The sequence below is a fragment of the Rhizobium bangladeshense genome (genome assembly GCF_017357245.1).
Lineage (GTDB): Bacteria > Pseudomonadota > Alphaproteobacteria > Rhizobiales > Rhizobiaceae > Rhizobium > Rhizobium bangladeshense.
Genome location: NZ_CP071614.1, coordinates 170,736 through 225,843, shown reverse-complemented (window position 1 = coordinate 225,843; position 55,108 = coordinate 170,736). Strand labels below are relative to the sequence as shown.

The following is a 55,108-nucleotide window of genomic DNA, read 5'->3' as shown; positions in this document are numbered from 1 at the left end:
CGATCCCATCAGAAGCAGACCGGTGGACACATCAAACAGGGAAAGCACCGTGCGGTCGATAAACTGATCGAGCCCGCCAAGGATGATCAGCACGCCGATGGCGACCACGGTGCCGGGAGCCGCATAGCCCATCGTGGAACAGCGCAGGAGCCAAGAGGACGGCTGGCCCGGGCGCAGGCGGGTGGCGTAGGCGGCGAGAAGCCCAAGGATGACGGTTGCCACTGTCGCGAGGGTAGCGATAACGAGCGTGTTTACGGCCTCATCGATGATGCGAGGGGATATGCCGGCGAACCGATAGCGTTTTGCCGCTTCGATCAAGAGATAGAGCGCGGGCGCGGCGAAGCCTAGGATGACCGGCAGAAGACCGCCGAGAAACAGCAGTATGCCTTTTCCCAGGGATACCCGCCGCGGTTGGAAATTCCGCATCCGACGTACATCGATCGCGTAGCGCTGCTTGCGTCGCGCCCATCGCTCCAGCGCAACAATCGCGATGACGATGAGAAGAAGGGCAAGAGCGATCTGCGACGCGCCCGATAAATCGGAGCGGGTGATCCACGTCGTGTAGATTGAAACGGTGATCGTCCGGACGCCGAGGAATTCGGCCGCGCCGATATCGTTCAACGTTTCCATCAGGGCAAGGCTGATACCCACGGCAACAGCCGGGCGCGCGAGCGGCAGGGCGACCCGCCAGAAAACCGCGCGGCGAGTTGTGCCGAGAGTGCGTGCCGCATCGACGAGATTACCGGATTGGGTGAGGAACATCGCGCGGGTGGGGATGTAGACATAGGGGTAGAGAACGATTCCGAGAAGCAGGATGCAGCCGGCCATGGAACGGACGTCCGGAAGGCGAAACTGGCGCGGGGTCTCGTATCCAAGCAACCACCGCACGGCATCCTGCACCGGACCGATTGGATGCATTATGTCCAGATAGGCATAGGCGACGATGTAGGTCGGAACGGCAAGCGGCAGAAGCAGCATCCATTCCAGCGCATGCCTGCCGGGAAAATCATAGGCGGTCACCAGCCATGCCGTCGTCGTGCCAACCACGGCAGTGATGACGCCGACCCCCGCAAGCAGAATGACGGTGTCGAGAAGCGCCACCGGAAGGATGGTCGAGAAAAGATGCCCCCAAAGACCCGCCGACCCCTTCGAAGCTTCCAGAATCAATCCCCCGATCGGCAGAATGGCGATGAGGGCGATAGTGGCAGCAATCGTCAGCCATACCCTGCCAGGGCGCTTTGCAGAGCGGGCGGGCGCCGGGCTGGAAAACATCATTCGATCCGTTCTCGGGGAGGAAGGCGCCTGTCAGCGGCGCCTTCCCTTTCCTTAGTTGTCGAAGCCGACCTTGTCCACGAGTTCACTCGCCTGCTTGCGATGGCTGACGATTTCGGACAGGGGCTTGCTGTCGATCTTTAGTTCGCCGAAGGATGCGATGATCGGATCGGCCGCGACCCCCGCCTTCACGGGATATTCGTAATTGCCCTCGGCATAGATTTTCTGCGCTTCGTCGGAGACGAGATATTCGAGAAGTTTGACGGCTTCAGCCTTGTTTGGTGAATGCTTGGCGATGGCCGCGCCGCTGATATTCACCTGCGTCCCGCCGTTCTTGAAGGTCGGCAGGACGACCTTGATGCCGTCGCCCCATTTGACCTGCTCTTCACCACCCTTGCCGGACCGCATCAGGCCGACATAATAGGAGTTGGCGATACCGATATCGCAAATGCCGCCGAGGATGTCCTTGGCCGCATCGCGATCGCCGCCGGCTGCCTTACGGGCGAGATTGGCCTTGACACCCGTCAGCCATTTCTCGGTTTCTTCCGCGCCGTAATGAGCGATGTAGTCAGCAAACAGCGCCGTATTATAGGGGTGCTGACCCGAGCGTATGCAGATCTTGCCCTTCCACTTGGGATCGGCGAGCTCCTCGTAGTTGAACGTGCTGATGTCGATATCCTTGGCCGCGTAGAGCACGCGCGCGCGCATCGAAAGTGCAAACCAGTTGCCCTTGGCATCACGCAGCTGTTCCGGGATAGCCGAGTTCAGAACAGACGATTCCACCGGTTGCGTTACGCCTTTGTCGACCAGATCGACAAGGTTGCCCGCATCGACCGTCATCAGGATGTCAGCCGGCGAGCTGGCGCCCTCGGAGGCGACACGCTCTGCCAGGCCGTCCTTCAGGAAAATGGTATTGACCTTCGTTCCGGTCGATTTGGTGAACGCTTCCAGAAGAGGTGCGATCAGAGCCGGTTCTCTCGTCGTGTAGAGGTTGATTTCTGCGGCGGCAGCGATGCAAGGCGACATCAGCGCCGAAGCGGCAAGCAGCAAGGATGTGAGGATGGAGCGCGAATTCATTATGTCCCTCCGAATGAACGCGCATTCTTTGCAGCAGTTCATGACCCTGAAAGTCAAGTTTTCCCTGGGACTTGATGCCAAATATCACGGAAACTTGATGAAGAGGTCAGCAGAACACGCTTGCGCAAGTCAGCTGTCAAAAAGCCAGTAGCCGCTCGGGGAGGATTGATATCTGAATATTCTCGGCGCCCGCGGGCAGCCGCTCCAAAGCCCTCGTCTTAAGCGGCTCCTCGAGGCCATCAACCTTCAAGGTGATCTGCTCGAATTCGCCATGCAGAACACGGTTCTCGATACGAGCGGCGATTCCCGAGCCGGGAGAAAGCGCAATTGCATGCGGGCGGATATAGAGGGTCACCGAGCTCGCGGGCGGACGATCGAGCCTATAGGCGAAGTTACCGATGACGGTCTCGATCCAACCGTCACGATAAACGCCGGGAACTCTGCTGGACGCGCAAAAAAACTCTGCCGCATAGGCATTCGTTGGACGGTCGTGCAGATCATAGGCGGAGCCGGACTGGACGATTTCACCTGCGCGCATCAGGACCACCTGATCGCCGACGGAAAGTGCTTCCTGGGGATCATGCGTCACGATGATCACGGTCGTGCCAAGTGTCCGCAACAGGTTCAAGGTGTCGCTGCGTACCTTCCCGCGCAGACCCTGATCCAGATTGGAAAAGGGCTCGTCCATCAGGACGATACTCGGCCGGGGCGCCAGGGCACGGGCTAGCGCGACACGCTGCTGTTCGCCGCCGGAGAGGGTGTGCGGATAGCGATGGGTCAGATGTTCTATTCCGACCTTGCTGATCATCTCCTCTGCCTGCGCGATTGCTTCACCCTTCGGATGTCGCTTGAGACCGAAGAGGATATTGTCCCGTACAGTCAGATGCGGAAAGAGAGCATAGTCCTGGAAGACGAAACCGACGCCACGCGCCTCCGGTTCGACGAAAGTGGCCGAACTTGCCACCTCGCGGCCTTCGAGAAAGATGCGGCCGGATTCCGGTGTGTCGACACCGGCGATCATCCGCAGGAGCGTCGACTTGCCGCAACCGGAATGGCCCACGAGCGAAACCGCATCTCCGCGCCGAATGTGAAGAGAAAGATCGCGCACGGCTGCAGTGATGCCGAAGCGGCGGGTAACGTTTTCCAGTCGTACTGCGATTTCGCTCATTTCAGCTTTCATGCTCGCCGGTAAGTTCCAGTGCAAGTCTCCAAACACCCTAAACATACCGAGGCGAGCGGGGACAAGCGCAATCTGTCCCTCAAGGGCGGCGAGAAGTCTGCTGTTCAAAATCGCGGTAAAACCTCCTTCGGGAAATTCGAGGCGGTATGCGTTTCAGTCGCGGTCGGCATCTTCAGACTGCACGGGATGGCGGAGCGGCGGATCTTGGCGAACACCGCCATGGTATTTCTGCGGTACTGGCGCCACAGAAACGACGCGAAGTTCTGGGAGTCCTTGGTTGCAGTTGAAAATCTGGCACGATCAATGTAATCGACAGAGCATGGTCAGGATGTACCGAATCGCACTGAGCAGATTGCTCTTCTTTGTGCGGCTGGCGATCGTCGTATCGCTGGCGGGGTACAACGTATCCAACGTAAACGCAGCCATGCACGGTCCTGCCTCTCAAATCGAGAAGACAGCGTCGGGCATTGCCGCGCACGCTGAGCACGATTTGGCCGGGGTCTCGGACCATCAGCATTCGCATGGCGATAGGGCCGACGACGCCGGCCCCTCAAAGATCGTCAAACAAGAATGCTGCAACGACTTTTGCGGCGGCTTCGTATTGCTGTGCACAGGTCAAGTCATGGGCGGGCCTGTCGTGTCCTCGATCCGGCAATTTGTCAACGACCAAGCCATGCTTGGTGAGTTGCCGCCCCTGCATCGGCCTCCGAATATCTGAATAGGGATCCACCCGTTTCGAACGGGCCCGTACGGCGCGCGAACTTTGCGTGCGCGCCGCCCGTAGCTTGATATTCGGATTCTTAAAAAATGAGACCTTTCCTATTGGCGCTGGGGTTGCCGCTGATTGCGGCCGCCTGCGCGTCCACTCCCCCTAACGTCGTCGCATTGGACGAGGTGCAGCAGGCGCCGATAGCCCCTGCCGCTCGATATCGATCGCCGATTTCGGATTATGTCGCCCGCCAGCCGGCCGATCCAAAGCCATGGCGACAACAGAACGACCGACAATCTCCAGCGGATGGAGATGCTTCATGACTTCGATCAGGAAGCTCGCAATGATGGCCCTATTGCCGATCGCCCTCGGTGGCTGCGTCAGCGGCGCTGAATATTCGAGCAAGCAAGCAGGCTTCGCCTCCGTGGCGGACAAAACCGCGATCGCGACCGCGAAGCAGACGGTCTGGATCCAGAACCAGAACCAGGCCCGGTCTGCCTCCGCTGAGGTCAAGAGTCTACTCGCGAGAAAGAAGGTCCTCGACGCCGAGACGGCCGTCCAGATCGCCCTGCTCAACAATAAGGGCCTCCAGGCCGCCTACGCCGATCTCGGCGACAGCGCGGCGGATGCCTGGCAGTCGACGATGCTCATCAACCCGACCGTTTCCATCGGTACGACAGGTATCGGCACACCTGAACTGGAGGCGTTCAAGACGATCGAGGGAATGATCACGACGAACATCCTGGCCCTTGCAACGAGAAAACGCGACATAGCGATCGCCGATACCCGCTTCCGACAGGCGCAATTGACCGCCGCCGTAAGAACGCTGGAGGTGGCCGCAGAGACGCGGCGCGCCTGGATCGGCGCGGTGGCGGCCTGGGAAAACGTCGGGCAGCTGCAACGCGCCCAGGCGACGGCGGACGCCGCTTCAGAACTTGCGGAGAAGCTTGGCGAGACCGGTGCAATGACCAAAGGCGCGCAGGCACGCGAACATGTGTTCGTCGCCGAGCTCGCCGGTGAGACCGCGAAGGCCCGCCTGGCGGCACGTCTTGCCAAGGAGGACCTGACGCGGATGATGGGTCTCTGGGGATCAGACCTGGATTACCAAGTCCCGAACAGCCTGCCGCCGCTGCCCAGGGCCGTCGTCAGACGCGACACCATCGAGGCGGAGGCTCTGAGGAACCGCATCGACCTTCAGGTGGCGAAGCTCGAACTAGAGGCGACAGCCAAGTCCTACGGGCTCACCGAAGCGACACGCTATGTGACAGATCTCGAAATCCTGACGGGCTTCGAAACGGAACGGGAAATCGAGGACGACGAGAAGAAGACCAGAACGACCGGCCAGGTCGAGCTGGAATTCATGATCCCGATCTTCGACACCGGCAAGGCGCGGATGCGCAAGGCCGAGCTCGCATACATGCGGGCGGCGAACCAGCTGGCGGAAAAGGCCGTCAATGTCCGCTCGGAAGCACGTTCGGCCTACGAGGCGTACCGTTCGAACTATGACATCGCGCGCCACTACCGCAATAATGTCGTGCCGCTGCGTACCAAGGTCGAGGAGGAATCCCTGCTGACCTACAACGGCATGATCACCAACACCTTCGAGCTGCTCACCGACACGCGCGACAAGATCAACTCTATCCTGCTTTCCGTCAACGCGAAGCGCGACTTCTGGCTCGCGGAGGCCAATCTCGCGCCTGCGATCTACGGCGGCGGCGCGACCAACGCATCGGCAGAGACCGAAGTCGCCGCTGTCTCCGGCGACAGCGGTGGCGGCCATTGAGAAAGGAACCCACCATGTTCAACAGACGACAACTGTTCGGTGCGAGCGCAGCGCTGCTGGCGACGGGCGCATGGACGAAAACCTCGGCGATGGGTCTGCCCGATGCCCCGACAATGGAATCGGCGGACATGCAGCCGCCGCTCCACCCGACCTCCGGTCCGGACTATCAGCCGGTCGTCACCCTCAACGGCTGGACCCTGCCCCACCGGATGAACAACGGCGTCAAGGAGTTCCACCTCGTAGCCGAGCCGGTCGAACGCGAGATGGCCGACGGCATGACGGCATATCTCTGGGGGTATAACGGCCAATCTCCAGGTCCGACGATCGAGGCGGTCGAAGGCGACCGGGTGCGCATCTTCGTCACCAATAAGCTGCCGGAACACACCACGATCCACTGGCACGGCATGATACTGCCGTCGGGCATGGACGGCGTCGGCGGGTTGACCCAGCCGCACATCCCTGTTGGCAAGACTTACGTTTACGAGTTCGACCTCGTGAAATCGGGCACCTTCATGTATCACCCGCATTCCGACGAGATGGTGCAGATGGCCATGGGCATGATGGGCTTCTTCGTCGTTCATCCCAAGGACCCGACGTTCATGCGCGTCGACCGCGACTTCGTCTTCCTGCTCAACGCCTACGACATCGATCCCGGCTCCTACGTGCCGCGCGTCATGGAAATGATCGATTTCAACATGTGGTGCTGGAACAGCCGCGTGTTTCCAGACATCAGCCCGCTCGTCGTTTCCAGGAACGATCGAGTGCGCGTGCGCGTCGGCAACCTGACGATGACCAACCATCCCATCCACATGCATGGCTACGACTTCGAGGTAACCTGCACGGATGGCGGCTGGGTCCGCCCGGAGGCGCGCTGGCCGGAAGTCAGCATCGACATCCCGGTAGGCGCCATGCGCGCCTACGAGTTCGACGCCAAATATCTCGGGGACTGGGCCATTCACTGTCACAAATCGCATCACACGATGAACGCCATGGGTCACGACATCCCGACCTTCATCGGAGCGGATAAGTCGAAGGTTGCCGAGAAGATCAGGAAGCTTCAGCCGGACTACATGCCTATGGGCACCAAGGGCATGGCCGACATGGGCGAAATGGAGATGCCCATTCCCGAGAACACCATTCCCATGATGACCGGCTGGGGGCCCCATGGCCCGATCGAGATGGGCGGCATGTTTTCGGTTGTGAAGGTCCGCGAGGGCATCTCGGCGGACGATTACTCCGATCCGGGCTGGTACGAGAACCCGCCCGGGACGCAGGCCTGGGAGTGGACCGGCGAACTGCCGGACGCGACCAAGGCCAAAGACGCGAAGACGCAAATCACGCCGAAGCCGACGAATGGCTGAGGTTCAACATCCCACATCAAAAAGGATCTACACATGAAGAATTATGTATTGGCACTGGCGCTTGCAGCGCTCGCAACTCCTGCCCTCGCCTCCGGCAATCATGCCGGCGGTCACGGTGAAAAAATGGCGGTCGGAGAGCCTGGGGACAAGGCCAAGGCAACACAGACGATCCGCGTCACGATGAAGGAAACCGACGACGGGAAGATGTTGTTCACGCCCGCCGTCTTCAATGTCCGCAAGGGACAGACGGTCAAGATTGCGATCAAGAACGCCGGCACCGTCGACCACGAGTTCGTGCTCGATCAAGAAGACAAGATCCTGGAGCACAAGAAGGTCATGGAGAAGTTCCCGGAAATGGAACATGCCGATCCCAATTCCATCCGCCTTCCGGCCGGTCAATCCGGCGAGATCGTCTGGAAATTCACCACCGACGGCGAGTTCAAATTCGCGTGCCTGATCCCCGGTCATTACGAAGCCGGCATGCACGGCGACGTCAGCGTCGCCGGGAAATAATCCCAACAAGGAGCCACGAATATGAAAACTACGATGATCAAAATCAGTCTAGCCGCCCTGCTCTCCGTCAGTGCGGCCTTCGGTGCGTTTGCTGAGGAGTTCACCAAAGGCGTCGTCAACAAGGTCGACGCCAAGGCGAAAAAGGTCACCATCAAGCACGAGGACCTGAAGAACCTCGACATGCCCGCGATGACGATGGTCTTCCGGGTCGAGGATCCAGCTATCATCGACAAGCTGAAGGAAGGCTCCAGCATCGAGTTCGTCGCCGAACGCGTGAACGGTAAGCTGACGGTCACCGAAGTTAAATAGTTGAACTCCTGCCGCCCGGATCCGCGTCCGGGCGGCAGCGGAAGAGGAGTGGAGACGATGCATAGGAGAAGCTTCATTGCGATGGCGATTTCCGCGCTGGCATTGCGCAGCGGCTAGGCCTTCGCCGCCGCGCCGGCAAAGATGATCGTCTACAAGGATCCGAACTGCGGTTGCTGCCATGAATGGTCGAAGGCAATGGCGGCGGCGGGATTTTCCGTCGAGGCCCGCGATACAGACGACCTTGCCGCGGTCAAGGCGCGGCTGGGCGTGCCTGTCGACCTGGAGGGATGCCACACGGCCGTGGTCGAGGAATATTACCTCGAGGGACACGTGCCGCTCGATCCTGTCCGGCGCCTGCTGTCGGAGCGACCGCCGCTCCGGGGGCTCGCGGTGGCGGGCATGCCGCCCGGCTCCCTGGGGATGGGTGACGACCCGCAGGCGTCCTATGACGTCTATGCTGTTCCCTTGGGAGCTGGCGCACCCTACCTGTTCATGGAGGTTCGTCCGCGAAAGGGTTGACGCCGCGACTGGCCGGCCGTACCAGAGCGCGCGGGTCCATTCGGGGCGCAGAAGCGACGCTCTAATTTTTCAATCCCGAACGTCAGGCTTTCCGACAATCGATACGAATTACGGGGATGCTCTAGCGCTCAGGAAGCAGGGGCGGTGCAGAGCGTCGCCCAGAGATCGTGCTTCCAGTCGGTCCCCGGCAGGGCGGAAATATCGACTGCATATTCGGCAGAATTCACGCGCACCGTGGCAGGTGAAACGCAGCGCACACTCGCGCCATGCCTTCCTTCGTCCCGATAGAGCACCGCTCCGCCGCCGTCGATTTCTGACAGCGTGATGACGACGTCGAAGTCGAAAGCGGGATCGTCGGCCGGTCCACCTTCCGTCAAACTGAGGCTCACCGACCGACCGCCCTCGAACGCAGTCGTGTGGAAAACGCCTGATGCGGCCGACATCGATGCGGAGTGGACGCACAATATCAGAGACAGAAGGATGCGGCGCATCTTCCCCTCCCGTGGTCAATGCCGTTTTAAACTATCATATTCCGGGAGGCTCCGCGACTGCTAGTAAACCACCTACGGTCGCCAGAAAGCCTGCGTCTCCTCGCGTGTGACCTTGCCGTCGCTGTTGGCGTCGACGCTGTCGAAAATGCGCTTGTGGATGGCCGTAGCCTCCTCGAAGGACAGCGCCCCATCCCCATCGCTGTCAGCGATCGCGAACATGATCTTCATCATCTGTCCGCGCATGCCCATCGGTGGCATGCCGCCCGTCATGCCGGGGTGCATCATCATTCCCTGGCCCATCATTTGGCTGGGCATCGAGCCGGCATCGGGCATGGCCTCCTGGCCTTGTCCACTCGTCTGCTCCGCTCCCGCAGGAGAGGCGCCCTCAGATCCATTCGCAGGATGATGCGGATCGGCCCCGTTCGTCTGCGCGAACGCAAACCCGGCATTGCCGGCGGCAATGGCCACGACCAGTAGGCCCGCGCCCGCAAGTCTTCTCGTTCTCATGTCGTTTCTCCTTTTGCTTGGTTGTATCCGCCCGTCCCTGACCCGGGACCGGCGGAATTCGAATGCCTGCCCGGCGAACCCGGGTCAGTCGAGCTGGTCGATCGACAAACGGCGCAGCCTGAGAGAGTTGGCAATGACGCTTACCGAAGATAGCGCCATGGCGGCTGCGGCAATAATCGGCGACAGCAGCAGTCCGAAGCCGGGATAGAGCACACCCGCCGCGATGGGCACGCCGGCTGCGTTGTAAATGAAGGCAAAGAACAAGTTCTGGCGGATGTTGCTCATAGTGGCGTGGCTGAGCTTGCGAGCCCTCGCAATACCTTGCAGGTCACCCTTCAACAGCGTGACGCCGGCACTTTCCATTGCGACGTCCGTTCCCGTGCCCATCGCGATGCCGACGTCGGCTGCGGCCAGTGCGGGCGCGTCGTTGACCCCGTCTCCCGCCATTGCGACAATGCGCCCCTCTCCCCGGAGTCTGGCGACCACCCTGCCCTTGTCCTCCGGCAGGATCTCGGCCTCCAGCTCGTCGATGCCGAGGCTTCTTGCTACCGCCTGCGCCGTCGTCCTGTTGTCGCCGGTGAGCATGACGACGCGGATGTTTGCCTCCTTTAGCGAACGGAGCGCCGCCGGAGTTGTCGCCTTGACCGGATCGGCGATGGCGATGAGGCCCCCGAGATTGCCGTCGACAGCAACGTAGATCACGGTCGCCGCCTCGCCGCGCAGCGTCTCGGCGTCGGCCATCAGCGCCGACAGATCGATACCCGCCTCTCCCATGATGCGGTGGCTTCCGATGACCAGCTTTCGGCCATCGACAACTCCGGTGACGCCCTTGCCGACGGGACTGTCGAACTCGCTAGCCTCGCCGAGCGTGATATTTCGGTCCTTGGCTGCGGCGACGATGGCTGCAGCAAGCGGATGCTCGCTGGCGCGCTCGAGGGTGGCGGCCAGCCTGAGAAGCTCAGTCTGCTCAAAGTCGCCGACGGTCTTCAGCGCCGTGACCTTTGGCCGGCCCTCAGTCAGCGTGCCGGTCTTGTCTACCACTAGCGTGTCGATCTTCTCAAAGCGCTCCAATGCCTCGGCGTTCTTGATGAGCACGCCCATCCCCGCCCCACGCCCGACACCCACCATGATCGACATCGGGGTGGCCAGCCCCAGAGCACAAGGGCATGCGATGATCAGCACGGCGACGGCGGCGACGAGGCCATGGGCGAAGCGCGGCTCCGGCCCCCAAATCCCCCATGCGACGAAGGCCGCGATGGCAATGAGGATTACGACCGGGACAAACCAGCCTGACACCTGGTCGGCGAGACGCTGGATCGGCGCGCGGGAGCGCTGAGCGTCCGCAACCATTCGTACGATCTGCGCCAGCATGGTGTCGCGCCCAACCTTGCCCGCCCGCATGACAAAGCCGCCGCTTTGATTGAGCGTACCGCCGATCAGCTTCGCTCCGACCTCCTTGGTGACCGGCATGGATTCGCCGGTGATCATGGATTCGTCGACTGAACTGCGTCCCTCGATCAGCTCGCCGTCGACCGGCACCTTCTCGCCGGGCCGGACCCGCAGGCGGTCGCCGACCGCGATGACCTCGAGTCCGACATCCTCGTCCGAGCCGTCCTCCCTCACTCGGCGGGCCGTCTTGGGCGCAAGATCGAGCAGCGCTCGGATGGCACCGCCGGTCTGCTCCCGCGCCCTGAGTTCCAGCACCTGCCCCAGCAGCACGAGGACGGCGATGACTGAGGCCGCCTCGAAGTAGATTGCCACGGAACCATCGCCGGCACGGAAGGTGGCCGGAAAAGCGCCGGGTGCGACCGTGGCGACAACGCTGTAGATCCAGGCGACGCCGGTTCCCATCGCGATCAGCGTAAACATGTTGAGGCTGCGGTTGACGAGCGATGCCCAGGCTCTTTCGAAAAACGGCCATCCCGCCCAGAGCACGACGGGAGTCGCCAAAACGAGCTGGATCCAGTTCGAAAGCTGCGGGCCGAGCAACATGTGCAGGTTGGTGAGATGGCCGCCCATCTCAAGAGCAAGCACCGGCAGGGTCAGCACGAGGCCGGTCCAGAACCGCCGCGTCATGTCGACGAGTTCGGCGCTCGGCCCGGACTCCATGGTCGCGACCTCCGGCTCCAGCGTCATGCCGCAGATCGGACATGTGCCGGGGCCGAGCTTCCTGATCTGCGGATGCATCGGGCAGGTATAGATCACGCCTTCCCGTGGCTCCGGCCTCACGCCCGCCCCTGCGATGGGCGCCTTCTCGCCGTGGAAAGGATACGCACCGTGGGAGCGCGCTGGCCCTTCGTTCATGTGATGATCAGTCATGGACCGTTCCTCCCCGACGAGTTCCGGCGGCGTCCGTTCCCCGGTCGAATTTTGGAAGGAACCGGGGGACCGCCCTGGCATAGGCCTCCCACCTCGCCCCGAACTCAGCCCGAGAAGCCTCCTCCTCCCGCTTCGCCAGCCGCACATAGATCCAGACTAAAAGCGGGAACATTGCGAGCGTCACCAGCGTCGGCCACTGCAGCAGGAAGCCGAACATGATCAAGACGAAAGCATCGTATTGCGGGTGCCGGACGCGAGCATAGGGACCGGTGGTCGCGAGGCGATGCTCGCGCTGGGCGGCGTAGAGCACATGCCAGCTCGAGGCGAGCAGCCAGAAGCCGGCGATGATCAGCACGGTGCTTGCGAGATGGAACGGCCCGAAATGCGGGTTGACCCGCCAGCCGAACATCATTTCCAGCAGGTGACCAGCGTCATGCGACCAAAAGTCAACGCCGGGGAACTGCCGCCCTAGCCAACCGGTCAACAGGTATATGGTCAGCGGGAAACCGTACATCTCGGTGAAGAGCGCGACGATGAAGGCGGAGAAGGCGCCAAGGGAACGCCAATCCCGTTTTGTTTCGAGTTTGGTGAAGCTTGCTGCAAACACGATGAAAACAACGGAATTGATGATTACGAGGCTCCAGAGCCCGTATGCCGAGGTGTCAGACATCGCCCGTCTCCTTGTTCGGTCGTACCGTACCCGCCCGGTGACGGGCATGGTCATGTCCGGGATAGCCGCCATGGCCATGATGGCCGTGATGCATGAACAGGTGCATCAGCGGGCAAGCCAAGATCAGGAACCAGGGCAGGATGCCAAGAAGGTGCACGCGGTGCTCGTAGGCGATGAGCCCCAGAGCGATCGCGGCGAAGGCGATGAAGACAATCCGGCTATATGTGCTCAAGGCGGATGAGGAATGATTGTCGCTCATGATAGGTGTCTCGTTCGCAAGAGTTTCGGGAAGGCGCGCGGTCTGTGGACTGCGTCAGCCGATGCCGCCGTAGGTGACGTAGGCCATATGCCCGTTGCCATGTGGTAGACGACATGAGTTCCGGAAGGCTCAGGTCGAAAGGCGGGGAGGGCCAAGTGTTGGGGGAGCGCTAGACCACGGCCGGTCTGATCACCCCGTACAAAATGCAGGAACGAACCGATGGCTGCGGGCGCTTCCGTGTCGTCAATGCTTGAGGTGAAGACGCAAACATCACATTGCGCGACGCAGCAAGCCACATGATTGGAGTTGTGAAATCCGCCTTGAGCAGCGTGAAGATCGCCTCTCAATGCGAGGGCATGCGCGACGCCGCTCTGGTCATGGGTCGGATGTTCGCGGCATTGCATCGCCTGCACGCCCGGCACCGGCGCAAAGACGACCGCAAGTACGACGACGAAGGTCAGCACTGCGATCGTCCCTGCTTTCTTGCGCCAGTCGGCGATCATAAGTTTGAATCCCCGTCTTTTTGTTCAGCCGAGACGCCGGCTGATGAAGTTGAAGATCGCGGCGATCAATGCTCCCGCATAGCCACCGAAAACGACGCTTTGAACCGTGCCCAGCAACACGCTCGCAGGATCGAAACCTGTGACGCCCACGTAGAATTGCAGCCAGGGTTTATGGAGGCCCCATTCGGGAGCGACGAAGCCCAGGAGCATGCAAAGCAGGAACGAGATGGCCGCAAATACGGCCAGCGTCGCGCCAAGGACTGGAACCGAGACATGCGAGGGCGTCGCCGTCAACGCGTCGGAGCGAGTGTGGAATGTTGTGTTTGCCATTGTGGTTCTCCTTTGGAGCTGCTGATTGCTGCACGACCACAGGGCGATACTGCGCCTATCCTCCGCAAATTCCTTGATCCACATCAAAAAGCCCCAGCCGGTTGCCACGGGATGATGTCAACTCAGCCAGATCTGGAACCGATGCGGCCAGTCTCGATGCCTAACTGCCCACCCGTTTCAGATCGACAAGCGCCTTGATCGGCAGGTGGTCGGATGCGATGCGCGCCAGCGGCGTATCATGCGCTTCGACCTCCGTGATAATGCCCTTGCGGTTGGCGATGATGCGGTCGAGCGCGAGCAATGGCAGGCCGGAGGGAAAACTCGGGACCGCGGGCGGCAACTCGCCGAAGGCGGATTGGAAGGTGTTGAGTGAGGAACGGTCGCCGAGCCGCCATTCGTTGAGGTCGCCGAGCAGGATGGTCGGCATTTCGTGCCGGTTCTTGATGAGCTCGACCAATGTGTGGGCTTGCTGTGCTCTGCTATGGCGCAACAGGCCGAAATGTGCGGCAATGATGCGCAGCACCCCGCCCTGCTCGAGCTCGATCTCGGCGACCAGCGCGCCGCGCGGTTCCAGACCCGGCAGCTTGACCTGGTGCACATCATGCACCAGCCCCTTCTTGAACAGCACGACATTGCCGTGCCAGCCATGCGCCTTCGCCATGCCGGCGACCGGCACAGGGATCAGCCCCGTCTCCCGTTCCAGCCGGCCCAGATCAAGAATGCCCGTGCGCTCGCCGAAACGCGTGTCAGCCTCCTGCAGCGCGATCACGTCTGCGCCAATTTCATGGATCACCCGGCTGGTACGCTCCGGATCGAAGCGGCGGTCGGTGCCGACGCACTTGTGTACATTATAGGAGGCGATCAACGTTCCGGCGCTACGCGGCCTTGCCTCCATATGCGCCGCGTCGAGCCGTTTCTTCCTGCTCTTGATCGAGTCGAGAATGCTGGCGGGGAGGCTGTCTTTCCTGGCGTGCATCGGCGGCGCACTTGTTTCGTTGATCAAAGAGGCTACTCACTCCGCAGTATAGGCGGACGCGCAGAACTTGCCATGTCGGAATGCAAAAAATCCGTCAGAGATAGGGCGATCCCAGCCACAACACCTTCTCAATCAGCCGCACCGGGAAGGGCCGCGCGCGTAAGCCGTCCAGCGTCACCAGCGTTGCCGATTTCAGGATTTCCTCGATACGCTCATCGATCTCGGCGGCAAAGCCCTCGTTCAGCACTTCGAGATCGACCTCGAAATTCAGCCTGAGCGAACGCGGATCGAGGTTGGAAGAGCCGACATAGGCCCAGGTGCCGTCGATCGTCAAAAGCTTCGAATGGCTGAAGCTGCCGGTCGAGCGCCAGATGCGGCAATAATTCTTGAGGATCTGATCGAATTGTGCCGTCATCGCCCGGTCGACCAGCATGAGATTGTTAACATCAGGCACGACGATATCGACTTCGACGCCGCGCCGCGCCGCGGTCACGAGAGCGCTGATCAGTTCGCGATCCGGCAGGAAATAGGGAGACATGATGCGGATCGATTGGCGCGCCACGGAAAAGGCGCCCATCAGCATCTTATGATTGGTTTCTACGCTGCGGTCGGGCCCCGACGCGACCACGCGCATCAGGATTGGGTCGCCGGGGCTGCGCTGCGGCGACTCGATGCGCCAAGCCTCGTCGTTCAACAGTTCGTCAGTGGTGAAGCGCCAGTCTTCGGCGGCAAGGTCGAAGAGGTCGGCGACGACCGGGCCGGTGACGCTGAAATGCGTATCATGGGCAAAGGTCTCGCCCGTCGCCTCCTCGCTAAAGCCCGCCCTGATATTCATCCCGCCTGTCAGCGCAATGCGTCCGTCGACGATCAGGATCTTTCGGTGGGTACGCAGATTGGCGTAGGGCAGCCGCAAACCCATGATGACATTGCCGTTGAAGACGGCGACGGTGACGCCGCCCTCCTTGAGGTAGCCGAGAATGCTCGGCACCGAATAGCGCGCGCCGACGGCGTCGATCAGCACCCGGACCTTGACGCCGCGCTTCACCGCGGCAATCAGCGCATCGGCGATCCGAATTCCGATGACGTCGCGGTCGAAGATGTAGGTTTCGAGCAGAATGCTGCGCCTCGCTTCGTCGACGGCCGATTTCATTGCGGCATAGGCCTCGTCGCCGGTCTCCAGCATGTCGATGGTATTGCCTGATGTCAGCGGGTTGCGTGTCACGCGGTCGCCAAGCGTCTGCAGCGCCGCAAAACGGCGGCCGAACTGGCTGATCACCGTCTCGGCGTCGGCGTCGAACGTCTCCAGCTCGTCGATCCCGGGCGCAAGCAGCAGGGCGTCGCGGCGAATGCTCAGCGATTTGCGGCGGATACGATTGATGCCGGCAATTGCATAAAGCAGCGCACCGACAACAGGAGAGAGGATGATGACGCCGACCCAGCCGATCGCCGCGCGCACCTCCTCCTTGGTCATGGCGGCATGAATCGCCGCCGCGGCCCCCATGGCGATCGAAACGACAAAGAGGATATGCGGCCAGTAGGTCGACAGCAGATAGAACATCGCTCGCCAATATAGCCGCGAAACGGCGGCGTTCAATTGCGCCGCCACTCTCCCATGACGCGAAATTTTTCGCCGTGTCCGTTCTCCCAATCGTCGGTTCGACCGCGGGAACAATCCCGATTGAGATCGATTCCTTCACAGGAGATGAGGATCGCCATCAATGAGCATCGCCGCAAACCTCGGTCCCGCCCTGGCGCTGGAGGTCGCAGATGCCGAAAGCATCGCCGAACTCCGGCATCAGGCCGAAGGCTGCACCCGCTGCGACCTCTATCGGAATGCGACGCAGATCGTGTTCGGTGAAGGGTCGGAAACGGCCGAGATCGTGCTTGTCGGTGAGCAGCCGGGTGACCGGGAAGATATCAGCGGCAGGCCTTTTGTCGGCCCAGCCGGCCATCTTCTCGACGTCTGTCTCGAGGAGGCCGGTCTCGACCGTCAACGGTGCTACGTCACCAATGCCGTCAAGCACTTCAAGTTCACGCCGCGCGGCAGACGGCGCCTGCATGCAAAACCCAATGCCGGCGAGATCCGGCGTTGCTCCTGGTGGCTCGGGGCGGAGCTCAACATCCTGCAGCCGAAACTCGTCGTGGCGCTGGGCGCAAGCGCTCTTTATGCGCTGCTCGGGCCGAAGGCGAAATTGACACCCGAGCGCGGCCACATCCTGCAACCGGCAAACCATCCGCCGGTTCTGGTGACCATCCACCCCTCCTTTCTCCTGCGAATCCGCGATGAGGCCGAACAGCACCGGCAACGCCGCGCGTTCGTGTCAGATCTGCACAGGGCGGCGGAATTTCAGTCTCGGTGAGTGCCGATTCTCAACCTTGATATGCTGCAATGCGAAATATTTGCGGTTGCAGCTCGATTTCACTTGAAACCGCGCCCCTCCTCTGGAACCATCCAAGCAGTATCGCGTTCGAACGACGGCATAATGTGACTGGAGATCAGCGATGGCAGAAACTCGGGAAGAGTGGATCAAGAAACGTGCATACGCCCTTTGGGAAGAAGAGGGCTATCCGACAGGGCGAGATTCCATCCATTGGGAACAGGCACGGCACGAGCGCGAAGCGCTCGAAGGCTCTGCTGCCTCGTCCAACGGCAAACAAGCCAAACCCAAACCGAAGAGCGCCGCAACGGCCACGAAACGTGCAGCACCAGGCGCCAAGACGAACGGCGTCGTCACGCCGGCGCCTAAGCGGACGGCAAGCCGCAAGACGGCGCCCTGAAAATTGGAATACCGATCGCATCGATAGGAAAGGGCGTCGCGGTGACGCCCTTCGGCCGTTCTTTGTCATATGGCTGAATTAGTTGTGATTTATGGAAATTGCAGGCGGGTTTTCCGCGCGGGGCGAATGAAGGCCGGGATGACGCTGCAAGCTCTGAGGCTTCCCAAAAAACTTATTCTTCGCCCACAGGCCGGGAACAAGACCATGCAAAAACGGTTTCTGGCGAAACGAGGGAAGCAGCCATGAACGACCGTATCGAAATGTTCTTCGTCACGCCTCTTCCGGCCCGCAATCGTGCCTCCAGCGCGGTCGTGTGAGCCATGGAAATATCGCTCCTGCTCATCGCCGCGCTGCTTTATCTCGGTCTTGCACTTGGGTTCATCCTGGTGGTCGACAATCTCGTCGGGCTGGTTTTCCGCGATCCCCGTTCGCCGCTGCAACTGCCCTCCTTCGACATCGCGCGCGCCTTCGCGGCGTCGCAAAAACTCTACCGGAAATAACGGTTGTCAGCCCGGCTATCGGACAGAGCGCGAACCACGGGCTGATAACGATATTTCGCCCAACCCTTACCTGCCTTCGCTAGCGTCTATGTTGAGGATGGTGAGCCGGAGGCGGCGCCCTTGGCCGAGTTCAGGCTGCAGTCGGCTTCATTGCAGGCGGCCAGCTGTGTGTCTCGGTTTTGCGCCGCGAAGCCCACGCATAGAGCGCGTCATAAATGACGAAGCCGTGCTTCAGGACCTCGTGATCGTCAGGCGTCACGTCCCGAAGCCCCATCGAGATTGCCAGCAGCCCTGCCGATTGCGGCGTGAGGTCGTGCCGGTCTGTGTCGGCGCCGCGGACGATGGCGGCGATGGTGACGATTGCCGGATCGCTGTCCAATCCGTGCTTGTCGACGAAGGTGTCGAAACTGCAACCCTCGCCCACATGCGTGTATTCGACGCCGGGCACATCGTAAGGCGTGGCTCCGGTCTCCTCTGCCACCTTGAGCACCTGGTCCGGCGGCACGAACAGGAATTCCGGTTCGTTGTCGATAAACCGCGCGATCAGCCAGGGGCAGGCGATACGGTCGATGACTGGACGTTCGCGGGTAACCCATTTCATCGCATTGACCTCCTTCAACGGTTTTCAGCGTTTGTGAACGGGACGGTCGGGCCGCCGATCGCATGCCAGGCTGCGATTCCGCCGGCGAGCGCTCGTGCGTCCAGGCCGCGACGGCGCAGTTCGGCGACGGCATCGCCGCTGACCTGGAAGCCGTAGATGCAGTAGACGACGATCGGCTTGTCCTGCGGCAGTTGGTCGGCCCAGCCGCCGATAGTCTCGGAAGGACGGGCGATGGCGTCCGGCAGCATATCGCTGCGCTTCGGCAGATCATCGGCGAGACAGACGTCGAGCACCACGAGGTCTTCCTTGCGTTGAAGTCGAGCGAGCAGGTCCTCCGGCGCGACGTCGTCCTGCCCCGCAGTTTCAATCTCAGAAATGTCGGCCAGCCGCTCGGTCAACCGCCGGAAACGAGCGCCGACACGCTCCCAATGGATGTTCTTCATGAAGGCATCGACATAGGCACCCGCCTTGGCGCCAAAATCGATATGATAGGCGTGCTCATACATGTCGAGCGCCAGGATCGGTACACTGCCGGCAAGACAGTTGGTATGGTCAGCCCCCCATTGGATCATGAGGCGCTGATAACGCTCCGACCACGCAAGAAGCGTCCAGCCGGAACCGCCCGCCTGCGCTTTGGCACAGGCCGTGAAGCGGGCGCGCCAATTGGCAACACTGCCAAAATCGCGCTCCAGCGCTTCGGCGAGACCGCCCGCCGCATCCCCGGAACCACCGAGCCCGTCGAAATAGATCTCGTGAAGGATTGCGGAGTTTGCCGCAATCAGCTCCTCCCGCTTCAGCCCATTGATGTCGAAGACCGGCGCCGCACTCCAGTCGAGCTCATCCAGCCGGCGCTCGATCGCATTCAGGCGTCGCACCGCGCCGCCGTAATTGTTCTCGTAGTGGCTGGCCAGCAGCCGCTCGGACAGCCCGTCGAGACGCGGCGGCTTGAAAGGTAGTGGCATGATCCGGTGCATGACGCGTCCTCGCTCGGGGTAATATGACCGCCCGCAACGCTACGCCTGAACTTCGAATGATACAAGTGTTGCTTTTTCACCTTTCGATGATACGGTATGAACATGATCGACCGCACCTCACCGGCGGAGCAACGCTGGCTGCTTCTGATTCACCAACTTCCGAGCAAGCCGGCCTACTTCCGGGTGAAGATCTGGCGTCGTCTTCAGCGCATAGGGGCGGTCGCCGTCAAAAGTACAGTCTATGCGCTGCCGGCAAACGCCGAGACGCAGGAGGATTTCGAATGGCTTTTGAAGGAGATCCTCGAAGGCGGTGGCGAGGCGATGGTTTGCGAGGCGCGCCTGATCGACGGCCTCTCCGACGCTCAGGTGCACGCACTGTTCGATGCGGCCCGCGACGAGGACTACGAGGCAATCGCAAACGAGGCACGGACGCTCTCAGCGCGGTTGGAGGCGACTAGGACAGCAGAGGAAAAGGCCGAGCTACGCTCGCAGCTCGGCCGTCTGCGCAAGCGGCTCTCCGACGTCACGGCGATCGATTTCTTCGGAGCGACCAGCCGCCTCTCGGCGGAAAGCTTGATCGTGGAACTTGAGAGCAGACTTGCAGAGGATATGGAGATGGTCAAAGAGGTTCCGAAAATGAGGCCGCTGGCCGCGGCCGATCTGAAGGAACGCGTATGGATTACTCGTAAGGGTGTGCACGTCGATCGAATTGCCTGCAGTTGGCTGATCCGCCGTTTCATCGATCCCGATGCGGTCATTCGCTTCGTGCCGGGCAAGGGCTATATCCCGAATGCCGGCGAAATTCGCTTCGACATGTTCGAGGGCGAGATCACCCATGAAGGCGATCGCTGCAGTTTCGAGGTCCTGCTCGCTAGGGCTGGGATTACGGATCCAGCACTCCAGGCGATCGCCGAGATCGTTCACGACATCGATCTGAAGGATGCGAAGTTCGGACGCGAGGAGACGACCGGCATCGCCAGCTTGATTGCCGGGATCTGCGCAGCCCAGCCGCAGGACGAGCAACGGATCGTCCACGGCGGGCCGGTCTTCGACAACCTCCACCAATATTTCCGCGCAAAGCGTGGCTGACACACGGAAAGCAACCATGAATCAGATCGAGAGCGTCGACCCCACCCCCGTTCACCGCGTTGATGGGCCCTCGCATGGGATTTCATTTGGCGAAGCAGTTCGCGTCTGGGCGCGCGTGGCCGCCCTGAGCTTCGGCGGTCCCGCCGGACAGATTGCGATGATGCATCGCATCATCGTCGAGGAGAAGCGCTGGATCGGCGAAACGCGATTCCTGCACGCGCTGAACTATTGCACGTTGTTGCCCGGGCCGGAGGCACAGCAGCTTGCAATCTATATCGGCTGGCTGCTGCACAAGACCAAAGGCGGCCTGGTGGCGGGGACCTTGTTCGTGCTGCCCGGCGTCGTCGTCATTATGGCGCTGAGCTGGATCTATGCCATTTTCGGCAATGTCGGGGCCGTCCAGGCGCTGTTCTTCGGATTGAAGGCCGCGGTGCTGGCGATCGTGCTCGAGGCCGTCCTGCGTATTGGCAAGCGGGCCCTCAGGAACAATGTGATGATCGGTCTCGCCGTTGCCGCGTTCCTTGCTCTCTTCCTGTTTCACGCCCCCTTCCCGCTTGTGGTCCTGGTTGCGGGCGTCGTGGGCTATATCGGTGGCCAGGCCGGCTGGAAAGCGTTCCAGGCGGGCAATGGCCACGGTAAGGTCGGGAGCAAACAGGTGGCCGACGCCGATAGTCTTCTCGGCGAAGACACCCCCGCCCACGCCCGCCCGCCAGCCAGCTGGTCTCTCAAGGTGGCCGCGGTCGGGTTGCTGCTCTGGGGCGGGCCTGTCTTTGCCCTGCTGCTTTTTCTCGGACAGGGCAACGTCTTCACCGATATCTCGATCTTCTTCTCGAAAATGGCGATGGTCACGTTCGGCGGCGCCTATGCCGTCCTGTCCTACGTCGCCCAACAGGCGGTGGAACAATACCACTGGCTGAAGCCCGGTGAGATGCTCGACGGCCTCGGCATGGCCGAGACCACGCCCGGCCCGCTGATCATGGTGACGCAGTTCGTCGGTTTCATGGGCGCCTATCGCGCGCCGGGTTTCCTCGATCCGTTGCTGGCCGGCACGCTGGGCGGCCTGTTGACCACCTGGGTGACCTTCGTCCCCTGCTTTCTCTGGATCTTCCTAGGCGCGCCGTTCATGGAGACGATGCGCAATAACAAGGCGCTCTCCGCAGCGCTGGCGGCAATCACCGCGGCCGTCGTCGGGGTCATTTTGAACCTTGCGGTATGGTTCGCGCTGCATGTGCTGTTCGGCGAACTCCAGGCAGCGCGCGGCTTAGGGATGGCCGTCGATCTCCCGGGGCTGAGTTCCGTCAACGTCCCGTCGCTGATCCTGACAGTCGGCGCCGTCATCGCCGTGTTCCGCTTCAAGGTCGGTATGCTGACCGTGCTCGCAGCCTGCGCGATCCTCGGGCTTCTCTACGGTCTGTTCGTCGGGTGGGTGTAAAGCGCGAACTAGAGCCTTTACGGGTTAGATTGAAGCATTCTGCCGGAGCAGGTTTTCGTCAGGGCAAGGGCGATTGGCGAAGGGCATACCCCAAGGTACGTCCGAGCCGATCGCCTTTGATCCTGGCGGAAACATGCCCGGCCCTCCGGGTTGGCTGAAACGGGCCGGCTGATCGACCATCCGACTCCGTTTGAGCCAACAGAATGCTTCAAGCTAACCCGGAAAGGCTCTCATTGAAGCAGGTGAGGAATGCGCAGCACTCGGCCGATCACATGGCTCTTCGCAGCCCGCTCTTTGCGCGACTTCGGCGACGGGTTCGTCGCCATCCTGTTGCCGGTGTATCTGCTGGCTCTCGGATTCTCACCCTTAGAGGTCGGTCTCATCGCCACGGCATCGCTTTTTGGCTCTGCGCTCCTGACCATCGTCATTGGATTTCTTGGCGCGCGTCATGATCTCCGCCACCTGCTTCTGGCGGCCGCTGGCCTGATGGTCGCCACCGGTATCGCCGTGCCGATGGTCAACGATTATGGGTTGCTGCTGGTGGTCGCGTTTGCCGGCACGATCAATCCTTCGGCCGGCAGCGTGAGCATCTTCGTGCCCCTTGAGCATGCAGTCCTTGCCCGCGAAGCGACCAGCGCGGATCGGACGAGGATGTTCGCCCGTTATAGCCTCGTCGGGGCGCTCGCAAGTGCCGGCGGCGCACTCGCCGCGGCGCTGCCTGACGTAATGACTCGGTTAGGGATTGCGCAACTGACTTCGATCAAGCTGATGTTCATTGCCTATGCGCTGGCCGGCATTCTCGGTGGCCTTTTCTATGCTCGCATTCCGCCTCGCCCGGTGAAACACGACGCCGATAATCCGGCGGCACTCGGACCTTCACGCGCCATCGTCCTGAAGCTTGCAGCCCTCTTCAGTCTCGATGCTTTCGCGGGAGGTTTCGTGGTGCAGTCCCTGCTCGCGCTGTGGCTGTTCGGACGATTCGATCTCTCGCTCTCCGAGGCCGGACTATTTTTCTTTTGGACCGGAGTGCTGTCGGCGTTCTCGTTTCCTGTCGCCGCCTGGCTGTCGAAGCGGGTTGGACTCGTCAACACCATGGTGTTCACCCACATTCCGTCCAGCATTGCCCTTGGCCTCGCCGCATTCGCACCCACCTTGCCCCTCACCATCACATTGCTGCTCATTCGAGCGGCGCTCTCGCAGATGGATGTGCCGACCCGCTCTTCCTACGTGATGGCTGTTGTCACCGAGGCGGAGCGGGCCGCGGCCGCAAGCTTCACGTCGGTGCCCCGAAGTTTGGCCGCGGCGGCCAGCCCTGCCCTCGCAGGCGCTCTCTTCGCTGCATCCTATCGGGCTTGGCCGCTCCTTATCTGCGCCTCACTGAAAATTACCTATGACCTGCTGCTGCTATGGCAGTTCCGGCACCTCAAACCGCCTGAGGAAGGTTAGCCGTCCGCGCTGCCGCGGCTGGCGGGCGTCGAGATTGACGGCCTTCCCTTTCGGATGCAAGAGCCGGAAGGGCATCATCACCGACTTGTCCCGGAGGCGGTCGTCGGCGTAAAGTCAGCCACCTTCCCCTCGGAAGGCTCGAGACATGAACACAATGACCGAACCGCAGACCCACGACACCCATCCGGAGATTGTCAAGCGCCTGACGCGGGCCGAGGTCACCCGGAGAGCGTCATCGATGAATGAGAGAGGCAAGCCGTACCTCGAGATCGCGCAGCAACTGCCTGCCGTCGAGAAGGCAATCGTCAACACCAAGCGAACACTGATCCAGGACCATCTCGACCATTGCCTCGAGAAGACCCTCGGGGCGCTTCCGCGCGACACGCGGCAGTCGATCGACGGGTTCAAGACGATCACTAAGTATCTCTGACGGCATGGCCGACCTTTTGGCCTATTTGGGATTGTTCGCGACGGCTTTTGGAGCTGCGACTATCCTTCCAATGCAGTCGGAAGCTGTCCTTGTCGGCCTCCTCCTGTCCGAGAAGTTCTCCGCCTTCTGGCTCGTTGTTGTCGCCAGTATCGGCAACGTCCTGGGGGCGCTGGCGAACTGGCTGCTCGGTCGCGGCATCGAACGCTTCCGGGAGAAACGCTGGTTTCCCGTCGGTCCGGTGGCACTTGACCGGGCGCAGCTATGGTATCGCCGCTTTGGAAAGTGGTCGCTGCTCGGAAGCTGGCTGCCGATCGTCGGCGACCCGATCACTGTTGTGGCTGGTCTCCTGCGAGAGCCGCTGTCAACATTTCTGCTGCTGGTGACCGTCGCCAAGGTCGGACGCTATCTCGCGCTCGCAGCCGCCACCACCGGGCTAGCCTGATGTTCCAGCAGATCGTCGACATCCAGCGGGAAATCTATCTGACCTTCGCAGGCCATATAAAGGACTACGCCGCTGGCGGCGGGTGGCAGTCGTTCCTGGCATTCCTGCCGATGGGAATTGTCTTCGGAGCCGTCCATGCGATGACGCCCGGCCACAGCAAATCCGTGCTTGCCACCTATCTCGCTGGATCCTCGACCCAGGCGCATAAGGCTCTTCTGGTGTCGCTCGCGCTTTCCTTCACCCACGTCACAATGGCGGTCGTGATCGCGCTGTTCGCCCTTCCCTTGGTCTCTCACTCCTTCGTCGACGCTGGATCGTCTCCGGCGCTCGAGGTCGTCAGCCGCGGACTGCTGGGCATCATCGGCGTCTGGATGGTGCTGACCGCCGTCATCAGGCACAGTCACGCGCATGCTGAGGGCGAAGGCCTGCTGATGGGATTTGCCGCCGGCCTGGTACCGTGCCCGCTCACCCTGTTCGTGATGACGTTCGCGATGATCCACCAGGTCGTCGTTACGGGCCTGCTGTTTGCCGCCACCATGATGATGGGCGTCGCTCTGACCTTGTCCGCGGTCGCTCTCCTCACCGTGGTCTTCCGCGACCGCATCTCCTATTTGATGAGAAAGCATCCGCAATTGCTGGCCTTCGTCTCGCGGGCGACGGGCGGTCTGGCTGGCCTTGTGCTTGTGGCGATCGCCGCGGTCGAGATAGCGAACTGGGGGGCAGTGCAATGAGGATAAGAGCGATGCGAGGACTTCCTATTTTGCTTGGCTTCGCGGCAATCGTGTTCGCGCCTCTCGGCGGCGCCCTTGCGGACGACGGTCGGTCTTCGTTCGACCGCTTCGCCGACCGCTGCCTTGACCGCGGGCCGCAGTATGATCGCGCCGTCGCTCTCGCCCGTCGAAACAACTGGCCGGCGCTTGCTGCCGACTTGGTACTGAGCATCCTTCCTCTTTCGGAACCCGTGGCATTCGAGGGCTGGAGCATCGGGGCGGGCAGCGAGGCGCCCTTCGAGGCACTGGTAGTCGGGAGGGGAATGATCGGCGATAAGCTAGTCGAGAGTTGCACGACGGCTTTCGCGGGGGCCGATGCCGCAAGCTTCGAGCGCAGCCTTGTTTCGACAAGGGCGGCAAATCCATCCGGCGAGCAGAACGGCGAAGGACGTGTCCGCAAGTTCTTCACGATCGAGCGCGATGGGTTTAAGGAGGCGGTGACGCTCGACCTTCCCATCTACCCTAACGGCAGCGACGAGGTGCTCGCGAGCGTCGTCGCAGAGCAGCAGATCGAGAACTGAACTTTTCCGGGCTTGACAGAGCGGTCGTGCTTTAAGGACAAGGGGCTGCGTTTCTGGCCGAAAGTGGCTCTGGGCGCTTGGACGCGATCTATTCAGCATGCGACATCGGCCGCGCCTTCGCAGCGTCGCAAAAAGGAAGCCGGTGCCCACGTTAGGCTAGAACGTGTGGGCGACAACGATATTACGGCCGAACCCTTTCCCTGCCATCGCAAGCCTCTATGTTGACGTTGGACGAACTGAACCCCTACGGCGGCGGCGCCATCTATTCGGAGGCGCAAAGGATGCTGTAGAACATTGATTTGCTGCCGCTCATACCGCGCGGCGGGCGACAGGGAAGCGGTTTCGAATGAGAAGCGTCGGCAACGGCTGGCCAAGAGGCGGCGGCGAAATCGGCGAATTGTTGCGGCATCCGGCCTTTGACGCCGTCGGTCTCGGACCGGTCGAAAGCTGGCCAGCTTCTCTCAAGCCTATCGCCGAGATGGTATTGAACTCGCGCCAGCCGAAATTCGTTGCCTGGGGTCCGGATCTCGCCTTTCTCTACAATGATGCCTACGTGCCTGTTTTCCCTGACCGGCATCCTGCCGCATTGGGAAGACCCTTCCGCGAGGTTTGGGCGGATATCTGGGAGCAATTCTCGCCGATCGTGGCCAGCACGCTCCAAGGCAGGCCGCAGCTCTTCAAAGAGCTGCTCATCCCGATGCGTCGCGACGGCCGCACCGAGGATACCTGGTTCACCTTCTCGTATACGCCGCTGCGCGACGATGACGGCACCATCGCCGGCATACTCTGCGCAACCCTCGACGTCACCGACCAGGTGGCGGCCAAACGGGGCGAGAAGCTGGCGCTGGAAGAACTGCGCGCCAAATCGGATGCGCTTGCAGTCGTGAACCGGGCCGGCGCCGCTATCACTGTCGAGCCTGATGTCGAACGTCTGACCCAGATTGTCGTCGATGCCGGCGTGACGCTGACAGGCGCCGAATTCGGCGCTTTCTTCTACAATGTCGATGATGGCGAGGGCGGCAGCTATATGCTTTACGCGCTCTCCGGCGTCGACCGTAAAAACTTCGAGAAATTCCCGATGCCACGAAATACCAAAGTTTTTGAGCCGACCTTCAGCGGCCAAGGCATCGTGCGCTCCGACGATATCCTGCTCGACCCGCGCTACGGCCAGAATCCCCCGCATTCCGGCATGCCGAACGGGCATCTGCCGGTCAGGAGCTACCTTGCCGTGCCGGTGAAATCGCGCGACGGCAGCGTCATCGGCGGCTTGTTCTTCGGCCATTGCCAGCCCGGCCGGTTTTCCCAGGCAGCGGAGGCAAGCCTCGTGAGCCTCGCCGGCCAATCGGCTGTCGCGATCGACAATATCCGGCTCTTCCGTGCCGCCAAAATCGAAATCGACCAGCGCCGTCACATGGAAGATCAGCTGCGCAAACTCAACGAAATGCTTGAGGTCCGGGTCGCGGCCGAGATTGCCGACCGCCAGCAGGCCGAAGCGGCGCTCCAGCAGTCGCAGAAGATGGAATCGATCGGCAAGCTCACGGGCGGCGTTGCTCATGACTTCAACAATTTGCTGCAGGTGATCTCCGGCAATCTGCAGCTTCTCGGTAAAGACGTGGCGGAGAACAGCCGGGCCAAGGAGCGCATTTCGAATGCACTGGCCGCCGTCGAACGCGGCTCGCGGCTGGCAAGCCAGCTGCTTGCATTCGGCCGCCGCCAGCCGCTGGAACCGAAGGTCGTCAACATCGGCCGCCTTGTCACAGGAATGGATGATATGCTGCGTCGCGCGCTCGGCGAGGAAATTGAAGTCGAGACGATCGTTTCAGGCGGCCTCTGGAACACCTTCGCCGATCCAGCCCAGATCGAGAACGCCCTGCTCAACCTCGCGATCAACTCGCGCGACGCAATGGATGGCGTCGGCAAGCTGACGATCGAGGTCGGCAACGCCTTCCTCGATGATTCCTACAGCCGCACCCATCCCGAGGTGAAGGCCGGCCAATATGTCGTGCTCGCCGTCACCGATACAGGTTCCGGCATGACGCAGGAGGTGATGGAGCAGGCTTTCGAGCCATTCTTCTCCACGAAACCGGAAGGCAAAGGCACCGGTCTCGGCCTGTCTATGGTTTACGGCTTCGTCAAGCAGTCCGGCGGTCACGTGAAGATCTATAGCGAGATCGGCGAAGGTACGACCGTCAAACTCTACCTCGCCCGCTCGTTCCGCAGCGAGGATCGCGCCACGGCCGCCGACGCCGCGCCGGCAACCGGTGGGACTGAAACCATCCTTGTCGCCGAGGACGACGAGGGCGTTCGCGCCACGGTCATCGAGATGCTCTCGGATCTCGGCTATTACGTACTGAAGGCGAAGGATGCGCAAAGCGCCCTCACCGTCATCGAGAGCGGCGCGCATATCGACCTGCTCTTTACCGACGTCGTCATGCCCGGACCCTTGCGAAGCCCGGAGCTTGCTCGCATGGCACGACAGCGCCTGCCCGACATCGCCGTGCTCTACACCTCGGGTTATACGGAAAACTCGATCGTCCATGGCGGCAGGCTCGATCCGGGCCTGGAGCTGCTCTCCAAGCCCTATACGCGCGAGGAACTCGCCCGCAAGATCCGCCAGGTGCTGGCCAACCGGCCGCAACGCGACCAGGCGGACGCCAATGTACCGGTGTGGAATGCAACGCATTCTAATGCGAAGCTACCAGGAACAGGCAGAAAGCTGAAGCTGCTGCTCGTGGAAGATGACGCCTTCATTCGCATGGATACAGCAGAGATCCTGCAGGATCTGGGTTATGACGTTATCGAGGCCGATAGCGGCGAACTCGGCGTGGACATCCTCGGTCACACGATCGTCGACGTCATCGTCGTGGATGTCGGCCTGCCCGGCATGTCAGGGTCGGCCTTTGCCGCCAGGGCTCGGGAGGCTTTCCCATCCATCGGTCTCGTCTTCGCCACCAGCGATAGCGACCTGCCCGACGCCGATCGCTTCTCCGGCTCAGTGCTGCTGACGAAACCATATAATAGCGCTGCGCTCGACAGAGCGGTCAAGACCGCCATCCAGCAGCAGTTTCCGTGAAAAGCTGAACCACTCTAAACCGCGGCGTCAAACTCGGGATATTTGCGCATCAGGTCGCCCTCGCTGGTGCAGCTGTCGTCGCGCGCCGTCAATTCAATCGAGATCGCGTCGGAGGTATCGAGACGACCGCCGTGATGATCGACATCATGGTGATGACTGCCGCCATCGTGATGACTGCCGCCATCGTGATAGACGGGAATGCGGGCGCCGCTCTGGCTGACAAGCACCGCATCCCTCTTGAAGCCCCTCTGCAGCAGCCAGTCGCGAGGCGCCATCAGGCGGATATCGACCTCGTAGGAGTGTCCCCTCCCTTCCTTGAAGCTGACGGTATAGGTGACCGGCGATACCTGGCCGTTCACGTCGATCGCGCCGTTTCCATCGGCTTTGACGATGTGTTTTTCCATGTCCTCGGCTCCTTGCTGTATGCAGCTTATGCAGACTTTCGCAGCGAAAACCTGACAAAACGGGCTCTTGTTCCGAAATCCGGGACAATGATCCTCAGGGAACTTTTGGACTTCGCACCGGTTGGATTCTTTTACAAACCGCGTTCGATCGCTTTGCAAATGACAGGAGGCGAAGATGCCGCGAGGAGACAAATCCGACTATACCGACAAGCAGAAGCGCAAGGCCGAGCACATCGAGGAAAGCTACGAGGAGCGCGGCGTCTCTGAGAAGGAAGCCGAAAGGCGTGCCTGGGCGACGGTCAACAAGGAAAGCGGCGGCGGCAACAAATCCGGTTCCGGCCGCGGCAAGAAAGATACGCATGAATCTTCCAAAAAGGGCGGCAAGGCCGGCGGCGCTGCGTCCGCGGCACGCTCGAAGGAGGAACGGTCCGCTTCCGCCAAGAAGGCGGCCGCGACACGAAAGCGTAACGAGCACCACAGCCATCATTAGGATCGGCAGGCATCAGCGGATCGCCAGCCTGATGCGGCAAGGGGATTTCCGATATGGCCAAATCGAAGAAGAAATGGTCGCAGGACGTTACTGAACGCAGCGACGCGATGGACCTGAAGGAAGGCGTATTCAAATCGGACGATCCGAAAAAGATCGCCCGGTCGATCAAGCGTTCCGCCGAAGAGAGCGATCGCCGCAAGTCGAGCCCGTTTCGCGCTGCCATGTCGATGCTGACCTTCTACATCAACCGCGCCGGCGAGCAGCTGTCGAAAAAGCGGCGCGGCACCCTTGAAAAAGCCAAGGACGAACTGCGAAAAGACTTCGGTCGTCAACCGAGGCGTTGAGCATGGCATATGAGCTTTATTATTGGGACGGCATTCAAGGCCGCGGTGAATTTGTGCGCTTGGCGCTGGAAGAAGCCGGCGCCGACTATATCGACGTCACGCGTCAGCCCGGGCGGGGAACAGGCGCCATGCTCGAGATCATGAAGAGCGAAGCCGAGCCGCACATCCCCTTCGCTCCGCCCTTCCTGAAGGACGGCGACCTCCTAATCTCGCATGTCGCCAATATCCTGTTTTACCTCGGGCCGAAGCTCAGCCTCGCGCCAGAGGACGAAAGCCTCCGCTATGTCGCCAACTGCCTGCAGCTCACCATCACCGACTTCGTGGCCGAAGTGCACGATACGCACCACCCGATCGACGTCTCGCTTTATTACGAAGACCAGAAGCAGGAAGCCAAAGCCCGCTCGGCCGCCTTCATCCGGGACCGCATTCCAAAATTCCTCGGTTATTTCGAACGTGTGCTGACGCGCAATACGAAAGGGACCGAACATATGGTCGGCAATGCGCTCACCTATGTCGACCTCTCGCTCTTTCAGGTAATCGAGGGCCTCACCTACGCCTTTCCGAATGCCATGGCGAACAGCATGGCGGAATACCCTGCTCTCCTTGCCCTGCATGATTCGGTGGCCAAGCGCCCGAACATCGCCCGCTATCTCGCCTCTCCTCGCCGCCTCGCCTTCAATGAGGAGGGGATTTTCAGGCATTACCCGGATCTAGACGCCGCGAGATGAGGTCCCTCGGTCTCGCGTATGAGGAAATCAAGCAGCCTGTTTTCTTCGGCCCGCAGCCCCCGCAGCGGCTCGTTGCCGCCTTCGATCAAAGGATGATCATTGCCGGCCAGAGCGATGATTGCCGGATGGATATAGCTCGAGCGTGAGATCGCAGGCGTATTGTGCAGCGCCTCGGCCGCAGCTTCCGACATCTCCTTCACAGTCGGGCGGCCGCCGCTGACGATCCTTTCGCGGGCCGCACCGAAGGCTGCCAGCGATCCAGCCCAGGTGCGGAACGTCTTGGCGGAGATCGGAATGCCCGATATTTCGGCCAAATAGGCATTCAGCCGGCCGGAATCGACCGGTTTCAGCGCGCCGCTTTCATCCTTCCAGACGAAGAGCTGGCGGCCGGGCAGGTCGGAAATCTCTTCGAGGATTTTCTGCAGCCTGGGATGCTTGAGGCTTCGCTGGACGCGCTTGCCGCCCTTGGCGCGGAATTTGAGCTCGATCCGCCCGTCGACGATCTTCAGATGCCGTTTCAGCAGGGTCGTCGCCCCATAGGTGCCGTTCTCCCTGACATAAGCCTGGTTCCCGACGCGCAGATGCGCCTCATCGAGCAGCGTCGTCAAAGCCGCCAGCACGCCGTTGACATCCTCAGCACCGGTGTCGAGATGGCGCAAGACGGCGCGGCGGATCTTCGGCAGTGCCTGACCGAATTCGATCAGCTGGTAGAACTTCCCGGCACTGCGGAAGGATTGCCAGTCCTTGTGATAGCGGTATTGTTTGCGCCCGCGCGCATCGATGCCGGTCGCCTGCAGATGACCGTTCTCGTAGAGACAGATCCAGACGTTCTCGTAGGCCGGCGGCAGGCCGAGCGCGCCGATGCGCGCCCGCTGCACCTCATCGGAAAGCGTCGTTCCGTCCGGCATCACATAGCTGAAGCCCTTGCCTTTCCTTCGCCTGCGGATGCCCGGTTCGGTATCGCTGACATAGATCAGGCCAAGTTCGGTGATGGCGTCGGCATTCATGCTGTTGGCGACCTGCTATTTGCCGCGGCGGCCGAACTGAAACCACCTGCGGCGCTGGGCCTTGGTCGCCCCTTCCGGCGGTTGGGTCTGGCCTGTCGGTGCGAAGACGGCCAGGCTCTGCGTGTAGACCATGACGGGATTTTCCTGATCGTGCACCTTGAAGGCGCCGGTCTCCGCCCCGGTGTCGAGAACCCGTGACCACTGCGTCAGTCCATTCACCTCAGGCAGATGAACTTCGCAATCACCGCCGGCGTTGAAGACGAGGAAGAGATCGTCCATCTTCTCGGTATCGAGCGCGTGCGCGCTCTTCGAAACGTAGACGCCAAGCACCTGCAACCCATCGTCATTCCAGGCCCCGTCGTCCATGAAACTGCCGTCCGGCTTGTACCAGGCGATCTCGATGCGCCCGTCTTCGCTGGTTTCGCCGGTCAGGAATCGCTCCTGGCGCAGGACCGGATGGGCCTTCCGGAAAGCGACTGCCTGCCGGCAGAAATCGAGGAAGGGATCGTCGAGACCGTCCCAGCCCGTCCAGCCGATCTCGTTATCCTGGCAATAGGCATTGTTGTTGCCGCCCTGGCTGTTGCCGAGCTCGTCGCCAGCCAGGATCATCGGCACGCCCTGCGAAAGCATCAGCGTCGCCATCATGTTGCGCCGGCGCCGCGCCCGCGCCGCATTGATGTCGGCATTATCGGTCGCGCCCTCGGCGCCCATATTGTCGGAATGATTGTCCGAATGGCCATCCCGGTTATCCTCGCCATTCGCCTCGTTGTGCTTGCCGTCGAAGGAAACCGTATCCATCAGCGTGAAGCCGTCATGGGCCGACAGAAGGTTGATCGAGGAGGTCGCTCCCCGATCGGAGTGATTGAATTGCGGCGCCGAACCGGTGATGCGGGCCGCGAGCTCCGACACCATGCCATTGTCGCCCTTCCAGAAGCGGCGCACGTCGTCGCGGAACTTGTCGTTCCACTCGCGGAAAGGGTGCGGGAAGCCGCCGACCTGATAGCCGCCATCGCCGATATCCCAGGGTTCGGCGATCAGCTTGACGCCGGCAAGGATCGGATCCTGACGGATCGCGCCGAAGAACAGGCCCTGACGGTCGAATTCCAGATCCTGGCGGCCGAGCGTGCTGGCGAGATCGAAGCGGAAGCCGTCGATATGCATGACGCCCACCCAGTAGCGCAGGCTGTCGAGCACCATGCGCATCACCATCGGATTGGCTACGTTCAGCGTGTTGCCGGTGCCTGTGGTATCGAAAGTGTGGCGGGGATCGTCGGGAGAGAGGATATAGTAGCTCGCATTGTCGAGCCCGCGGAAAGACAGCGTCGGCCCCTTCTCGCTGCCTTCGGCCGTATGGTTGTAGACCACGTCCATGATGACCTCAATGCCGGCGGCATGGAACCGCTTCACCATGGTCTTGATCTCGGTGATCTTGTCACTCGAGAGGTAGCGCGCCTGCGGCGCGAAGAAGCCGAGCGTCTGATAGCCCCAATAATTCCTTAGCTTCTTTTCGACGAGATAACGGTCGTCGAGGAAATACTGGATCGGCAGGAGCTCGATCGCCGAAATGCCAAGCTTGACGAGATGGTCGATGATCGGATCGCTGCACATGCCTAGAAAAGTCCCGCGCAGCCGGTCGGGCACTTTTGGATGCGTCATCGTCAGGCCGCGCACATGCGCCTCGTAGATGATGGTATCGGGCCAAGGCCGGCGGATCGCCTCTTCACCCGCCCAGTCGAAGTCGGGATCCTGCACTATGCCCTTGACCATGAAAGGCGCGCTGTCACGGTCGTCGAAGGAAAGATCATCCTCACCGATCCGATAGCCGAACAGCGCATCATGCCACCGCAATTCACCCGTCACCTGCTTGGCATAGGGGTCGAGCAGCAGCTTGTTAGGATTGAAACGGTGGCCGGCGCCGGGATCATATGGGCCATGGGCGCGATAGCCGTATACGGTGCCGGGTCCGATGCCGGCAATATAGCCCGACCAGATGTCGCCTTCGCGCTTGGGCAAGGGCAATCGGGCGATCTCATCCTTTCCGTCGGGTGAAAACAGGCAGAGCTCGATCTGTTCCGCATGAGCCGAGAAGACGGCGAAATGAGTGCCGGAACCCGTATACTCCGCCCCCAGCTCCGGCTTGAGGAAGTCGAGTTCCGAAAATGAAAAGCTCATGGCGCCCCGCTAGATGAAAGACCAAGCGGGAAACGTGAAGATGGTTTGAAAGTTCCCTCCCCAAGGAAAAGGAAGAGGCGCGGCGCGCCGGGCGGAGGCGTTTATGGCATCAGCTGTCCGCCATTGACCTCGATGATCTGCCCGGTGATATAGCCCGAGAGCGTCGGCGAAGCGAGGAAGAGATAGGCGCCGACGCAATCCTCCGAGGTGCCGACGAAACCCATCGGGATCGACCTGCGCTGCAGCTCCATCTGATCGTCATCCGTATAACGCTCGTGGAAAGGTGTGGCGATGACGCCCGGCGCCACGGCATTGACGCGGATCCTGTCGGCAACGAATTCCTTGGCATGGCCACGCGTAATGGTCGAGACGAAGCCCTTGGACGCCGCATAAAGGATCGCGCCGTTGCCGCCGCCGTTGCGGGCCGCGATCGAGGTCGTGTTGATGATGAAGCCGCCCTGTTTTTTCAGCCAGGGATGGGCCGCGCGCGTGGCTGCGAGCACCGAGCGGGCATTGAGGTCCATGACCGCAGCATAATGCGCGTCGGTATATTCCGAGGTCGGCTTGCGTCCCAGCATGCCGCCGGCATTGTTGATGAGCCCGTCGAGATGGCCGAAGGTCTTGGCCGTCTCCTCGACGACGCGGTCGGTCTCCCCTTCCCTCGACACGTCGCCCTGGATCAGATGCACCGTGCCGCCAGCAGCGCGAATTTCCTCAGCGAGCCTCTCCGCCGGTTCGCGGCTGGCATTGCAATGCACCCCGACCTTGACCCCTTGAGCCGCAAAGGCGCGGGCAACGGCCGCGCCGATCCCGGTCGATGCGCCGGTGATCAGCACGGCTTTGCCGGAAAGATCCGGCAGTTTGATGGATGCGAGCAATTGAGCAAGTTCTGCCATGGCCAGACAGCCTCCCGAAAACCAATGACATAGGTGATGAAACAGACGGGGGAAGTCTATCAGGCGAAATCAGCCACGGGCAATGCACGAAAGCGGGAGAACTGCAAAGCGGGGATGCCACAGCCGGCCGGCTCGGACCTACCCAGACCCCTTCCCACGAGAGGGCGAGGCTAACTTGGCACACTGTATAGTGCCAAGAAGCAGGCTTTCTGCAGATGAAACGGTGAAGGGACGTTGACGCAGCACGCTAGCCCCTCCCCCTTGTGGGACCCTCGTGAGGAGGGGTTTCTTAGGCTGACCTCACCTATCTCCAACTCCTCAAGAAGACACGCCCAAGACCGCCTCCTGCTGCCGGCGGGCAAGAGGCGGGAAAGCGAGCGCAATTGCCGCCGCCCCGAGACCGACGATGGCAGAGCCGATGAACAGCCAGGAATAATTGGCGAAAGTGTCGAAGATCCAGCCGCCGATCAGAGGGCCGAAAGCCATGCCGAGGCTGGAGAGCATCGTCGCCGCCCCCAGGACGGTGCCGATGATGCGCTGGCCGAAATATTCCCGCGCCAGCACCGCATAGAGCGGCATCACGCCGCCATAGGCGCTGCCGAAGACGATGGCGAGCGCATAGAATTCGGTCAACTCGCTGACGAAGAGATAGGTCGCGAGTGCGCCCGCCTGCACCAGCAGGCCGGTGACTAGGACCGGCTTCACGCCGAGCCTGTCGGCGAGGCTGCCATAGAGCAGCCGGCCGCCCAGCCCTGCCAGGCCTTCGACGCTGTAGATGCTGACGGCTGCCATCGGGGCGACGCCGCAGATCGTCGCATAATTCACCATGTGGAAGATCGGGCCGGAATGGGCCGCACAGCAGGCAAAGAAGGTCAGGCCGAGGACGATGAATTGCGGCGACCGGAAGACTTTCAACAGCTGTGGCGGGGCGCCTTCCGCGGCAAACTCGGCGCCGGCATCGACGCTCTCGGCAGGCGGGCGCCTGACCAGCAGGGCGGCCGGCACCAGCAGCACCCAGGTGGCGATGCCGATGATCAACATGGCCGGCCGCCATTCGTAGGCCGAGATCAGCCAGCGCGCGAAAGGCGAGATCGTCATCGGCGCCACCCCCATGCCGGCGGAGACGAGCGACACGGCAAGACCACGGTTCACGTCGAACCATGCGGTGGTCGCCGCGATCATCGGCGCGAAGAAGGCGCTGGCGGCCAGTCCGACCAGAATGCCGTAGGTCAGCTGGAATTCGATGAGCGTCCCGGCTCGGCTGGCGAGCACCAGCGCCAGGCCGAGCAGCACGGACCCTACCAGCACGACGAGGCGCGGGCCGAAACGGTCGCTTGCCGCACCCCAGAGGAAGCCGCCGACGCCCATGACGATGAAATTCAGCGTCATGGCGCTGGCAATCCCGACATGCGACCAGCCGGTGGCGGTGGCGATCGGCTCCTGGAAAATCGCCAGCGAGAACATTGCGCCGATGGCGACGCACGACATCAGGGCGCCGACTGCGACGATGACCCAACGATAGGAAACACTCATGGCTTCATACCTCCATGCCGACAGAGTGATCGCGACGCGTGCAGCAGATCGCTGCTTTTCCGCGCCTTGCGATTAAAGACGTTTGAACCGCTGCGATTTCGACAGCGCCCTCACATCTTTTTACCACCGTGCCGTTTAGAGAGTGCGGAACATCACCAGGGCGTCAACATAGCCCTCGGTCGGATGAAGGAAGACGCCGGGCAGCCGGCCGACGATTTCGAAGCCGAGGGATTGCCACAGCGCGACGGCGCGGCGATTGCTGCTGACGACGAAATTGAACTGCATGGCTTGAAAACCCCGCAAGCGCGCATGTTCGAGCGAATGTTCATGCATGCGGCGGGCGACACCGCGGCCGCTGGCGGCGGGATCGGTCATGTAGCCGCAATTGCAGACGTGGCGCCCGCCGCCCGCCTGATTGGCCTTGATGTAATAGGTGCCGAGGATAATGCCATCCACTTCCGCGACGAAGGTCTCGCGGTCTGCGCCCATCCAGTAGGCGAGCGCATCGGCTTCGGAGAGGTCGCGGTCGAGCGCATAGGTCTCGCCGGCGCGGATCGTCGGACCGATGATCCCCCAGATCGCGCTTCGGTCATCGTTGTTTGCTGGTCGGATCAGCATGCGGGTTTTTATCGAAGTAGATCGCGGCACGCAACGTTGCGCGCGCGCAGAGATCGCGGCCAGTTATAAAGTGCTGGTTACGATGCACCCTGCCGACAGCGCGCGGTCTGCACAAGCTCAGTGCCATTGTGCCGGCGATGCGGCCTGAGATGGAGAGCGGAGAGGGCGAATACGGCGCAAATGTCAGCAACCAGGATCAAGCACCCCTTCAGACCCCATGGCAGAACAGGCGTACTGGCAGTCCACCCACAGGAGGTTTATCATGAACGCCAAGACCCTTTCCGCCCTTTGCGCGGGCAATGACGGCGCGCAGCGTTGTAAGTATGAACATTATGCAGGGCATTCTGCCTTTAGCGCGCCCGGCCGCCATTCTGCGCTCCTCGATATACTGCCGTCCGATCCGGCCGGCGTTGCCCGCACGGCGCAGGCTTTGCTGATCTATGAGCACGCCGCAGAACCATTCTATGGTTACAAGGTTCCCGAAGCGCGGCGCGGCGAAAGCCACATCCGGCCGATGGAGAAGATGCTTGATGCGTTGCTGGTGCTCGACGACCGTCCGCTCTCCGTCGCCCGGCTGCCCGAGAAGCGTCTGGTCGGAATCTGCCGCCATTACATGTTGCTGTCCGTCGCAATCCTTCGGCAGCACGGAATTCCCGCCCGTGGCCGCGGAGGCTTCGCCACCTACTTCAATCCGGGCAAGTTCGAGGATCATTGGGTATGTGAGTACTGGAAAGCGGCTGATGGGCGCTGGGCCCTGCTGGACAGCCAGCTCGACGAGGTTTTCATCCGCAAGCTCGGAATTGGTTTCGACATCCATGACGTGCCGCGTGCCCAATTCCTGACCGCTTCCGAGGCCTGGCGCAGATGCCGCAGCGGAGAACTCGATCCAAATCTGTTCGGCGTCGAATTTGAGAAGCTTCGTGGTCTGTGGTTCATCGCCGGTAACCTGATCCGAGATCTCGCCACTCTCAGCGGTCGCGAAGTCCTGCCTTGGGATGTTTGGGGAGCACAACCAGCATTGAATGCGACGCTTTCGCATTCCGAACTGGATTTCTTTGACGAGGTCGCTTTGATTACGGCCGATCCAGATGCAGATTTCGACGCGTTGAGCCGGCGTTTCTCCGAGGATAACAAACTACGGCTTCCCCAAACCGTCTTCAACTCGCTGCGACGGCGTCAGGAAAGCGCGTTGGAGGGCTGAGGCGCGACACCTTCATCCGGAGATGCGGCGCCTCTCAATATTTGGCGTTCAGTTTGCGCTCAAACCCTCTCGAGCGCGATCGCAATCCCCTGCCCGACACCGATGCACATGGTCGACAGCGAATAGCGGCCGCCGGTTTCGGCAAGCTCCAGTGCCGCCGTGCCGGTGATGCGGGCGCCCGACATGCCCAAGGGATGGCCGAGCGCGATCGCGCCGCCATTGCGGTTCACCCGCTGATCGTCGTCGGCGATGCCGAGTTCGCGCAGCACCGCCAGTCCCTGGCTGGCAAAGGCCTCGTTGAGTTCGATCACATCGAACTGCTCCTGGGTCATGCCGAGCCTGGCCATCAGCTTGCGCGAAGCCGGGATCGGACCGACGCCCATCACCCGTGGCGGAACGGCGGCTGCCGCGCCGCCGAGGATGCGGGCGATCGGCGTCAGGTCATATTTTCGCGCCGCCGCTTCCGAGGCGACGATCAGCGCCGCCGCCCCGTCATTGACGCCGGAGGCATTACCCGCCGTCACCGTGCCCCCTTCCTGCTTGAAGGGCGTGCCAAGTTTCGCCAGAGCCTCGATCGTCGTCGCGCGTGGATGCTCATCCCGGTCGACGACAACCGGATCGCCCCTGCGCTGCGGGATGGTCACCGGGGTGATCTCCTTCGCCAGCCGTCCGCTCGCCTGGGCGGCCGCTGCCTTCGCCTGGCTGCGAACCGCAAAGGCGTCCTGGTCCTCGCGGCTGACCTTGTAATCCTCGGCGACGTTCTCGCCGGTCTCCGGCATGGAATCGACGCCATATTGCTTCTTCATCAGAGGATTGACGAAGCGCCAGCCGATCGTCGTGTCGTGGATTTCGGCAGCCCGCGAAAAGGCCGTCTCGGCCTTCGGCATGACAAAAGGCGCGCGCGACATGCTTTCGACGCCGCCCGCGATCATCAGCTCGGCCTCGTCGGCGCGGATGGTGCGCGCCGCCGTGATCACCGCATCCATGCCGGAGCCGCAGAGCCGGTTGATCGTCGTGCCCGGCACCGCGATCGGCAGGCCGGCGAGCAGGGCCGACATGCGCGCGACGTTGCGGTTGTCCTCGCCCGCCTGGTTGGCGCAGCCGAAGATCACGTCGTCGACGGCTTCCCAGTCGACGGCGCCGTTGCGCGCCATCAGCGCCTTCAGCGGGATGGCGCCGAGATCGTCGGCGCGCACCTGCGAGAGCGAACCGGCAAAGCGGCCGATCGGCGTCCTGATATAGTCGCAGATAAAGGCTTCGGTCATGGCTTTCCCTTTAGAGTTTCGGAACGACGAGATCGGCCACCGGCCCATCGACGTTCAGTCGCGCCCCGGTCATCGCCTGCAATTCCTCCAGAGACATGGCGGCGAGCTTCTCGCGCAGCACGAAACGCCCCTCGACGATGTCGATGACGGCATGGCTCGTATAGACGCGGGTGATGCAGGCGACGCCGGTCAGCGGGAAGGTGCATCTCTCCACCAGCTTCGGCTCGCCGGTCTTGGTGACATGCTCGGTGATGACGCAGACCTGCTTGGCGCCATGCACCAGGTCCATGGCGCCGCCGACCGCCGGCACGCCCTTGCTGCCGACCCGCCAGTTGGCGAGATCGCCATTCTCCGCGACCTGATAGGCGCCGAGGATCGCGACGTCGAGATGACCGCCGCGCACCATGGCGAAGCTGTCGGCGTGGTGGAAGAAGGCCGCACCCGGCTTCAGCGTCACCGCCTTCTTGCCGGCGTTGATCAGGTCCCAGTCCTCTTCACCTTCAACTGGCGGCTCGCCGAAATTGAGGATGCCGTTTTCGGTGTGGAAGATCGCCTGGCGGCCGGGCGGCTGATAGCGGGCGACCATTTCGGGAAAGCCGATACCGAGATTGACATAGGCGCCGTCGGCGATGTCCTGAGCGGCGCGCCAGGCGATCTGCGCATTGGAAAGCTTGATGTCGTCCCTGATATCGATGGTCATGCGTAGGCTACTCCGGCTCGAATGAGCTCTTCTTCCTGCTGCGGATCGGGGACGGCGACGACGCGATCGACGAAGATGCCCGGCGTCACCACATGCTCGGGATCGATGCCGCCGGCCGGCACGATGGAGGAGACCTGGGCGATGGTCTTGGCCGCGGCCATGCACATCAGCGGATTGAAGTTGCGGCCGGCCTTGTTGTAGGTCAGGTTGCCGTGGACGTCGCCGACCCGAGCCTTCACGATCGCGAAGTCGGCCTTCAGCCAGCGCTCCTGCACATAATGGCGGCCGTCGAATTCGGCGATGACCTTGCCCTCGGCAAGTTCGGTGCCGTAGCCGGTCGGGGTGTAAAAAGCCGGGATGCCGGCGCCGCCGGCGCGGATGCGTTCGGCGAGCGTGCCCTGCGGCACCAGCTCGAGTTCGATTTCGCCGGCGAGATATTTGTCGGTGAAAGCGCGTGGATCCGAGGAGCGCGGAAACGAGCAGATCATTTTCCGGACCAGGCCGGCATCAATCATTGCGGCGATGCCGATGCGGCCGTTGCCGGCATTGTTGTTGATGACAGTCAAGTCTTTGGGCGCCTTGTCGATCAGGGCGTGGATCAGCTCGATCGGCGCGCCGGAGCCGCCGAAACCGCCGATCATCACGGTCGCACCGTCGCCGATCTCGGAAACGGCCTCCGCCGTGCTGCCGATTGTCTTGTCCATGGGGATCTCCTCAGCCTGCCCTCTGCATCAGAAATAAAATGTTACAGACGCAGCGGCAAGATAGTTTGTGCGTTATTTGACTTTTGTTCATATATCGCACAAACTGGTACATAGAGTGGAGGATCGTACCCATGCGCGAAACCGATTTCGTCAGCGGCTTTGCCCGCGGCCTGAAAGTCATCGAAGCCTTCGGCGAGACACGGCAGCGGCTGTCGATCGCCGAGGCCGCGAAGCTGACGGGGCTCGACCGCGCCACCGTGCGCCGTTCGCTGCTGACGCTCGCCGAGCTCGGTTATGCCGATTATGACGGCAAGTTCTTCACGCTGACGCCGAAGATCCTGCGGCTTGGCCATGCCTATCTTGCCGCAACGCCGCTGCCGGCGCTGTTGCAGCCGCATCTCGATCTTCTCTCGGAAAGGGCCGGCCAGAGCGCCTCGGCCTCGGTGCTCGACGGCACCGAGATCGTCTATATCGCCCGCGCCGCGCAGCGCCGCGTCATGTCGATCAATCTCACCCCCGGCAGCCGCCTGCCCGCCTATTGCGCCTCGATGGGACGGGTGCTGCTATCAGCCCTTTCAGAGAGCGAGGCGCGCGCCATCCTCGCCAGGAGCGAGCTGATGCAGAACACACCCAATACCAAGACCGATCCGGACGAACTGATCGAAGAATTCCGCCGGGTGCGCGCCGAGGGCTACGCCATCATCGATCAGGAGCTGGAAATCGGCCTCTGCTCGATCGCCGTGCCTGTCGAAAACGACCGTGGCGAGACGATCGCGGCGATCAATATCGGCGCCCCGGCCGCCCTCGTGTCGGCGGCCGAGATGAAGGAGCGCTATCTGCCGCTGCTGAAGGAAACGCAGGCGGCCTTGCGGCCGCTGCTGCGCCGCTGACGGCAAGCAGTCTCCGCAAAATTGCGCAGCGGTTTTGCCTTGGAATGCGTGCAGAAGGTCGGCCTCTGTTCGGTCGACCGATAGGAGCTGCGTGAGACTCGGCCCCAACACTTCATTCGGTGGAGGTCCTCGATCAGTCTTCCGTCTGAGCGGCTTGAGGCTCCCATATCGAAATCCGAAAAGCCGGGAGCCTTTCCGGGTCAGCTTGCTGCCGAGGCGGTCGCCGCCTCCAACTCTTCTGCCGGGCAATAGGGTTCAAGTTCGGGGAGCCTCTGCTGATTGTCTCGGAATGCGTTTCCCCAGTCGCGCAGACTCGCCAGAATTGGTGCGACCGATCTTGCCAGCTCGGTCGCCTCGTACTCCACACGCGGCGGAACCTCCGCAAAGACGCGGCGTGTCACCAATCCGTCGGCTTCGAGCTCACGCAGTTGCAGCGTCAACACCCGATGCGTGGCGTCCGGTATCAGGCGGCACAGTTCCATGAACCGCTTCTTGCCCATGAGCAAGTTGACGAGGATTGTGGGCTTCCAAAGTCCGCCGATCACCGACATCGTCAATTCAGCAGCACAGCCGCTCTTGGGCTCCAAACGCTTCGGTCTCATCTCAGCTGCCTCTCAGCGCCTTACTTACATCCATGATAGTATAGGCTGTAATTGTGCATTCTTTCAACGACTTCCAGATCGGCTTAAATGGCACCGTGTCCACGAGCGAGGAAGCGCGGAGTGTCTTTTCAAGCAATTGTCGCAAGGCAGAGCGGTGATATCATGACTGCCACCGTAGAGACGGTTTCGGATGAATTCCTGACCGAGGACGAGGTCTCGGTCGCTGTCGAGTGGTCGACGGTGAACTACAAGGACGCCATTGCGCTGGCCGGCCATGACATCATCAAAACCTTTCCGCTCATAACCGGTATCGACTTCGCCGGAACGGTCGTAACTTCTCTGGATCCGCGCTATTCACCCGGCGACAAGGTCGTCGCGACCGGGTGGGGCCTCGGCCAGACGCATCACGGCGGGTTCTCCCAGAGGGCACGAGTTCCCGGCGACTGGCTCGTGAAGTTGCCGCAATCGATTTCGACGCGCGATGCGATGGCGATCGGGACCGCCGGGTTCACCGCGATGCTAAGCGTGCTTGCGCTTGAGCATGGCGGCATCTCGCCTGCGCGTGGCGATATTTTGGTTACCGGTGCCTCCGGTGGCGTAGGTTCGATTGCCATCGCGCTCCTTTCGAAGCTCGGCTACCGCGTGGTCGCCTCTACCGGCAAGCCGAGCGAGGCGCCTTACCTGAAGGGACTCGGAGCAACTTCATTGATCGACAGGTCGACACTCTCCGCCGGGGGACCCCCGATTTCAACGGAGCGCTGGGCCGGGGCGATCGATGCAGTGGGTGGGCGCTCGCTGGCAAACATCCTGGCACAGACAGCCTATGCGGGCGTTGTCACGACCTGTGGCTTTGTCGGCGGCAGGGATCTTCCGGCGAGCGTGCTTCCCTTCATCCTTCGTGGGGTAATGCTGGCAGGCATCGATTCAGTATACGCCCCTCGAGCCGTTCGCGAGCGGGCGTGGCAGCGCCTTGCCACCGATCTCGATCTCGGGAAGCTTGCCTCGACCGTGTCCGAGGTTGGCCTCGCCGATGTGCCCGAGGTGGTAAGCCAGATGCTGGCAGGCCATGTCCGCGGGCGAACCCTGGTCGATGTCAGCCGATAGCCGACCGATGAGGGGCCGGCACCATTCCTCCGAGACGACATGCAGGAGCCTCGCCCTGCCATGGCGCAGAGCCCATCCCCGGCGGCGCTATCACCGGCCGCTACCAATCCTCCACGCTGAAAGGAAGTGAAATGGCTGTTTCCCTGGAAACTGCACCAACGGAATATCTCGAAACAGGCGGAATTCGCTTCGCCTATCGCCGTCTCGGCCCGGATACCGGAACGCCGCTCATTTTGCTGCAACACTTTACGGGGACGATTGATTCCTGGGACCCGGCAGTCGTCAACGGGTTGGCGACCGACCGGAACATTATCGTGTTCGACAACGCTGGTGTTGGCGCTTCCTCCGGCACTGTCCCGGACAATGTCGGGCAGCAGGCGGCCGATGCCGAGACTTTCATAAGAGCTCTGGGCTTCGACGAGGTCGATCTTCTGGGCTTCTCGCTCGGCGGATTTCTCGCCCAGATCATGGCGTCGCGCGCCACGTTAAAGGTGCGCAAGATGATCGTCGCGGGAAGCGCGCCCAGAGGCGGCGAAGAGCATCTTCTGCAGGTCGTCGAGGGCGCTCTCGCCAAGAACGCACGAGATGTCCGGCTACCGCTGTTTTTCACGTCGTCGAAGAAGAGCCAGCTCGCAGGTGAGGCGTTCGTCAACCGAGCGCTGGCCAGAACGCAGGACCGCGATCCCGACAGCGGCGAAGCCATAAGCGAGCCGCAGGCGAGATCGATCATCGCATGGTGTGCTGAACAGGATCCCGATCACGGGTTGCTGAAGGCGATCAAACAGCCGACGCTTATCGTCCATGGCAGCGATGACACGATGTTTCCATCGGTCAATGCCTACGAGATGTTCAAGGCGATGAGCGACGCCACCCTGATCATCTACCCGGATTCCGGACACGGCGCCCTCTTCCAATATGCGCAAACCTTCGTCGCGCATGTGAAGACCTTCCTCGACAGGTGACAATCGAATTGAAAGGAAACCATAATGAATGCTCTCGCAAAGAAGATCATCGACGCTCATGGCGGTCTCGAGACCTGGAAGAAGTTTTCCACCCTGCGCGCTCACCTGAGCCAAGGCGGTGCTCTCTGGGGACTGAAGGGTCACGGCGGCAAGCTCGACGAGACCAATGTCACCGTCGGCCTTGGTGAGGAATGGGCCTCCCATGCGCCGTTCGGACCGGAGGGCAAGAGCAGCCGCTTCGAACCGGGTCGCGTTACACTCAAGGATTCGTCCGGCAAGGTTCTGGAGGATCTTTCCGATCCGCGCAGCTCCTTCGCAGGTCATAAGCTGGAGACCCCGTGGTCGGAACCGCAGCTCGCATATTTCGCAGGCATTGCCATGTGGACCTATTTCAACATCCCCTTCCTGCTCGCCGCACCCGGCGTCGTCAGCGAAGAGGCTGGCGACTGGCAAGAGAAAGGCGAGACATGGCATCGGCTGAAGGTGACGTTTCCGCACGCGGTCGCCACTCATAGCGCGGTCCAAACGCTCTATGTAGACGAGGCAGGTCTTCTGAAGCGGCACGACTACGACGTCGAAATCGCGGGCGACACGCCGGGAGCGCATTACATCGGCGGCTACGTCGAGGTGCAGGGCATCAGGTTCCCCACCGAACGCCGCATCTATCCACGCCAGCCGGATGGCAGCAGCCTTGCCGAACCCCTGGTCGTCTCCATCGACATCTCCGACATTGAGCTCCGTTAGACATGACGCTTCTTGAACTAAGCGCCGCGCGACACATGATCGCCGCCGCTGAAACTTGCGCCAGGGAAATTGGCGTCAAGGCGACCATTGCCGTCCTCGACCAGGGCGGCAATCTCATCGCCGCCGCGCGGATGGATGATGCATGGCCAGGAGGCTTCGACCTCGCAGTTGGAAAAGCGCACACAGCGCGCGCCTTCCAGGCGCCGTCAGCAACCTTCGTCCCGATGATCCAGCCTGGAGAGCCTCTCTTCGCCGTGAACAATGTGGCCGGCGGCAAATACGTCATTCTCGGCGGCGGACTTCCGGTGCGATCGGGAGAGAGCATCATCGGGGCTGTCGGCATTAGCGGTGGCCGCATCGAACAGGATGTCGCGATCGCAGAAGCCGCCGTGGCAGCATTCAAGGACAGAACAGACAGGAAGATATCATGACCAATCTCGTCGATCTTGCCACTCGGGCGCACGGCGGCTTCGACCGTTTCAACGCCTTTTCATCGCTGACGGCGAAGCTGCATCAGGGGGGCATTCTCTGGGGCCTAAAAGGCAAGCCCACGGTCCTGGAAGATTGTCATGTTCGCGTGGACCTCAGGGACGAACGCGTTTCGCATTGGCCCTTTGCCCCGACCATGAACCATTCCGTGTTCACACCGAGCCGTGTGGCGATAGGGACTCCTGACGGGGCCGTCGTCGAAGAACTCGTCGATCCACGGAGTTCCTTCGAAGGTTATGAAATGGAAACCCACTGGAGCAATCCACAAGTGGCATACTTTGCCGGTTACACAATGTGGACCTATTTGACCTCACCCTTCATCCTGAAGCGGCCGGGTGTCGTCTCTGATGAGATCGAGCCCTGGCAGGAAAACGGAGAGACCTGGCGCCGTCTGCACGTCTGCTTCCCGGACGATATCGCCACCCATAGCAGGGCACAGACGTTCTACTTCAATCCCGAGGGGCTTTTGGTCCGGCATTACTATGAAGTGGACATCCAAGGTCGCAATGCCGCTGCACGCTATCTCACCGATTACGTCGAGATCGACGGAATTTCTCTCCCATCAAGGATGCGCATCTTCCCGCGCGGCTCGAACAATACACCTCTGGCAGCGCCGCTGATCGTATCGGTCGACCTTTCCGACTTCCGCTTCGAATGAAGCGCTTCTCTGCCGCAACCTAGCCGAGGCATCGGTGCGATCATCTCAGGGACGCACCAGCATCTTCTACAAGGACCGGGTCCGTCGGGTGGTCAGCCGATCACCTTCGCACATCGCAATACGGCACTTGCGATCAAGGAGCCGGTATTACGCAACCTCGCCGATGCGCTTCCCGCCGCGGCGGGGCGCGATGAGTTCGACATTCCGCATCGGCAGCCGATGCCAGACCTGCTTGCCGATCGCAAAATCGTTCAAACCGTTCCCTCCCCCTTGCCGTATCATATTTTCCGATATACATCATTTTATCGGAAAACCATGGGGAACTGATGGAACGTTCGTTTTTGACGATCGCTGCCGGCGAGAATGGGGAGGCGATACGGGCGCTTTCGGCGCCGGCGCGGATCGAGATTTTGAAGCTGCTCTGCGCCAAGGGGCCGCTCAACATCAACGATATCGCCCAGGCGCTTTCCCTTCCGCAATCCACCGTCGCGACCGGTATTCAGATCCTGGAAGATGCGGGGCTGGTGGATTCGCGGCTCGCCAAGGCGCGCAAGGGGAACCAGAAGATCTGCTCGGCGGTCTATAGCGAGATCCTGATCAGTTTCGAGGAAAGCGCGGCACAGAGGGCCAACAATATCATCGAGGTGGAGATGCCTGTGGGGCTCTATACGAGCTGCGACGTGCACGCGCCCTGCGGTCTCTGCTCCACCGAGAGCGTCATCGGCCCGCTCGATGTGCCCGATTATTTCCTCGATCCGCAGCGCATGCAGGCCGGCCTCGTCTGGTTCGGCCGCGGCTATGTCGAGTATAAATTTCCTAACAATGCCAAGGTCTTGAACAAGGATATACGCGCCATCGAATTTGCGCTGGAGCTGTCGTCCGAGGTGCCTGGCACCAATCCGGACTGGCCATCCGACATCACCCTCTGGGTCAACGGCATGGCGATCGGCACATGGACGTCGCCGGGCGATTACGGCGACAAGCGCGGCGCCTTCACGCCGGCCTGGTGGAAGCTCGAGGGTTCGCAATATGGCATGATGAAGACCTGGCGGATCTCGACGCGCGGCACCTTCATCGACGGGGTGGCGGCCTCGAATGTCACGCTCAGCGATCTGGCGCTCGGCCAGCATTCGTCGATCCGGCTGCGGGTCGGCATCGCCGAGAATGCCGGCCATACCGGTGGCGTGAACATCTTCGGCCGCGGCTTCGGCAATCACGGCCGCGACATCATCATGCGGCTGCATGTCTGATTTTATAGTATCGGATATCCTGATTTGAAAATCGCATTTATTTCGAATTTCAGCAGCCGCTAAATTTTACCAAGGTATTGAATCCGAACATCTTTCTGTCGGATCTGCATTTGTATGATTAAATCGGCGATTTGGTTGACATCACGACATTCCTGATATCAAGTTAGGGGCAAGAAAACAAAATTCTTGATACATAAACGGGAGGATCCGTTGAAGACGAATGTCGTTGCCCACCGCGATTTTCGCATCGCGACCATTGACGCCAGGCTCTACAGCTCGTTTCTCGAGCATCTCGGCAGAGCGATCTACGGCGGAATCTACGAGCCCGGACATCCCACCGCTGATGAAGACGGCTTCCGACGCGACGTGCTCGACCTGGTGCGTGAGCTCGACACGCCTTACTGCCGTTATCCCGGCGGCAATTTCGTCTCGGCCTATAATTGGGAAGACGGCGTCGGCCCGCGGTCGGAGCGCCCGGTTCGCCTCGACCTTGCCTGGCGCACCCGCGAAGCCAACCAGGTCGGCGTCAACGAATTCGTCGACTGGTGCAAGAAGGCCAATACCAAGCCGATGCTCGCCGTGAATCTAGGATCGCGCGGTCTCGATGCCGCCCGCAATTTCCTGGAATATTGCAATCATCCCGGCGGCACCTACTGGTCGGACCTGCGCCGCAAGCACGGCTGGTCCAATCCGCATGATGTCAAGCTCTGGTGCCTCGGCAACGAGATGGACGGCCCCTGGCAGGTCGGCCACAAATCGGCCTATGAATATGGCCGGCTGGCGGACGAGACGGCGAAAGCCATGCGCGGCTTCGACAAGTCGCTCGAGCTCGTCGTCTGCGGCTCGTCCAATTCCGACATGAAGACCTATCCTCAATGGGAGGCTGAGGTTCTCGACCAGTGCTATGACAGCGCCGACTACATCTCGCTGCATATGTATTTCGCCAACCGCGAGAAGAACACGCTGAACTACCTTGCCCGGGCGACGAAGCTCGACCGCTACATCACCACCATCGGCGGCGTGATCGATTACATCAAGGCGAAGAAGCGCTCGAAGAAGACGATCGGCATTTCCTTCGACGAGTGGAACGTCTGGTATCATTCCAACCAGCAGGACAAGGAGATCCTGGCGCGTGACGAATGGCCGGATGCGCCGCATCTGCTGGAAGACATCTATAATTTCGAGGACGTGCTGCAGGTTGGCGGCATCCTCAATACCTTCATCCGCCGCTCCGACCGGGTGCGCATCGCCTGCATCGCCCAGCTCGTCAACGTCATCGCCCCTATCATGACCGAGGACGGCGGTGCCGCCTGGCGCCAGACGATCTATTATCCCTTCTACTACGCCTCCAGATATGGCCGCGGCACGGCGCTGCAGCTCGTCGTCGACGGCCCGACCTATGACAGCGACGAGGAGAACGAGGTTCCCTATCTCGACGTCTCGGCGGTGCATTCCGAGGATGGCAGGAGCCTGACCTTCTTTGCCGTCAACCGCCATCCGGATACGGCGCTCGATCTCGACGTGCGGCTGGAAGGCTTCGGCGGCGCCCGCCTGATCGAACAGGTGGAAATGAGCCATGGCGATCTCGAAGCCGTCAACACGGCGCGGCGGCCGGAAACGGTCGTGCCCGCCAAGGTCGAGAGCGCAAGGGTCGAAGACGGACGGGTGCGGGCGGCGCTGAAACCGCTGTCCTATAACGTCGTCCGGCTGTCGGTGTGAATGAGATGGTTAGAGCATGATGTCTTCCGAAAACTGCTGAAACTTTTCGGCATCATGCTCTGGGATATTCGGCTCGGCTGCGAGGAGGCAGGCGGGCTGGAGAAATGGTTCGCCGAAGACCTGGAAGTTCCCAGGCTTCTGCGAACCGGCAACCGCGACATGCCCCTGCGTGCCTTTGCGGCCGCGGCATGATCGCTTTCAAGGGAGGAGTTCATGCAAAAGTGGAAGAGGTTTGCATTCGGCTTCGTGCTGGCCACCATCGGCCTGACCGCAGTGGCCGGAGCCCAGGAATACACCTCCTTGCCGCGCAAGGAGACGCTCATCGTTGAAAATCCGGAAGGGACGATCAAGAATCCCGGCTGGTTCAACATCTGGGTCAATGGCGGCGGCGGTGTTTCCACCGGCCTGCAGCAGCTGACCATGGATACGCTCTGGTATATCGACCCGGAACAGGGGCTTGGCGGCGCAGCCTGGGATAATTCGCTCGCCGCCGACAAGCCGCAATATAATGCCGACTTCACCGAGATGACCGTGAAGCTGCGCAAGGGGCTCTACTGGAGCGACGGCGTGGAATTCACGGCCGATGACGTGGTCTATACCGTCAAGACGCAGATGGACCACCCCGGCATGGTCTGGAGTGCGGCCTTCACCGTGCAGGTGGCAAGCGTCGAGGCGACCGATCCGCAGACCGTGGTCTTCAAGCTGAAGAAGCCGAATTCGCGTTTCCATGCGATCTTCACGGTGCGCTGGAACGGCGCCTGGATCATGCCCAAGCATGTCTTCGAGAAGGTGGAGGATCCGCTCCGCTACGATTTCGCCAATCCGGTCTCGCTCGGCGCCTACAAGCTCAAGTCCTACGATCCCCAGGGCCAGTGGTATACCTGGGAAAAGCGTGAGGACTGGCAGCGGACCTCGCTTGCGCGCTTTGGCGAGCCGGGCCCGAAATATGTAACCTATGTCGATCCCGGCCCGCCGGATAAACGCACCATCGCTCAGCTCGAGCACAATCTCGATATCATTCACGACAATACGCCGGAGGGCATGTTCACCCTCAAGGAGAAATCCAAGACGGTCGAAACCTGGTTCCCGGGCTTCCCCTTCGCCCATCCGGATCCGACACTGCCGGCCGTGATCTTCAACACCCAGAATCCGCCCTTCGACAAGGCCGATGTGCGCTGGGCGCTGGCCCTGCTGATCGACATCAAGGCGGTCGACATGGCGAGCTACCGTGGCGCTGCGACACTTTCGGCGCTCGGCGTGCCGCCGACGGCGGCCACGATGAAGGACTATCAGGCGCCGATGCAGGATTGGCTGAAGGACTTCGAGATCGATACCGGCAAGCGCAAGATCAAGCCTTATGATCCCACAATCGGACAACAGATTGCCGATATCCTGCGCAAGCAGCCGAAGTTCAAGGACCAGATCCCGACCGACCCGCAGGCGATCAGCGACGCCTTCGGCTATGGCTGGTGGAAACCGGATCCGCAGGCGGCGACCGAGCTTCTCGAGAAGGCCGGTTTCAAGAAAACCGGCGGCAAGTGGATGACGCCCGACGGCCAGCCGTTCCGGATCCGTATGACGGTGGAGGGCGATACGCGCTCCGTCTTCACCCGGGCCGGCACCCTTATCGCACAGCAATGGGCCGCATTCGGCATCGACGCCAAAGCCGTGCCCGCCGCCAAACTTTGGCAGACGGCGCTGCAACCCGGCGACTTCGAGGTGGCGATCGCCTGGAGCGTCGAAACCTGGGGCGGCGATCCCGACCTCTCCTTCTTCCTCGAAAGCTGGCACTCGCAGTTCGTGGCGAAGAAGGGTGAAAACCAGCCGCCGCGCAACTGGCAGCGCTGGTCCAATCCGGAGCTCGACAAGATCATCGAGAGCATCCGCGCCATCGGTCCCGAGGATCCGAAGGGCATGGAGCTCGGCAAGGAGTATCTGAAGCTGGTCGCCCGCGAAATGCCGACGATCCCGCTGATGTCCTATAACGTCTTCACCTCGATGGATACGACCTATTGGACCGGATATCCGACGATCAAGGATCCCTATACGGATCCGGTTCCGAACTGGGCGAATTCGCGGCTGATGATGGTCAAGCTGAAGCCGGCTCAGCCGCAATAACCCTCCCAACGCCGGCGCGCAAGCCATCGCGCCGGCCCCCTCATCGGCGGGCATGCGCCTCGGTTGCCATGCTCGTCGATCCTTTCCGGAAAGGAAAACAGAGAGGAACCTCCGCCTTATGACGTCCTATCTGATCTTTGTGCTGAAGCGGTTTGGTCAGTTTCTGCTCGTCGTCTTTCTCGGCGTGACGATCACCTTCTTCGTCACCCACCTGACCCCGATCGACCCGGTCGAAGAAAGCATAGGCGCCATCACCCAGATGGGTCAGTCCGACCCCAATGCGATCGAGCTGATGCGCAAGTCGCTGCGCGAGCTTTACGGCCTGGAAGGCTCGATCTGGCAGCAATATCTGAACTTCTGGCTGCGGCTTGCGACAGGCGATCTCGGCCCCTCGCTCTCGGCCTTCCCGACACCCGTTTCGACAATCATCCTGCGCTCGCTACCCTGGACGATCGGGCTGATGACGGTGTCGACGCTGATCACCTTCGTGCTCGGCAATGCGATCGGCGCGCTTGCCGGCTATTACCGCAAGAACATGGTGCTGAAGGGCGTGAGCCTGGTCTTCATCGCGCTGCTTCCCATACCCTATTATATCCTCGCCTTCGTGCTTCTCATCGTCTTCGGCTATCTCTGGCCGGTGCTGCCGATCACCGGCGGCTACGAGATGAACGCCAATCTGGACCTCTCCTTCGCGCTCGTCCTCGACATCCTCGAACATTCCATCCTGCCCGCCCTTTCGCTGATCCTTGTCGGCGCCGGCAGCTGGCTGATCGGGATGCGGGCGCTCGTCTCCAACATCATCACCGATGATTACGTCACCTTCGCCGAACTCGGCGGAGTGCCGAAGAACAAGATCCTCCGCTCCTATATCGCCCGCAACGCCATGGTGCCGCAATTCACCGGGCTTGCCATGTCGCTCGGCGCCATCTTCAACGGCACCGTCATCACCGAAATCGTCTTCGGCTATCCCGGCATCGGCAACCTGCTGATCGAAGCGGTGCATGCCGGCGACTACAGCCTGGTGCTCGGCCTCAGCGCGCTCTCGATCGTCGGCGTCGCCGCCGCCGTCTTCATCATCGACGTGCTGAGCCCTCTGATCGATCCGCGCATCAAGGTGGAATAGGCCATGTTTACCATCATCCGTGACCTCTCACGCCACAATATGGAATTCCTATGCGGCCTGCTGCTCTTTGCCGTGATCGTCGGGCTGGTCATCCTGTCCTATTTCTCGCCCTACGGCGCGAGCGACATCTATCTCCTGCCGCCCGACATGCCGCCCGACGGCGAATACTGGCTGGGCACGACATCGCGCGGCCAGGACGTTTTCTGGCAGCTGACGACCGGCCTTCGCAACACGCTCTATTTCGGCATCGGCGTCGCCATTCTCTCGCGCATCATCTCGCTGGTCGTCGGCCTGGTGGCCGGTTATGCCGGCGGCGCGGTCGACCGGGTGCTGATGGCGATCAACGACAGCGTCATGGTGATCCCGCAATTTCCGCTGCTGATCCTCTTCTATTTCGTGCTGAAGGACAGCATGACCTGGACGACTCTGATCGTTATCATGGCCCTGCTCGGCTGGTCCTACGACGCCCGCCTCATCCGCTCGGTGGCGATCGGCCTGAAGAGCAGGCCCTTTACCACCCAGAGCGTCTATTCCGGCATGACGATGCGCAAGATCCTGGTGGAGGAGCACCTGCCCTATGTGCTGCCGATCGTCTTCGCCACGACGATGAACAACATGATCTGGTCGATCGGCATGGAGATCACCCTTTCGGTGCTCGGCTTCACCGATATCGAGACGCCGACCATGGGCATGATGATCTACTGGGCCAATGCGCATTCGGCGCTGATCTCGGGCATATGGTGGTGGGTGGCCGCCCCTGTCGCCGTCATCGTCATCCTCTTCCTGGCGCTCTTCCTGCTCTCCATGTCGATGAACGAATACAATGATCCGCGCAGCCGGCTGAACCGGATGGGAAGTTAGCATGGAGAATCTGGTCGAAATCGAGAATTTGAAAGCCTATTACCGCGCCTTCCTTTTCGGCGTCGATCGCGAAGTGCGCGCCGTCGACGACATCAGCCTGACCATCGGCCGCGGCGAGGTCTACGGCGTTGCCGGCGAATCGAGCAGCGGCAAGACGACGCTAATCAAGACCATTGCCGGCGCCATCCGGCCGCCGCTCCGGGTCGTCTCGGGCAGCGTCAAATTCCATTTCGGCGGCGGCACCCAGGACATTTATGCGATGACGCCGGAGGAGCGCATGGCGCTGCGCTGGCGCCACCTCTCCTACATCATGCAGGGCTCGATGAATGTGCTGAACCCGGTGCGCCGGATCCGCCATTCCTTCACCGATTTCGCCTTCCGCCATGTGAAGGTGAGCAAGCCGGTGTTTTTCGAAAAGGTCGAGACCCACCTGCAGCGGCTGAAGCTCGATCCGCAGCTGCTCGACGCCTATCCGCACGAGCTCTCCGGCGGCATGCGCCAGCGCATGACAATTGCGCTCGCCACCATCCTGACGCCTGAGTTCATCATCGCCGACGAGCCGACGACGGCGCTCGACGTGATCGTGCAGCGGGACGTGCTGTCGATGATCCGCGACATCCAGCGCGAGATGGGCTCGTCCTTCCTGTTCGTCACCCACGACATGGGGGTGCACGCGACGGTCTCCGACCGCATCGGCATCGTCTATGCCGGGCGGCTGGTGGAGGAAGCGCCGACCCCGAAGCTCTTCAGCATGCCGCTCCACCCCTATACGCAGCACCTTGTCGGCAGCCTGCCGAAGATCGGCGACCCCACCACGCGGCCGTCGCTGGAGGGACGGCCGCCGAACCTTGCCATGCCGCCGGAGGGCTGCCGGTTTCACCCGCGCTGTCCCAAACGGATGGACATCTGCTCACAAAAGGTTCCGCCGCTCGTCACTGTCGAGCCTGGACGGCGGGTGGCGTGTTTTGCGGTTACGGGAGATCCGGTTTGAGTGCTCTGCTTCGCCTCTCGCATGTCACCAAGATCTACCGCCAGGGCGGCCTGCTCGGCCGGCGGCTGATCACCGCGGTGAAGGATGTCAGCTTCGAACTCGGCGAGGAGCCGGAGATCCTCTCGATCGTCGGCGAATCCGGCTCGGGCAAATCGACGGTGGCGGCGATGATCCTCGGCCAGACGGCACCGACCGAAGGCGAGCTGCAATTTGCCGGCAAGACCGTCGCGATCCACAACAGGGCCGAACGCACGGCCTTCATGAAGGAAGTGCAGCCGGTGCTGCAGAACCCCTTCGAGGCCTTCAACCCGCTGAAGCGGGTGGACCGTTATCTCTTCGAGACCGCCCGCAACTTCTCCGCCTCCGGCAAGCGGCCGGACCGGCAGCAGGCGGAGAAGATGGCCGACGCCGCCCTCCACCATGTCGGCCTGACGCTGGAAGAGGTGAAGGGCCGCTTCCCCCACGAACTCTCCGGCGGCCAGCTGCAGCGCGTCGCCATCGCCCGCGCGCTGATCCCCGAGCCCCGCCTGCTGGTGGCCGACGAACCGGTCTCGATGGTCGACGCCTCGCTGCGCATGGCGATCGTCAACCTCTTCGGCCGGCTGAAAAACGAACTCGGGCTTTCGATCATCTACATCACGCATGACCTGGCGACGGCTTATTATGTCAGCGACAATATCATCATCATGCGCAAGGGTGAG

At 61.5% G+C, this 55,108-nt stretch carries 60 protein-coding genes (2 of these 60 only partly in view); 36 read left to right on the top strand and 24 right to left on the bottom strand.

Annotated elements, in window-relative coordinates:
• The 3 genes from J2J98_RS24950 to J2J98_RS24940 all read right to left on the bottom strand — a co-directional run.
• Positions 1-1,272, bottom strand: partial view of an ABC transporter permease gene (locus tag J2J98_RS24950; RefSeq protein ID WP_207603777.1) — the 5' portion only. Its footprint begins 387 nt before the window's first position; 1,272 of the gene's 1,659 nt are visible here — the first part of the coding sequence; the start codon lies at positions 1,270-1,272; its stop codon lies off the left edge, out of view.
• Between the two features lie 54 nt (positions 1,273-1,326).
• Entirely contained in the window at positions 1,327-2,298 is a 972-nt protein-coding gene (locus tag J2J98_RS24945) for a Fe(3+) ABC transporter substrate-binding protein (protein ID WP_138395760.1), read from the bottom strand.
• A 187-nt stretch (positions 2,299-2,485) separates the two neighbouring features.
• Positions 2,486-3,517, bottom strand: a complete 1,032-nt coding sequence (locus J2J98_RS24940) for an ABC transporter ATP-binding protein (RefSeq protein WP_207603772.1) — start codon at positions 3,515-3,517, stop codon at positions 2,486-2,488.
• Between the two features lie 331 nt (positions 3,518-3,848).
• On the opposite strand from J2J98_RS24940, the gene J2J98_RS24935 reads away from it, so the two are divergent.
• From J2J98_RS24935 to J2J98_RS24910, 7 genes are all read left to right on the top strand, one after another.
• Positions 3,849-4,247, top strand: coding sequence for a hypothetical protein (locus J2J98_RS24935; RefSeq protein ID WP_082928156.1), 399 nt, complete (start codon positions 3,849-3,851; stop codon positions 4,245-4,247).
• Positions 4,248-4,336: 89 nt separating this feature from the next.
• Positions 4,337-4,561: a hypothetical protein gene (locus tag J2J98_RS30480; protein ID WP_082928155.1), complete on the top strand. Its 225-nt coding sequence runs from the start codon at positions 4,337-4,339 to the stop codon at positions 4,559-4,561.
• Complete coding sequence (locus J2J98_RS24930) at positions 4,558-6,021, top strand: TolC family protein (RefSeq protein WP_246569459.1); 1,464 nt, start codon at positions 4,558-4,560, stop codon at positions 6,019-6,021. Before J2J98_RS30480 ends, J2J98_RS24930 begins: the two co-directional genes overlap by 4 nt.
• A gap of 14 nt (positions 6,022-6,035) precedes the next feature.
• Entirely contained in the window at positions 6,036-7,382 is a 1,347-nt protein-coding gene (locus J2J98_RS24925) for a multicopper oxidase family protein (RefSeq protein WP_207603771.1), read from the top strand.
• A 33-nt stretch (positions 7,383-7,415) separates the two neighbouring features.
• Positions 7,416-7,895: a cupredoxin domain-containing protein gene (locus J2J98_RS24920; RefSeq protein ID WP_138395702.1), complete on the top strand. Its 480-nt coding sequence runs from the start codon at positions 7,416-7,418 to the stop codon at positions 7,893-7,895.
• 21 nt (positions 7,896-7,916) lie between these two features.
• Positions 7,917-8,204: a copper-binding protein gene (locus J2J98_RS24915; protein ID WP_064713370.1), complete on the top strand. Its 288-nt coding sequence runs from the start codon at positions 7,917-7,919 to the stop codon at positions 8,202-8,204.
• A gap of 141 nt (positions 8,205-8,345) precedes the next feature.
• The gene (locus J2J98_RS24910; protein ID WP_246569458.1) at positions 8,346-8,723 is read left to right on the top strand and encodes a DUF411 domain-containing protein; all 378 of its coding nucleotides are present in this window, start codon (positions 8,346-8,348) and stop codon (positions 8,721-8,723) included.
• Between the two features lie 128 nt (positions 8,724-8,851).
• Here the strand turns inward: J2J98_RS24910 and J2J98_RS24905 are convergent, their stop codons facing one another.
• The 9 genes from J2J98_RS24905 to J2J98_RS24865 all read right to left on the bottom strand — a co-directional run bounded on the left by J2J98_RS24905 (position 8,852) and on the right by J2J98_RS24865 (position 16,336).
• Entirely contained in the window at positions 8,852-9,214 is a 363-nt protein-coding gene (locus J2J98_RS24905) for a hypothetical protein (protein ID WP_138395703.1), read from the bottom strand.
• 72 nt (positions 9,215-9,286) lie between these two features.
• Positions 9,287-9,721: an EF-hand domain-containing protein gene (locus J2J98_RS24900; RefSeq protein ID WP_207603770.1), complete on the bottom strand. Its 435-nt coding sequence runs from the start codon at positions 9,719-9,721 to the stop codon at positions 9,287-9,289.
• An 84-nt stretch (positions 9,722-9,805) separates the two neighbouring features.
• Positions 9,806-12,040, bottom strand: coding sequence for a copper-transporting P-type ATPase (locus tag J2J98_RS24895; protein ID WP_207603769.1), 2,235 nt, complete (start codon positions 12,038-12,040; stop codon positions 9,806-9,808).
• Positions 12,033-12,710, bottom strand: a complete 678-nt coding sequence (locus tag J2J98_RS24890; RefSeq protein ID WP_207603768.1) for a methyltransferase family protein — start codon at positions 12,708-12,710, stop codon at positions 12,033-12,035. Before J2J98_RS24890 ends, J2J98_RS24895 begins: the two co-directional genes overlap by 8 nt.
• Entirely contained in the window at positions 12,703-12,969 is a 267-nt protein-coding gene (locus tag J2J98_RS24885; RefSeq protein ID WP_207603767.1) for a DUF2933 domain-containing protein, read from the bottom strand. Before J2J98_RS24885 ends, J2J98_RS24890 begins: the two co-directional genes overlap by 8 nt.
• A complete protein-coding gene (locus J2J98_RS24880) occupies positions 12,966-13,472 on the bottom strand; it encodes a hypothetical protein (protein WP_246569457.1) in 507 nt (168 codons plus the stop codon). Before J2J98_RS24880 ends, J2J98_RS24885 begins: the two co-directional genes overlap by 4 nt.
• 24 nt (positions 13,473-13,496) lie before the next feature.
• The gene (locus J2J98_RS24875) at positions 13,497-13,802 is read right to left on the bottom strand and encodes a DUF5676 family membrane protein (protein ID WP_207603766.1); all 306 of its coding nucleotides are present in this window, start codon (positions 13,800-13,802) and stop codon (positions 13,497-13,499) included.
• A gap of 160 nt (positions 13,803-13,962) precedes the next feature.
• Entirely contained in the window at positions 13,963-14,778 is an 816-nt protein-coding gene (locus tag J2J98_RS24870; protein WP_207603775.1) for an endonuclease/exonuclease/phosphatase family protein, read from the bottom strand.
• Between the two features lie 94 nt (positions 14,779-14,872).
• Positions 14,873-16,336, bottom strand: a complete 1,464-nt coding sequence (locus J2J98_RS24865) for a phospholipase D-like domain-containing protein (RefSeq protein ID WP_064707471.1) — start codon at positions 16,334-16,336, stop codon at positions 14,873-14,875.
• A gap of 160 nt (positions 16,337-16,496) precedes the next feature.
• Here J2J98_RS24865 and J2J98_RS24860 point away from each other — a divergent pair, with 160 nt between their 5' ends.
• The 3 genes from J2J98_RS24860 (at position 16,497) to J2J98_RS24850 (ending at position 18,056) form a co-directional block, all read left to right on the top strand.
• Positions 16,497-17,138, top strand: coding sequence for a UdgX family uracil-DNA binding protein (locus tag J2J98_RS24860; protein WP_207603765.1), 642 nt, complete (start codon positions 16,497-16,499; stop codon positions 17,136-17,138).
• A gap of 142 nt (positions 17,139-17,280) precedes the next feature.
• Positions 17,281-17,556: a DUF2934 domain-containing protein gene (locus tag J2J98_RS24855; RefSeq protein WP_064707215.1), complete on the top strand. Its 276-nt coding sequence runs from the start codon at positions 17,281-17,283 to the stop codon at positions 17,554-17,556.
• Positions 17,557-17,876: 320 nt separating this feature from the next.
• Positions 17,877-18,056 (top strand): hypothetical protein, encoded by a 180-nt coding sequence (locus J2J98_RS24850; protein ID WP_064713367.1) that lies wholly within the window; start codon positions 17,877-17,879, stop codon positions 18,054-18,056.
• A 130-nt stretch (positions 18,057-18,186) separates the two neighbouring features.
• On the opposite strand, the gene J2J98_RS24845 is transcribed toward J2J98_RS24850, so the two are convergent.
• Together J2J98_RS24845 and J2J98_RS24840 are read right to left on the bottom strand one after the other, a co-directional pair.
• Entirely contained in the window at positions 18,187-18,657 is a 471-nt protein-coding gene (locus J2J98_RS24845; protein WP_064713449.1) for a chromate resistance protein ChrB domain-containing protein, read from the bottom strand.
• Between the two features lie 14 nt (positions 18,658-18,671).
• Complete coding sequence (locus J2J98_RS24840; RefSeq protein WP_207603764.1) at positions 18,672-19,631, bottom strand: Fe-Mn family superoxide dismutase; 960 nt, start codon at positions 19,629-19,631, stop codon at positions 18,672-18,674.
• Between the two features lie 96 nt (positions 19,632-19,727).
• Here J2J98_RS24840 and J2J98_RS24835 point away from each other — a divergent pair, with 96 nt between their 5' ends.
• The 8 genes from J2J98_RS24835 to J2J98_RS24800 all read left to right on the top strand — a co-directional run bounded on the left by J2J98_RS24835 (position 19,728) and on the right by J2J98_RS24800 (position 28,834).
• Entirely contained in the window at positions 19,728-20,720 is a 993-nt protein-coding gene (locus J2J98_RS24835) for a chromate resistance protein ChrB domain-containing protein (protein ID WP_245296653.1), read from the top strand.
• 16 nt (positions 20,721-20,736) lie between these two features.
• Complete coding sequence (chrA, locus tag J2J98_RS24830; RefSeq protein ID WP_207603763.1) at positions 20,737-22,152, top strand: chromate efflux transporter; 1,416 nt, start codon at positions 20,737-20,739, stop codon at positions 22,150-22,152.
• A gap of 249 nt (positions 22,153-22,401) precedes the next feature.
• Positions 22,402-23,598, top strand: a complete 1,197-nt coding sequence (locus tag J2J98_RS24825; protein WP_207603762.1) for an MFS transporter — start codon at positions 22,402-22,404, stop codon at positions 23,596-23,598.
• 154 nt (positions 23,599-23,752) lie between these two features.
• Positions 23,753-24,028: a metal-sensing transcriptional repressor gene (locus tag J2J98_RS24820; RefSeq protein WP_197491990.1), complete on the top strand. Its 276-nt coding sequence runs from the start codon at positions 23,753-23,755 to the stop codon at positions 24,026-24,028.
• A 4-nt stretch (positions 24,029-24,032) separates the two neighbouring features.
• The gene (locus J2J98_RS24815; protein ID WP_064713364.1) at positions 24,033-24,470 is read left to right on the top strand and encodes a YqaA family protein; all 438 of its coding nucleotides are present in this window, start codon (positions 24,033-24,035) and stop codon (positions 24,468-24,470) included.
• The gene (locus tag J2J98_RS24810) at positions 24,470-25,201 is read left to right on the top strand and encodes a HoxN/HupN/NixA family nickel/cobalt transporter (RefSeq protein ID WP_207603761.1); all 732 of its coding nucleotides are present in this window, start codon (positions 24,470-24,472) and stop codon (positions 25,199-25,201) included. The genes J2J98_RS24815 and J2J98_RS24810 overlap by 1 nt, the downstream gene beginning before the upstream one ends.
• A gap of 11 nt (positions 25,202-25,212) precedes the next feature.
• Entirely contained in the window at positions 25,213-25,761 is a 549-nt protein-coding gene (locus J2J98_RS24805; protein WP_138395717.1) for a hypothetical protein, read from the top strand.
• 346 nt (positions 25,762-26,107) lie between these two features.
• Positions 26,108-28,834 (top strand): hybrid sensor histidine kinase/response regulator, encoded by a 2,727-nt coding sequence (locus J2J98_RS24800; RefSeq protein WP_207603760.1) that lies wholly within the window; start codon positions 26,108-26,110, stop codon positions 28,832-28,834.
• Between the two features lie 14 nt (positions 28,835-28,848).
• Here the strand turns inward: J2J98_RS24800 and J2J98_RS24795 are convergent, their stop codons facing one another.
• Positions 28,849-29,238, bottom strand: a complete 390-nt coding sequence (locus tag J2J98_RS24795) for a hypothetical protein (RefSeq protein ID WP_207603759.1) — start codon at positions 29,236-29,238, stop codon at positions 28,849-28,851.
• A gap of 175 nt (positions 29,239-29,413) precedes the next feature.
• Between J2J98_RS24795 and J2J98_RS24790 the strand changes: the two genes are divergently transcribed.
• Genes J2J98_RS24790 through J2J98_RS24780 form a run of 3 tightly spaced genes read left to right on the top strand, consistent with a single transcriptional unit; the run spans position 29,414 to position 30,800 of the window.
• Positions 29,414-29,728, top strand: a complete 315-nt coding sequence (locus tag J2J98_RS24790) for a hypothetical protein (protein ID WP_064707223.1) — start codon at positions 29,414-29,416, stop codon at positions 29,726-29,728.
• A gap of 53 nt (positions 29,729-29,781) precedes the next feature.
• Complete coding sequence (locus tag J2J98_RS24785) at positions 29,782-30,072, top strand: DUF3175 domain-containing protein (protein WP_207603758.1); 291 nt, start codon at positions 29,782-29,784, stop codon at positions 30,070-30,072.
• Positions 30,073-30,074: 2 nt separating this feature from the next.
• Positions 30,075-30,800 carry a glutathione S-transferase gene (locus J2J98_RS24780; protein WP_207603757.1) on the top strand — a complete coding sequence of 242 codons (726 nt, stop codon included), beginning with the start codon at positions 30,075-30,077 and terminating at the stop codon, positions 30,798-30,800.
• Here J2J98_RS24780 and J2J98_RS24775 read toward each other — a convergent pair.
• From J2J98_RS24775 to J2J98_RS24755, 5 genes are all read right to left on the bottom strand, one after another.
• Complete coding sequence (locus J2J98_RS24775) at positions 30,773-31,807, bottom strand: DNA topoisomerase IB (RefSeq protein WP_064707226.1); 1,035 nt, start codon at positions 31,805-31,807, stop codon at positions 30,773-30,775. The two genes, J2J98_RS24780 and J2J98_RS24775, sit on opposite strands and share 28 nt — an antisense overlap.
• Before the next feature lie 15 nt (positions 31,808-31,822).
• A complete protein-coding gene (glgX, locus tag J2J98_RS24770; protein ID WP_207603756.1) occupies positions 31,823-33,979 on the bottom strand; it encodes a glycogen debranching protein GlgX in 2,157 nt (718 codons plus the stop codon).
• Positions 33,980-34,080: 101 nt separating this feature from the next.
• Positions 34,081-34,875: an SDR family NAD(P)-dependent oxidoreductase gene (locus tag J2J98_RS24765; RefSeq protein ID WP_207603755.1), complete on the bottom strand. Its 795-nt coding sequence runs from the start codon at positions 34,873-34,875 to the stop codon at positions 34,081-34,083.
• A 318-nt stretch (positions 34,876-35,193) separates the two neighbouring features.
• Positions 35,194-36,408, bottom strand: coding sequence for an MFS transporter (locus J2J98_RS24760; protein ID WP_207603754.1), 1,215 nt, complete (start codon positions 36,406-36,408; stop codon positions 35,194-35,196).
• 135 nt (positions 36,409-36,543) lie between these two features.
• Complete coding sequence (locus J2J98_RS24755; RefSeq protein WP_138395725.1) at positions 36,544-37,026, bottom strand: GNAT family N-acetyltransferase; 483 nt, start codon at positions 37,024-37,026, stop codon at positions 36,544-36,546.
• 217 nt (positions 37,027-37,243) lie between these two features.
• Here J2J98_RS24755 and J2J98_RS24750 point away from each other — a divergent pair, with 217 nt between their 5' ends.
• Entirely contained in the window at positions 37,244-38,227 is a 984-nt protein-coding gene (locus J2J98_RS24750; RefSeq protein ID WP_246569456.1) for a transglutaminase-like domain-containing protein, read from the top strand.
• Between the two features lie 59 nt (positions 38,228-38,286).
• Here J2J98_RS24750 and pcaF read toward each other — a convergent pair whose 3' ends face one another.
• Genes pcaF through J2J98_RS24735 form a run of 3 tightly spaced genes read right to left on the bottom strand, consistent with a single transcriptional unit; the run spans position 38,287 to position 40,896 of the window.
• On the bottom strand, positions 38,287-39,492 hold the full coding sequence (pcaF, locus tag J2J98_RS24745; protein ID WP_138395727.1) for a 3-oxoadipyl-CoA thiolase: 1,206 nt from the start codon (positions 39,490-39,492) through the stop codon (positions 38,287-38,289).
• A gap of 10 nt (positions 39,493-39,502) precedes the next feature.
• Positions 39,503-40,192: a CoA transferase subunit B gene (locus tag J2J98_RS24740; RefSeq protein WP_138395728.1), complete on the bottom strand. Its 690-nt coding sequence runs from the start codon at positions 40,190-40,192 to the stop codon at positions 39,503-39,505.
• Positions 40,189-40,896, bottom strand: coding sequence for a 3-oxoacid CoA-transferase subunit A (locus J2J98_RS24735; protein ID WP_138395729.1), 708 nt, complete (start codon positions 40,894-40,896; stop codon positions 40,189-40,191). Before J2J98_RS24735 ends, J2J98_RS24740 begins: the two co-directional genes overlap by 4 nt.
• Before the next feature lie 131 nt (positions 40,897-41,027).
• On the opposite strand from J2J98_RS24735, the gene J2J98_RS24730 reads away from it, so the two are divergent.
• The gene (locus tag J2J98_RS24730) at positions 41,028-41,786 is read left to right on the top strand and encodes an IclR family transcriptional regulator (RefSeq protein WP_207603753.1); all 759 of its coding nucleotides are present in this window, start codon (positions 41,028-41,030) and stop codon (positions 41,784-41,786) included.
• 200 nt (positions 41,787-41,986) lie between these two features.
• Here J2J98_RS24730 and J2J98_RS24725 read toward each other — a convergent pair whose 3' ends face one another.
• Entirely contained in the window at positions 41,987-42,388 is a 402-nt protein-coding gene (locus tag J2J98_RS24725; protein WP_092751161.1) for a winged helix-turn-helix transcriptional regulator, read from the bottom strand.
• A 120-nt stretch (positions 42,389-42,508) separates the two neighbouring features.
• On the opposite strand from J2J98_RS24725, the gene J2J98_RS24720 reads away from it, so the two are divergent.
• The 13 genes from J2J98_RS24720 to J2J98_RS24660 form a co-directional block, all read left to right on the top strand.
• A complete protein-coding gene (locus tag J2J98_RS24720) occupies positions 42,509-43,492 on the top strand; it encodes an MDR family oxidoreductase (protein WP_207603752.1) in 984 nt (327 codons plus the stop codon).
• Between the two features lie 131 nt (positions 43,493-43,623).
• The gene (locus J2J98_RS24715; protein ID WP_207603751.1) at positions 43,624-44,454 is read left to right on the top strand and encodes an alpha/beta fold hydrolase; all 831 of its coding nucleotides are present in this window, start codon (positions 43,624-43,626) and stop codon (positions 44,452-44,454) included.
• 24 nt (positions 44,455-44,478) lie between these two features.
• Positions 44,479-45,198, top strand: a complete 720-nt coding sequence (locus tag J2J98_RS24710) for a hypothetical protein (protein WP_207603750.1) — start codon at positions 44,479-44,481, stop codon at positions 45,196-45,198.
• A 2-nt stretch (positions 45,199-45,200) separates the two neighbouring features.
• Positions 45,201-45,629 carry a GlcG/HbpS family heme-binding protein gene (locus tag J2J98_RS24705; RefSeq protein ID WP_207603749.1) on the top strand — a complete coding sequence of 143 codons (429 nt, stop codon included), beginning with the start codon at positions 45,201-45,203 and terminating at the stop codon, positions 45,627-45,629.
• Entirely contained in the window at positions 45,626-46,345 is a 720-nt protein-coding gene (locus J2J98_RS24700; RefSeq protein WP_207603748.1) for a hypothetical protein, read from the top strand. Before J2J98_RS24705 ends, J2J98_RS24700 begins: the two co-directional genes overlap by 4 nt.
• Before the next feature lie 326 nt (positions 46,346-46,671).
• The gene (locus J2J98_RS24695) at positions 46,672-47,595 is read left to right on the top strand and encodes an ArsR/SmtB family transcription factor (RefSeq protein WP_064707477.1); all 924 of its coding nucleotides are present in this window, start codon (positions 46,672-46,674) and stop codon (positions 47,593-47,595) included.
• A 210-nt stretch (positions 47,596-47,805) separates the two neighbouring features.
• Positions 47,806-49,314, top strand: a complete 1,509-nt coding sequence (gene arfA, locus J2J98_RS24690; protein WP_207603747.1) for an arabinosylfuranosidase ArfA — start codon at positions 47,806-47,808, stop codon at positions 49,312-49,314.
• The gene (locus tag J2J98_RS24685) at positions 49,315-49,506 is read left to right on the top strand and encodes a hypothetical protein (RefSeq protein WP_207603746.1); all 192 of its coding nucleotides are present in this window, start codon (positions 49,315-49,317) and stop codon (positions 49,504-49,506) included.
• Positions 49,507-49,527: 21 nt separating this feature from the next.
• Positions 49,528-51,432, top strand: a complete 1,905-nt coding sequence (locus J2J98_RS24680; protein WP_207603745.1) for an ABC transporter substrate-binding protein — start codon at positions 49,528-49,530, stop codon at positions 51,430-51,432.
• Between the two features lie 118 nt (positions 51,433-51,550).
• A complete protein-coding gene (locus tag J2J98_RS24675) occupies positions 51,551-52,555 on the top strand; it encodes an ABC transporter permease (protein WP_064707246.1) in 1,005 nt (334 codons plus the stop codon).
• A 3-nt stretch (positions 52,556-52,558) separates the two neighbouring features.
• A complete protein-coding gene (locus J2J98_RS24670) occupies positions 52,559-53,416 on the top strand; it encodes an ABC transporter permease (protein WP_207603744.1) in 858 nt (285 codons plus the stop codon).
• A 1-nt stretch (position 53,417) separates the two neighbouring features.
• Positions 53,418-54,407 carry an ABC transporter ATP-binding protein gene (locus J2J98_RS24665; protein WP_207603743.1) on the top strand — a complete coding sequence of 330 codons (990 nt, stop codon included), beginning with the start codon at positions 53,418-53,420 and terminating at the stop codon, positions 54,405-54,407.
• Positions 54,404-55,108 carry the 5' portion of an ABC transporter ATP-binding protein gene (locus J2J98_RS24660; protein ID WP_207603742.1) on the top strand. 108 nt of this gene lie beyond the right edge of the window, so only the first 705 of its 813 coding nucleotides appear in the window; the start codon lies at positions 54,404-54,406; its stop codon lies beyond the right edge, outside the window. Before J2J98_RS24665 ends, J2J98_RS24660 begins: the two co-directional genes overlap by 4 nt.

What these genes read in the sequence shown, in the direction of transcription:
- J2J98_RS24775 (WP_064707226.1), bottom strand. Translation starts at nt 31,807, where the DNA reads ATGAATGCCGACGCCATCACCGAACTTGGCCTGATCTATGTCAGCGAT.
- J2J98_RS24900 (WP_207603770.1), bottom strand. Translation starts at nt 9,721, where the DNA reads ATGAGAACGAGAAGACTTGCGGGCGCGGGCCTACTGGTCGTGGCCATT.
- J2J98_RS24715 (WP_207603751.1), top strand. Translation starts at nt 43,624, where the DNA reads ATGGCTGTTTCCCTGGAAACTGCACCAACGGAATATCTCGAAACAGGC.
- J2J98_RS24835 (WP_245296653.1), top strand. Translation starts at nt 19,728, where the DNA reads ATGAACATGATCGACCGCACCTCACCGGCGGAGCAACGCTGGCTGCTT.
- pcaF (WP_138395727.1), bottom strand. Translation starts at nt 39,492, where the DNA reads ATGACCGAAGCCTTTATCTGCGACTATATCAGGACGCCGATCGGCCGC.
- J2J98_RS24790 (WP_064707223.1), top strand. Translation starts at nt 29,414, where the DNA reads ATGCCGCGAGGAGACAAATCCGACTATACCGACAAGCAGAAGCGCAAG.
- J2J98_RS24840 (WP_207603764.1), bottom strand. Translation starts at nt 19,631, where the DNA reads ATGCACCGGATCATGCCACTACCTTTCAAGCCGCCGCGTCTCGACGGG.
- J2J98_RS24740 (WP_138395728.1), bottom strand. Translation starts at nt 40,192, where the DNA reads ATGACCATCGATATCAGGGACGACATCAAGCTTTCCAATGCGCAGATC.
- J2J98_RS24665 (WP_207603743.1), top strand. Translation starts at nt 53,418, where the DNA reads ATGGAGAATCTGGTCGAAATCGAGAATTTGAAAGCCTATTACCGCGCC.
- J2J98_RS24675 (WP_064707246.1), top strand. Translation starts at nt 51,551, where the DNA reads ATGACGTCCTATCTGATCTTTGTGCTGAAGCGGTTTGGTCAGTTTCTG.
- J2J98_RS24685 (WP_207603746.1), top strand. Translation starts at nt 49,315, where the DNA reads ATGAGATGGTTAGAGCATGATGTCTTCCGAAAACTGCTGAAACTTTTC.
- J2J98_RS24670 (WP_207603744.1), top strand. Translation starts at nt 52,559, where the DNA reads ATGTTTACCATCATCCGTGACCTCTCACGCCACAATATGGAATTCCTA.
- chrA (WP_207603763.1), top strand. Translation starts at nt 20,737, where the DNA reads ATGAATCAGATCGAGAGCGTCGACCCCACCCCCGTTCACCGCGTTGAT.
- J2J98_RS24910 (WP_246569458.1), top strand. Translation starts at nt 8,346, where the DNA reads ATGATCGTCTACAAGGATCCGAACTGCGGTTGCTGCCATGAATGGTCG.
- J2J98_RS24750 (WP_246569456.1), top strand. Translation starts at nt 37,244, where the DNA reads ATGGCAGAACAGGCGTACTGGCAGTCCACCCACAGGAGGTTTATCATG.
- J2J98_RS24815 (WP_064713364.1), top strand. Translation starts at nt 24,033, where the DNA reads ATGGCCGACCTTTTGGCCTATTTGGGATTGTTCGCGACGGCTTTTGGA.
- J2J98_RS24865 (WP_064707471.1), bottom strand. Translation starts at nt 16,336, where the DNA reads ATGTTCTATCTGCTGTCGACCTACTGGCCGCATATCCTCTTTGTCGTT.
- J2J98_RS24895 (WP_207603769.1), bottom strand. Translation starts at nt 12,040, where the DNA reads ATGACTGATCATCACATGAACGAAGGGCCAGCGCGCTCCCACGGTGCG.
- J2J98_RS24890 (WP_207603768.1), bottom strand. Translation starts at nt 12,710, where the DNA reads ATGTCTGACACCTCGGCATACGGGCTCTGGAGCCTCGTAATCATCAAT.
- J2J98_RS24915 (WP_064713370.1), top strand. Translation starts at nt 7,917, where the DNA reads ATGAAAACTACGATGATCAAAATCAGTCTAGCCGCCCTGCTCTCCGTC.
- J2J98_RS24825 (WP_207603762.1), top strand. Translation starts at nt 22,402, where the DNA reads ATGCGCAGCACTCGGCCGATCACATGGCTCTTCGCAGCCCGCTCTTTG.
- J2J98_RS24930 (WP_246569459.1), top strand. Translation starts at nt 4,558, where the DNA reads ATGACTTCGATCAGGAAGCTCGCAATGATGGCCCTATTGCCGATCGCC.
- J2J98_RS24735 (WP_138395729.1), bottom strand. Translation starts at nt 40,896, where the DNA reads ATGGACAAGACAATCGGCAGCACGGCGGAGGCCGTTTCCGAGATCGGC.
- J2J98_RS24850 (WP_064713367.1), top strand. Translation starts at nt 17,877, where the DNA reads ATGGAAATATCGCTCCTGCTCATCGCCGCGCTGCTTTATCTCGGTCTT.
- J2J98_RS24905 (WP_138395703.1), bottom strand. Translation starts at nt 9,214, where the DNA reads ATGCGCCGCATCCTTCTGTCTCTGATATTGTGCGTCCACTCCGCATCG.
- J2J98_RS24885 (WP_207603767.1), bottom strand. Translation starts at nt 12,969, where the DNA reads ATGAGCGACAATCATTCCTCATCCGCCTTGAGCACATATAGCCGGATT.
- J2J98_RS24705 (WP_207603749.1), top strand. Translation starts at nt 45,201, where the DNA reads ATGACGCTTCTTGAACTAAGCGCCGCGCGACACATGATCGCCGCCGCT.
- J2J98_RS24755 (WP_138395725.1), bottom strand. Translation starts at nt 37,026, where the DNA reads ATGCTGATCCGACCAGCAAACAACGATGACCGAAGCGCGATCTGGGGG.
- J2J98_RS24730 (WP_207603753.1), top strand. Translation starts at nt 41,028, where the DNA reads ATGCGCGAAACCGATTTCGTCAGCGGCTTTGCCCGCGGCCTGAAAGTC.
- J2J98_RS24780 (WP_207603757.1), top strand. Translation starts at nt 30,075, where the DNA reads ATGGCATATGAGCTTTATTATTGGGACGGCATTCAAGGCCGCGGTGAA.
- J2J98_RS24945 (WP_138395760.1), bottom strand. Translation starts at nt 2,298, where the DNA reads ATGTCGCCTTGCATCGCTGCCGCCGCAGAAATCAACCTCTACACGACG.
- J2J98_RS24880 (WP_246569457.1), bottom strand. Translation starts at nt 13,472, where the DNA reads ATGATCGCCGACTGGCGCAAGAAAGCAGGGACGATCGCAGTGCTGACC.
- J2J98_RS24765 (WP_207603755.1), bottom strand. Translation starts at nt 34,875, where the DNA reads ATGGCAGAACTTGCTCAATTGCTCGCATCCATCAAACTGCCGGATCTT.
- J2J98_RS24870 (WP_207603775.1), bottom strand. Translation starts at nt 14,778, where the DNA reads ATGCACGCCAGGAAAGACAGCCTCCCCGCCAGCATTCTCGACTCGATC.
- J2J98_RS24860 (WP_207603765.1), top strand. Translation starts at nt 16,497, where the DNA reads ATGAGCATCGCCGCAAACCTCGGTCCCGCCCTGGCGCTGGAGGTCGCA.
- J2J98_RS24940 (WP_207603772.1), bottom strand. Translation starts at nt 3,517, where the DNA reads ATGAGCGAAATCGCAGTACGACTGGAAAACGTTACCCGCCGCTTCGGC.
- J2J98_RS24695 (WP_064707477.1), top strand. Translation starts at nt 46,672, where the DNA reads ATGGAACGTTCGTTTTTGACGATCGCTGCCGGCGAGAATGGGGAGGCG.
- J2J98_RS24875 (WP_207603766.1), bottom strand. Translation starts at nt 13,802, where the DNA reads ATGGCAAACACAACATTCCACACTCGCTCCGACGCGTTGACGGCGACG.
- glgX (WP_207603756.1), bottom strand. Translation starts at nt 33,979, where the DNA reads ATGAGCTTTTCATTTTCGGAACTCGACTTCCTCAAGCCGGAGCTGGGG.
- J2J98_RS24800 (WP_207603760.1), top strand. Translation starts at nt 26,108, where the DNA reads ATGAGAAGCGTCGGCAACGGCTGGCCAAGAGGCGGCGGCGAAATCGGC.
- J2J98_RS24925 (WP_207603771.1), top strand. Translation starts at nt 6,036, where the DNA reads ATGTTCAACAGACGACAACTGTTCGGTGCGAGCGCAGCGCTGCTGGCG.
- J2J98_RS24935 (WP_082928156.1), top strand. Translation starts at nt 3,849, where the DNA reads ATGGTCAGGATGTACCGAATCGCACTGAGCAGATTGCTCTTCTTTGTG.
- J2J98_RS24805 (WP_138395717.1), top strand. Translation starts at nt 25,213, where the DNA reads ATGCGAGGACTTCCTATTTTGCTTGGCTTCGCGGCAATCGTGTTCGCG.
- J2J98_RS24760 (WP_207603754.1), bottom strand. Translation starts at nt 36,408, where the DNA reads ATGAGTGTTTCCTATCGTTGGGTCATCGTCGCAGTCGGCGCCCTGATG.
- J2J98_RS24710 (WP_207603750.1), top strand. Translation starts at nt 44,479, where the DNA reads ATGAATGCTCTCGCAAAGAAGATCATCGACGCTCATGGCGGTCTCGAG.
- J2J98_RS24700 (WP_207603748.1), top strand. Translation starts at nt 45,626, where the DNA reads ATGACCAATCTCGTCGATCTTGCCACTCGGGCGCACGGCGGCTTCGAC.
- J2J98_RS24855 (WP_064707215.1), top strand. Translation starts at nt 17,281, where the DNA reads ATGGCAGAAACTCGGGAAGAGTGGATCAAGAAACGTGCATACGCCCTT.
- J2J98_RS30480 (WP_082928155.1), top strand. Translation starts at nt 4,337, where the DNA reads ATGAGACCTTTCCTATTGGCGCTGGGGTTGCCGCTGATTGCGGCCGCC.
- J2J98_RS24820 (WP_197491990.1), top strand. Translation starts at nt 23,753, where the DNA reads ATGACCGAACCGCAGACCCACGACACCCATCCGGAGATTGTCAAGCGC.
- J2J98_RS24785 (WP_207603758.1), top strand. Translation starts at nt 29,782, where the DNA reads ATGGCCAAATCGAAGAAGAAATGGTCGCAGGACGTTACTGAACGCAGC.
- J2J98_RS24810 (WP_207603761.1), top strand. Translation starts at nt 24,470, where the DNA reads ATGTTCCAGCAGATCGTCGACATCCAGCGGGAAATCTATCTGACCTTC.
- J2J98_RS24680 (WP_207603745.1), top strand. Translation starts at nt 49,528, where the DNA reads ATGCAAAAGTGGAAGAGGTTTGCATTCGGCTTCGTGCTGGCCACCATC.
- J2J98_RS24845 (WP_064713449.1), bottom strand. Translation starts at nt 18,657, where the DNA reads ATGAAATGGGTTACCCGCGAACGTCCAGTCATCGACCGTATCGCCTGC.
- J2J98_RS24725 (WP_092751161.1), bottom strand. Translation starts at nt 42,388, where the DNA reads ATGAGACCGAAGCGTTTGGAGCCCAAGAGCGGCTGTGCTGCTGAATTG.
- J2J98_RS24920 (WP_138395702.1), top strand. Translation starts at nt 7,416, where the DNA reads ATGAAGAATTATGTATTGGCACTGGCGCTTGCAGCGCTCGCAACTCCT.
- J2J98_RS24795 (WP_207603759.1), bottom strand. Translation starts at nt 29,238, where the DNA reads ATGGAAAAACACATCGTCAAAGCCGATGGAAACGGCGCGATCGACGTG.